This window comes from Streptomyces sp. SAS_272 (assembly GCF_052543235.1).
Map to the genome: position 1 here is coordinate 1 of NZ_JBMNDR010000074.1, position 48,298 is coordinate 48,298.

Genomic DNA, 48,298 nt, shown 5'->3' on the forward strand with positions numbered 1-48,298 from the left:
GTCGACGAAACCGGGGTCCTGGTGGGAGAAGCCGTTGTGGTCCTGCCGCCAGACATGCGAGGTGAGCAGGTAGTTGAGGGAGGCGATAGGCGCGCGCCAGAGCGTGCACCAGCCGCAGTCCCACGCCACGCAGTCCGGTCTCACGTGCCGCGACCTCCACCGCGTCGAGGCTCGACGGCGAGCCGTCCACTCCCACGACGACCGGGTCCATCACGACACCTCCATAATGCGCCGCGGGCCCAGCCGGCCCGCCGCCGGCTGGGCCGTGTCCCTCCTGCCAGGCTCCACCAGGCTGCGCCGCCCCGCATCAAGTGGCTGCACATCGCGCAGCCGCCCACCTCAGCCACCCTGCGGCACCACAAATCCGCGAACCGCTGGATCAGCGCCCACGAGGCCGTGACGTGGCGGCTGCCGACGGCTGGGGTCACGCTGGAAGGCAGTGAAAGGACGGCGGCACGGGAGTCTGCTGGAGGTGCCATGAGCAGTGCGCACGGGCGTGAGCCGATCGTCGTGGGTGTCGACCCCGATCCCTCGAAGCGGCTGGTACTCGCCTGGGCCGCAGACGAGGCGGATCGCCGTGGCCTGCCGGTGCGGCTCGTCCACGCCCAGGGCGTACCGACGGGCGGATACCGCACGGGCGAGGCACTGCCGTCCTGGGAGGAGTGGAACCGGGCACTGCACGAAGCGGGTGCCGAAGTACTCAAGGAGGCGGTCGCCTTCGTCGAGTCCCGGCGGCCGACGGTGGAGGTGTCGACGATGCTGGCGGAAGGAGAGCCCGCGTGGGTGCTGCGGGAGGAGGCGCGGAACGCCTCCCTGGTCGTGGTGGGCTCCTGGCATCTGCGCACCCGGCGTGAAATGTTCACCTCCGCCTCCGTGGCGCTGCCTGTCTCCGCCCACGCTCCCTGTCCGGTCGTCGTCGTTCCGGAGCCGGAGCACATCACTCAGGAGCCCGCGTACTTCGTCGTCGGCGTGGACGGCAGTCCGCACGCGGCCGTGGCGGTGGACGTGGCGTTCGAGGAGGCGGCCCTGCGCGGAGCGGCCCTCAGGGCCCTGTACGTGTGGCATCCGCCGCTCCTCGGTGTCCTGGACGAGGACGCCGCTGTGCGGGAGTGCCGCCGGGTGCTGTCCGAGACGGTCGCGGGCCGGACCGCGAGGTACCCGGGAGTGGAGCTGCACCACGAGGTCGTCCTCGGCCACCCGGTGCGGGTCCTGACGGAAGCCTCGGAACACGCGCTGGGCCTGGTCGTTGGTACCCGCGGGCACGGAGGTTTCATGGGCCTGCTGCTGGGCTCAGTGAGCCAGGGAGTGTTGCACCACGCCCACTGCCCCGTCATCACGGTCCCGGTGTGAGACGCCGAACGGCGCCATCCCCTGCCCCGTACGACCCTGGTGGCGCCGGACGGCCCGTACCACGATGAGAGGGCGCTGCCGCTCAAGGGCGGCACACCGGCCGGACGGCCGCCGAACTCACTGGAGTCCGTGATGGAAGCCTCACGCAAGGCCCTCCGCGCGATCCGACCGGCTCCGCCGGAACCGAGGGCCTCGGCGCCGTACGGGTCCGGATGATGCGCACCGGCACGGACCCGCTGGTACCAGGCGGAGGGTCGGACGCGGCGGTCGAGGTCGACGCGGCCGCCGGTTCCGGTCCGCATCCTGCGGTACGGGAGCTGGCCGCCGGTGATGTCTTCACCGCTCTGGGCACCTCTCGGCGCGGCTTGTCGGCGGACCGGGCTCGGGCGGAGCTGGAGCGGCGCGGGCCCAACGAGATGCCGCGGACGAGGCGGCGCCCCGTGTGGCGGCAGCTGGGCGCGCAGTTCACGGACCTCTTCGCGGTCGTGCTGCTCGTCGCGTCGGGGATCACCTTCCTGGCCTACGGCCTTCAGGAGCCGCGTGACGTGGGCACTCTTCAGCTCGCGGTGGCGATCCTCGGCGTCGTGGTGCTGAACGCCGCCATCGGCTTCGCGCAGGAGTACTCGGCCGAGCGCACGGCTCAGGCGCTGGAGGCGATGGTGCCCCACACCTGCCGGGTACTGCGAGGCGGCGAGCGGCTGGAGGTGCCCGCCCGGGACCTGGCGCCGGGCGATGTGGTGGTTCTGGAGTCCGGGGACGCTGTTCCGGCGGACTGCCGGGTGGTCGAGGCGCACGAGCTGACGGTGAACAACGCGCCGTTGACCGGGGAGAGCAACGCGGTGGGCCGTACGGCCGATCCGGTTGCGGCCGGACCGCCGCTGGACGCCCGCAACTGCGTGTTCATGGGAACCGACGTCGTCGCCGGATCCGGACGCGCCGTGGTCTACGCCACCGGTGCGGCGACCGAGTTCGGGCGGATCTACCGGCTGGCCGCGGCGGCCCCGCGGCAGAAGACGCCGCTGCAGCACCAGGTGGCCTCCATGGCTCGGCGGGTGGCGGGGGCGGCCCTGGCGATCGGCGCCCTGATGTTCGCCGTGCGGCTGCCCACTGGGGAGTCCCTGGTGTCCGCGCTCGTGTTCGCGCTGGGGGTGATGGTGGCGATGGTGCCGGAGGGGCTGCCCGCCACCCTGTCCGTGTCGCTGGCGATCGGCGTACGGCGGATGGCGCGCCGCCGTGCTCTGATCAAGAAACTGCTCGCGGTGGAGGCGCTCGGGTCGACCACGGTGGTGTGCACCGACAAGACCGGAACGCTCACCCAGGCCGAGATGACCGTCACCCGGGTGTGGGCGGGGGGTGCGACGCACCCGGTGACGGGGGTGGGATACGCGCCGGGCGGTGAGGTGGCCGACGCGAGGGCGGTGCGCGAGCTGCTCCGGGTGGCGGCGCTGTGCTGCAACGCTCGTCTGGTTCCGCCTCATGACGTGCAGCGCTGGCGGGTGCTCGGCGACACGACCGAGGGCGCGCTGCTCGTGGTCGCGGCCAAAGCCGGACTCGACCCGGTCGCGGAGGAGGCCGCGGCTCCGCAAGTCACCGAGTTCCCCTTCGACTCGGACCGCAAGCTGATGACCACGGTGCACAAGAACGGCGCGGGCTACCAGGCGTGCGTCAAGGGAGCGCCGGCCGAGCTGCTGGCGCGGTGCACCGACGTGGAGTGGGAGGAACACCGCGGGCCGCTGACCGAGCGGGACCGGGCGGCCGTCCTCGCGGCGAGCAACGCGCTGGCCTCGCAGGCGCTGCGGGTGCTGGCCGTCGCGCGGCGGGAGCTCGACCGGTCCCGCCCCGCGCAGGACGAGGCGGAGTCGCAGCTCACGTTCCTGGGGCTGGTCGGCATGCTGGACCCACCGCGCCCGGAGGTCGCCGAGGCGGTCGCCGCCTGCCGCGGGGCGGGCATCCGCATCGTCATGGTCACCGGCGACCACCCGCTCACCGGGGAGGCCGTCGCGCGGCGGGTGGGGATCGTAGGGGGGCCGGATCCTGTCGTGGTGACGGGCACCCGGCTCGACGCCATGAACGAGGAGGCGCTCGACGCGCTGATCGCCGAACCGTCCGAGCTTCTGCTGTGCCGGGTCAGCCCGGAGCACAAGATGCGGGTGGTCACCGCCTTCCAGCGGCGGGGTGAGGTGGTGGCGGTCACCGGGGACGGCGCGAACGACGCCCCCGCGCTCAAACACGCCGACATCGGCGTGGCGATGGGTGCGTCGGGCACCGACGTGGCCCGTGAGGCGGCCTCGATGGTGCTCCTCGACGACTCGTTCGCCTCGATCGCGGTGCGGTGCGGCTCGGCCGGGCGGTCTACCAGAACATCCGCAAGTTCCTCGTCTACCTCTTCAGCCACAACATCGGAGAGCTGGTCCCGATCCTGGCGGCGACCTTCGCCGGCTTTCCTCTGGTGCCCATCAGCGCGGTGCAGATCCTGGCGATCGACCTGGGCTCCGACGTACTGCCCGCCCTGGCCCTGGGCGCCGAGCCGCCCGAGCCCGACGTGATGGAGCGCCCGCCGCGCTCTCGCCGGGAACGGCTGTTCTCGTCCGCCGTCGTGGGGCGGATCCTGTTCCTCGGCGGCATCCAGGCGCTGTGCGTCACCACCGTCTTCTTCTGGCACGTCGGGTCCTCGGGCATCCCGTTCGACGACTTCACCAAGGACACGCCCGTCTACCGGGAAGCGATCACCATGGTCCAGGCCGGGATCGTGCTCAGCCAGTTCTTCAACGCGCTCGCGGTGCGCACCGACCGCCAGAGCATCCTGAACGTGGGGCTGCTGTCCAATCCGGCCCTGCTGGCGGCCGGCGGCTTCGGCATCGCCCTCATGGCCGCGATCAGCTATGTGCCGCTGCTGCAGGACGTCTTCCACACCGCTCCGCTCGACGCCGCCGACTGGGCGGTACTGACCGGGCTCGGAACCCTGCCCCTGATCGCGGACGAAGTCCGCAAGTGGTGGCTGCGCCGCCGCGCCGACCCCCCGAAGGGAGCTCAGCGGTGAAGGTGATCGTGGTCGGCTGCGGACGGGTGGGCGCCGCCCTCGCCGGTCTGCTCGCCTCCGAAGGGCACGACGTGCAGGTCGTCGACCGGCGGCCCAAGGCGGGCCGGCGGCTGCCCGACAGCCCCCGCATCAGCTTCCACAAGGGCAACGGCTACAGCCGCTCCGTCCTCGAGGCCGCCGGCATCGAGCACGCGGACGCCTTCGTCGCCGTCACCTCCGGGGACAACAGCAACATCGTCAGCGCGCGCACGGCGAAGGAGACCTACCGGGTGCCGAACGTCCTCGCCCGCATCTACGACCCCCGACGCGCCGACATCTACCGCGATCTCGGCATCCCCACCATCGCCAGCGTCCGCTGGACGGTCCACCAGATCCACCAGATGCTGCTGCACCGCCATCTCTCCCCCGAAATCAGCTTCGGCAACGGTGAGACCTTGCTCTACCGCTCCGAACTGCCCGCTTATCTGACCGGGCGGCCGCTGACCGAGTTCGAGGTCGACGGCGAGATCCGCGTCGTCGAGGTCACCCGCGCGGGGCGCTCCCTGATCCCCGCGCACAGCACGCCCGCGCGGGCGGGCGACCTGGTCACCTTCGCCGTCGCCGCGACCGCGCTCGGCCGGCTGCGCGGCTTTCTCGACAAGGAGCTGGGGACGTGAACGTGATCATCGCCGGGGCCGGGCGGCTCGGCGCCCAGATCGCCCAGGTGCTCGCGGCCGCCCACAACGAGGTGACGCTGATCGACGCCGACGACGACCGCCTCGCCGAACTGGCGGGCCGCGTCTCCGTGCGGCTCGTCGCAGGGGACGCCTGCGAACCCGACCTCCTGGAGCACGCCGGAGCGCTGACCGCCGACCTCCTCATCGCCACCACCGGGGACGACGAGGACAACCTCGTCATCAGCCTGCTCGCCAAACGGCAGTTCTCGGTGCCCCGCGTGGCCGCCCGGTGCAACGACGCCGACAACGCCTGGCTGTTCGACGGCCGCTGGGGCGTCGACGTCGCCGTTCCCGCCGCCACCCCGCTGATCTCCCTCATCGAGGAGGCCACCGGGGCCACCGACACGGTCGCCCTGCTGCGGCTCAGCAAGGCCGGCGTCGACGTCATCGAAACGGCCATCACCCCGCGGTCCAGGGCGGCGGGCCGTGCCCTGGGCGACGTCCCGTTGCCCGAGGGGACGGTCGTCGCCACGATCGTCCGCGACGGACAACCGACCGTGCCGGATCCGGCTGTGCGGCTCCGACCCGGTGACGAGATCCTGCTCGTCTCGCACGACGCGACCGAACAGGAGATCCACGCGGCGTTCCAGTGAACGGTCACCGCTCGGGGCTCCGGGCCGCCTAGCGCCGCCGGACGCCGTCCTCGTGCTCGGCCTGCTCCAGGGCGAGGTCGGCCCGGTCGAGCGCCTCCCGTAGGCGGGGAATCCAGTGGCGCCGCAGGGCGCGGACCCGGTGCCGGGTGCTGATGACCTCGGTGCCCAGCAGTTCGGCGGCAGCATGAGCGGCGGCGTACTCGCCGCCGGCGCGCAGGGCACGGCCGTAGGCCGCTTCGGCGTGCACGAGGGCGGTGTTCGTGGGAGCGGCGGCGGTGAGTGATCGGGCGGGTACGGACACAGCGGCCGCCGCGGGGTGGCGTACCCCCGTGGAGGTGGTCCAGCGCAGTGTGACCTCGGCGGAACCGATGCCCGCGGCGGCCGCGTCGAGGGCCTGTTCCCCGCCCAGGAGGAGCCCCCTCAGCAGCCAGTCCTCGGCCTCGGACAGCAGGTCCCGCCAGGCGCGGGCTGCTGACCTCTCCGCGCTCAGCAGCCGCTCGTGCTCGGAACGCAGGATACGGAGCTTCTGCTCCAGCAGGTCGGCTCCGCGTTCGGCGACATCGAGGCTGTGCCGCAGTCGCAGCCGTCCCGCCCGACCGGGCGGTGTACTGCGGGCGCCGGTCATCGGGACGCCTCCGAGTCCGGTGCGTCCTTCGCCCCGTGGGCGTCGAGGAGCCCGGTGGGGAGCATGGAGAGCTGGCCGCGGGGCAGCGTGAGCAGGGCCCGCCAGCCGCGTTCGAGCGAGGCGTCGAGGCTGCGGGACTCGTCGCTGCGCTGGTCGGCGAAGTCCCTCAGGAACGCCTCCTCGAAGTCGAGGTAACGGCGGTCGGTGGGGCTCAGCGCCGCCTGGCCGACCAGGTCCGCGAGATCACGGACCTGCCGGGCTCGCGCCAGGGAGGCCAGCAGCTGGGCCGCGACGTCGAGGTGGTCGTCGCGGGTACGACCCGGGCCGGCGCCCTTGCGCATCAGTCGGGAGAGTGAGGACAGGGCGTCCAGCGGCGGGTACACGCCCCGCGCGTGGGTCTCCGGCGAGAGCACGATCTGTCCCTCGGTGATGTAGCCGGTCAGGTCGGGTACGGGATGGGTGACACGGCCAGGGTGCCGCCGAGGGCGAGTACGGCGATGAGGTCCACGCCTGCGTGTCCACGCCGCAGGGCAGCCAGCACCCAACCCACCGCGGGAACGATGGCGGACATGGTGCCCAGAGTCCAGAACAGATCCGCGAGACCGTCGGCATCCGTGAGCCAGGCGATGCCGCCGACGGTCAGAGCTGCCGCCGTGACGGCCAGGAGGATGGGTTCGAGCCGTGAGAACACGACGGCGGCGATCAGGCGGCGCAGCCTTGCCGCTCCAAGGGTGGTGTGGTTCATGGTGTACCTCGGTCCGTCCGGTGCGATGACGGTCGGGTCGGTCCGTTCCATCACATCGCGGCAGCCGAGCAGGCGCCAGGGACGACCGGCCCTACTCCCGGGCCGTGCGGACAGTGGACACGCGCGCCGTCACAGGGGGCAAGTCACCCGATCTGGAGGCCCAGGACGGGGCAGGCGGTGACGGCTCGGCCGGCGTGGGCGCTCAGAAGAATCTGAGAACTTCCTGTGCCAGGCTGGCGCGCCTTCGACACATCATGTGATCAACCTGCTGGAGGAACTCCCATGGGCCTTATCAACGGCCTGCCTGCGCACGTCCTGCTCGTGCACTTCGTCGTCGTGCTCGTTCCGCTGACCGCGCTGGCACTCGCGGTCGGCGCGATGTGGCCGAGCGCGGCACAGCGCATGGGCATCGTGCTGCCGCTGCTGGCCCTGGTCACCCTCGTGAGCGTTCCGCTGGCCACGCAGGCCGGGGAGTGGCTGGAGGAACACGTCGACAGCAACGCGCTGGTGCGCCGGCACGCTGCCCTCGGCGACGGCCTGCTGCCCTGGGCAGGGGGCCTGTTCGTTCTGGCGGTCTTCGTCTGGTGGGCAGCCCGCCGCACAGCCGCTTCCGCGTCCGGTACCTCGACCGGTACACGCCGTTCCGCTCCCGTGCGTATCGCGGTTGCGGTTCTGTCGCTCGTCGTGGCCGTGGGAGCCGCCGTGGACGTCTACCGCATCGGCGATTCGGGGGCGAAGGCCGCGTGGCAAGACGGCTACTCCAAGACGGCCTCGGGCGGCGACGGGGACGATGACTGACCTGCGGCGGGTTCGCCGCGACGGTCGGGGCTAGCGGGTACTGGTGCGGGCGCTCACCTGGCGTGTATCACGGGACACTGTGTGCGTCACCCGGGAGGGTCGTCGGCGTGGAGAGCCAGGCGGGGGCAAGCGGCGACGGCCCGGCGGGTGTGGGTGCGCAGATGGTCGGGGACGACTTGGTCCTCGATGACGGGGTATCCCCATTCGTCGAGGCTGATCAGCTCGGGGAGCAGCTCGGCGCACAGGCCCTGGCCCGTGCAGGCGATGCGGTCGATGCGCAGGCTTCTGGCGTGGGTCATCGCCATGTCTCCGGGGGTTTGGCGGGCGGCACGGGGACCCCGGCTGGTCGGCGGGCCGCGGCGCAGACATCGCGGGTGAGGTGCTGATCGACGTCGTCGGCGAAAGCGTGCAGCGCAGAGGCAGCGAGGCGGGGGGCGCCGTCGGGGTGGCGACAGGCGCCGCGGTCCGGCAGCAGGGCGGTACGGCGATGGAGCCGGGACAGCAGGTCCGGGTCGGCGTGTCCGGCGGCCAGCGCGGTGAAGTCCTCGGTCAGGGCGGGCAGGCCGAAGTGGCAGGGACCGCACTGGTGGGCGCTCTGGGCGGCCAGGTAGGCGAGCATCCTGGCCGTCTCGCTGAGCCCGCAGGCCGAGTGGGGAAGCGCGATGAGCACGCCCGCACCGGGCGCGGCCCCCAGGGGAGCCAGGTCACGCCGGGTGAGAGGCGTGCACACGTCTTCCGCCGAAAGCCAGGTGCCGGCGAAACCACCGAGCAGGACCGCCCTCAGAGCTTCGGTGGGCCCTCCGGCACGGTCGACGATCGTGGCGAGCGGCGTGCCGAGGGCGACTTCCTGAACACTCGAGGTGGTGACGGCGCCGGAGACGGTGACGAGTGTGGTGCCGGGCTCGTCCGGGGTTCCCGTGCGGCGGAACCAGTCGGGGCCGTGGCGGGCGATGAGGGCGAGGTGGGCGAGGGTCTCGGCGTTGTGGATGAGGGTGGGGCGGCGGGCGACGCCGCGTTCGTGGGTGCGCGGCGGACTCCCCTGCGGGCGGGCCTGGCCCCCGTTGAGCCAGCGCACCAACGCGGTCGACTCACTGGAGACGTAGGCGTGCGGAAGGGCGTGCAGGCGCAGCCGTACCGGGTCGAGGCGGGCGCGGTGTCGGTCGACCAGGGCGATGCTGAGCCGGCGGTACTGGGCGATGCGCGTGCGCGGCAGACATATGTGGACGATGTCGGCGCCGACCGCGGTCGCGGCCAGGACGGCACCGTCGAGGACCAGGTGGGGTGCGACGGCGAGCAAGAACTGGTCTTTGCCGCTGGCCGGTTCGCTCTCCATGGCGTTGACGACGACCACGGCGCGGCCACGGCGTTCCGCGACGGCCCGCAGCTTGCGCGCGGTGGGGAATCCGGCGCCGCCACGCCCGGTGAGCCCGGCCGATGCGACAGCCTCCACCAGCGGCATCGACGTCCGGCTGCCGAGAGCTGTGGCGACAGGGGGCGGCCCGTGGCGCCCGAGGTGATCGGTGAGGTCGGCCGGTCGACCGGTGGAGTGCCATCCGGCCAGCAGTCGGGCGACGGTGGAGTCGCCCGGCTCAGCGGTGTGGTCGTGGGGCGCGGGGGGCCTGGCAGTCGAGGAGTTCATCGTCCGCCTCCGAGCAGGACCGTTGTCGTGGCGGCACGTTGGGCCCAGCCCGGCTGCAGCGGCCCCGCAGCGAGGAACGCGGTCAGCGCCACGGGTACGGCGATGGCGGCCAGGGCGGCCACCAGGCGTCCGATGACCCGCCTCGGACCGGCCTTCGCCAGTCGCCACCACACGGCGCCGACCACCGACACCAGGCTGGCGGCATACAGCCACAGCTGGAGGGAAAGCCGGGTGTCGGTTCCGGTGCCGGCGCTGTGGAAGACGGCGAGCGGCCAGGCGGCGTAGGCCAGCCAGTGAACAGCTTTCCAGTGGCGCACCCGGAGCCGGCGCCGCAGCGCGCTGGTGACCAGCACCGCGAGCAGAAGGTCGAGCGCGACCGTGCCCAGGCCGAGCCAGAGTGGTCGGTAGGACGCCGAGAACGGCACCACGGATACCGCCCAGCTCAGGTGCACGAACGGATCGAGCACCGCGGTCACCACGTGGACAGCGAGGAACACCAGGGTGAGCAGGGACAGGTTGCGGTGCAGCAGCCCGACCTCGAACCGGCCGATCCGCCGTGGCGAGGTGCGTCCGCCGGAGGCGACGCCGAGCACCACGGTGGCGGTGAGCAGGATCAGGGCGAGGGTGCCGCCCGCGCGGCTCGCGTACCACAGAGGGCTGCCGGTCAGGGCGAGTGTCGTCATCGCGGGCCTCCGTGGGCGTCGGTCCGGGCGTCTGCGGGGGCGGGAGCGTGAACGTCGGGCGGCCAGCCGCCCACACGTACAACGGTGCCGTCGAGACCGGTCAGCCGGGCGGGCAGGGCGGTGGCTCGCAGCCACTCCAGAGCCCCGTCGCCGAGCACGATCGACGCCGTGCTGACAGCATTGGCGTCCACGCAAGAGGCGGCGGCGACGGTGACCGTGCGCCATGCGGATGCCGCGGGTTCGCCCGTGATCGGGTCGACGATGTGGTGCAGGACCCGTCTGTCGCGCCGCCAGGTGCGCACCTGGATGCCCGAGGTCGCCAGCGCCCCGCCAGTCACTGCCACGGCGGGACCGCCTTCCGGGACAGGGCGGGCGTGGTCGTCGGCGAGGGCGATCCGCCAGCCGCCCTCGGGTGCCGGCCCGGCGGCCGCCAGGTCGCCGCCGAGACTGACCAGAACTCCGCAGCCGGTCACTGCGGCGACCTGCTGGGCGGCGCGGTCAGCGGCCAGGGCCTTGGCGGTGGCGCCCAGGTCGAGGCGGGTGCCCGGGGGAAGGGACAGTCGGCGGGTACGCGGGTCGAAAGTGATCCGCCGCCAGCCGATCGCCGGTCGGGCCACCGGGACGGGGCGCGCGTCCTCGGGTGCCAGGGAGGCAAAAGTGCGGTCATAGCCGAGCGCGATCACCGCGCTGCCCACGGTCGGGTCCACGGCGCCGCCGGTGAGGCGGGCGGCATGCAGGGCGGCCTGCAGGGCCTCGGCGAAGTATGCGCTGACCGTCGTCGTGACACCTGCGCTCACATTCACATGCGTGAGCTCGGAGTCGGGCCGGAAGCGGCTGCAGGCGCGGTCGACAGCAGCCAGCTCTGCGCGCAGCACCGCTTCCGCGGCCGACAGGGCGGACGGGTCCGTGACCAGCAGGGCGGCCGTCGTGCCGAGGGCCGGAAAGACGAGCTGAGAGGGAGACAGGGCCGGGATGTGCGTGCTCACGACGCCCCCGTCGTGGTCTGCGGCTGCTGTTGGGTCGCAGCGGGCGGCTGGGCCGGAGGCTGCGGAGCCGGCTGCGTGACGGGAGCCGCGCCCTCCTCGTCGTCGTGCCCCTCGCCGTCCTCGTGACCGTTCGGCTCTTCGCTCCGCTCGTCGTCCTTCCCCACCGTGGCGGCAGTCGACGCCGCGGGATGATGAACCGGTGCATTCGCCGGCGCGGGGGTGGCCGAACCAGCCGGCAGCACATGCGCGTAGACGCCGCCCAGAGCCGCCGTGCCGGCCGAAGCAGTGACCGCGATCCACAGCGCGGTGCGGCGGCTGCGCTGCAGACCGCGGTCACGTGCGTGCGAGGAAAAAGCGGGGGCGGATGTCGGCGGGAAGTCTTCGGGCGAAGGGGCCATGGCAGCGCTCCTGAAGATCGGCGGCCCGGATCGGCTGCGTGCACCTCCAGGCTGTGCTCAAGGCCCCCAGGAACTCGCTCACGTCTCCTTCAGAACCGGTAAAGATCTCAACGCCCCGCCCCGCACGGGCCCACCCTCCCGCCACACGGGCAGATCCAGTACGACGGTCAGCCCGCCACCATGCGTGTCCTCCAGCCGCGCCGTACCGCCGTTGACGGTGACCAGCCGGTGCACGATGGCCAGCCCAAGGCCCGCGCCCCGGGCCTTGGGGTTACCGAACCGGCGGAAGGCGACCGCCTTCGCCTGGCCCGTCATCCCGGGTCCGTCGTCCTGCACGGACACCCGGACCGCATCCCCCACCGTGCCACGGTCAAGGGTGATGCTTCCGCCTTCGGGCACAGCGTCCACGGCGTTGGCGATCAGGTTGTCGAGGATCTGCTCCAGATGCCCCGCACCCAGCGCGACGGTCAGTGCCGGCCCTTCGGAAACGACGGTCAGCCGGACGCCGCGTTCCTCGGCGACGGGCGTCCAGGCGGCCACTCGCTCGGCCATGGCCTCGTCGACCCGCACCGCGGTCGGACGCGGTGTCGTCTGCTCGGCACGCGCGACCGCCAGCAGCCCGTCGACCAGCCGGGACAACCGTGCGATCTCCTCCTGCGCGGCGGCGAACTCCGCAGCGGTGTCGCCCCCGGCGTCGGCGGCCAGGACGTCGAGCCGCAGCCGCAGCGCGGTCAACGGGGTGCGCAGCTGATGGGACACATCCGCGATCACCGCCCGGTGGCCATGGAGCAGGGCTTCCATACGAGCCGCCATGGTGTTGAAGGTGGCAGCCAGCCGACGCACCTCCGGCGGGCCCGCCCCGACGTCGGCCCGCTCGTCGAGGGCACCCTCACCCAGTCGCCGGGCGCTGACGTCCAGCGTCGACAAGGGGCGGCTGACCCAGCGTGCCAGGCGCACAGACAGCAGCGCAGACGCGGCCAGCCCGGCGACGCCGATCGCGGCGGACCAACCCCAGATAGCCGCGACACGGGCGTCCAGCGGGTCGGCGGAGCGGGCCAGGACGACGGCCCCATCAGGCCGGCGCACCTCTCCGGCCGGTTCGGCGGCCACAAGCCGTCCCTCGTTCTCCGGCGGCTCCGGCTCATGCCCGGCCAGCACGTCCTTCACCAGTTCTTCCGCCTCTTCTCCCTGGGCCGCCGTACAGGACGTACTGGCCACCACGCGCCCGGAGGTGTCGTACACCGCGGCGCAGTCCCCGGCCCGCGCCGCGGCATCCAGCTCCTGGCGCATGACGGTCGGCGGCTTGCTGTCGGAGAGGTGTTCCTCAGCCGCCGCGGCGATCACCCGTGTGGCCGCCCGCTGACTGTCGCGGTAGGCGACGCGCTCGCGCGCCGTCAGCGACACCGCCAGCGGGACCACCGCCAGCACCAACAGCACGGACGTGAGGACCAGGAGCGTCCAGGTGATCCGGCGCGTCACGGCTGCTCCTGCGACTCCTGGACCGTCCCGAGCCGGAAGCCCTGCCCGTAGACCGTCTCTATCAGCCCCGGCATGCCGAGCTTGCGGCGCAACGCGACCACATGCACATCCAGCACCTTCGTCGGCCCGTACCAGTGGGCGTCCCACGCCCGCTCCAGGATCTGCTGCCTGGTCACCACCCGGCCCGGGTCCACGGCCAGGCACTCCAGGATGCCGAATTCCTTCGGCGTCAGCGCCACCGCACATCCGTCGACCGAGACCTGCCGGGTGCGCAGGTCCAGCGCCAGCGGCCCGTGCCGCAGGATCTCCGGCTCCGCAGGTCGCCTGCGGCGCAGCACGGCCCGGATCCGCGCCAACAGCTCGGCGAGCCCGAAAGGCTTGACCAAGTAGTCGTCGGCACCCTCGTCCAGGGCCACCACCCGGTCGGCCTCCTCGCCCCGAGCGGTCACCGCGATGATCGCGGCGTCCGATCGGGCACGAAGCCGCCGGCAGACCTCGACGCCGTCGATGTCCGGCAGCCCCAGGTCCAGCAGGACGACGTCGGGTGTTGGCGCCGACAGCGCTGCCCGTCCGGTCCGGACGCCTTCGACTCCGTATCCGGCCTGTCGAAGGCCGCGCACCAGGGGCTCCGCGATGCCACGGTCGTCCTCCACGACCAGCACCCGAGTCTCCTCGGCGTCCCCCCTGGTCTGGGCGTTCATACGGGTCACCCACCTCCCGGGTGAGGGGCTCTACTGCGCTGACTCCCCCAGAGTGCGTCAGCACCCCGTGCTGACGGTAGGGCCAAACGTCCCCGTCGACGCGAACAGCACCCACGTCGACCAGACCATAGGCTCCGACGGCCGGCGCAGCACTGAGCGTGCAGGAGACTCCGCCCTGTGCACCCCTTCCCGAACCGAATCCACTTCCACACGCTGAACTTGACGGGGAAAGACTGTGCGCAGTACTCGCCCGGCGGTCCCCTTCGCGGCCGAACTGTCTTTCGCCGTACCGGAGGGAGGACCGCGGTGCCTGGGAGGACCACGAGGTACAGCTGCCTGACCAACGCACTACGGGCGTGGCGGGAGCAGCACTCCGACGTGCACGTGCTGAAAGACGTCGGCGTGCCTACGGCACAGGCCCTGGTCCAACGCTCCGCGACCGCCGGGCCGGTGGTCGTGGGCCGGCGGCCCAGTAGCGCAAGGGAGCGGTCACGCGGGGTGCTCCTGCGTGAGTCCTTGTGCCCTGTCGCCGTCGCGCCCGCACAGGCCGGATCGGTGACGCCCCCCGGTGCCCGCTGTTCGGGCACCCCGGGGGGCGTCGCCTTCGCCCTCTTCACGTCCCACGCTCCGTCAACTCACCCGCTACGCACCCTGCCCACGCTTCGATCTGGGTGAAGTCCCGGAAGTCCTCGCCCTTTCCGGAGGGCGAAATCATTGCGGCCACCCACCCCTTCGCACCTTCTTCGAGGCAACCGCCGAAGGTGACGTGTCCGTTCGCGTCCCGTGCCGTCGGACGAAGCTGGGGGTGTCCCTGTGCCGGCGTCCGGCGTACAGACCGCCGCCGACCACGACGGCGTCGTACGGGGACAGGCTCGTCACGGAGCGGGCGGGCAGTACCTCCACTGTCAGCCCGGCCTTGCGCAGCACCTCGGCGATGGCTTCGGCTGTCTGTGCCGTCGAGCCGTTCGTCGTCCCGCAGGCCACCAGCACCTTGCCAGTCCTGCCGGTCATGGTGGTCCGCCTCCTCTCACAGCTTGCGCAGCCAGCCGTCGGCCACGTCGGTGAGCGGGGCGAGCCGGGCCGCGTGGTCCGCGAGTACTTCGGTGGCCGTACCGCCGAGATCATGCCGGGGATGGTGGGCGACGAATGCGACGGCAACGTCGTAGGTGACTGGACCGGGCGCTACCGCCACACGCTGCCGGTCGGCTGCGCGCTACGGCCCCTGAGTGCCTCGACGGCGGGCGCGGATGCCCGCGCGGCACGGTCTCGTCTTCGGCGGTCGATCCGGTGCTGTTCCGTCCATCGGGAGCTGTCGGCGGGCTCGGGCGGCGCGTCCATGCGCACCGCCCGAGCAGCACGGCGACTATTCAGGCAGCGGAAGGTGCCCGATCACCTTCTGGCCGACGAACGCGGACGTCCGCAGGGAGTGGTAGGCGTAGTCACGCATGGCGTCCTCGTAGGCGGCGATGCCGTCGAGGAGTGGCTTGTCGCCCTGGGAGATGGCGAGCAGCTGGTCGCCCAGGGTGTGCGCGTCCCGCAGCGCGGTGTTCGCGCCGATGCCCAGGGCGGGGCTCATGGCGTGGACGGCGTCGCCCATGACGGTGACATTGGAGGGTTCCCAGGCGTCGACGGGCACGCAGCTGCGGCACTTGAGGGCCTGGACGGTGGCGGTGTCCCAGAGCCGGACGGTGTCCACCAGGGCGGGGTTCCAGGTGGCGACGCGCTGGAGGGCGTGTGCCTTGAGCTTGTCGGGGCCGGCGGTGAACAGCTCGTCATCGGGGAGCATGAGGTCGGGGAGGGAATTGAAGATGCTCAGCGCGTAGTCGGCGGTGGCCTCGCGTTGGAAGCCGGGGTCCTGTTCGGCGATCAGCGGCGAGGTGGGGTCGGTGCGCTCCAGCGGGCCGAGGGTCAGCCCTGTGAAGTCGGCGTCGTAGGCCAGGGAGAAGGCGTTGAACAGCTCGGCGGGCAGCTTGGCCTTCGCCTCGTCGGTGAGATGAATCTTCGCGGCGATGTGCCGGGAGCCGAGGTCGGCGACCTGGACCTCGGGCAGGCGCTGGGCGCGGACAGCGGAGTTGATGCCGTCCGCGGCGATGAGTACGTCGGCCTCGACCGTGGCACCGTCCTCCAGCAGGACGGTGATCGTCGAGTCGGGGTGGGTGCGGTAGCCGGTGACCCGGGAGCCGAAGTGCACGGCCTTTTCCAGGCCGAGGTAGAGGATGCGGCGCAGGGTCGAGCGGCACACCACCAGGTGCTCAGGAATGTCGGTGGGCACGCCGGTGCCCTCGGTGGCCGCCCTGTCGCGGCCGGGGCGGAGGTTGAGCTGCTCGTCGAACAGGAGCATGTCCTCGCTCGGCATACCGCAGGTCGCCAGGAACAGCTCCCACAGGCGCGGCTCCAGGGCGGCGTGCAGCGCGGAGGTGCCGGTGGAGTTGATGTGGACCCGGTACCCGGCCTCGCGCGCCGCGATATTGGCGTCGCGCTCGTAGACGGCCACGTCCAGGCCGTTCTGGTTCAGATGGTGGGCAAGCGTCAACCCGGCGAGCCCGCCGCCGGCGATGACGATACGCATTCCAGACACAGTACTCCCAGTGCAGAGTTCTTCTCGTACTCGGAGCACACCAGGACTCCCCTAAAGGGGGAGGACGTTGACGCAGAGCGGAAACACTTGCCCTGTGGTCCGGACTACCAACCGGAAAGCAATTTCGTGTGCCCTGAGAGAGTACACCGAAATCCCGCCGTTATTAGCATGCCAGTCCTCTGATGTGCTGTTCTTCACTGATCTCGCACTTCTGCGGCGGTTGCCGGGGCAATAGTGAGTTCATCCTTGACGAATCGATGGAAGTCTGGTCAGGGAGCAGGGATTTGACCATTCCGAAAAATTCTGCTCACTCATTCAATGTTGTCCCGATACACATCGGAGAGAGGGAGAAGGGTTGCCCTTGCCGGGTCCGAGAAGGAATGGAAGAAAGACCGGCTGCTCTGGAGCTCTGCTCGCCAGGTACGTCGGCCCCCACCGGGCAGGTCGCCAGGTGTCGGGCTGGGCTGCGGCTGTCTCCCCTTGGGGGGTGCGTGCGGGCCGGGCACCCCGCAAGGGGAGACAGGTCGAGATCGAGGTGGCTGTTCATGTCCAGCTCGAACCGGCCGTACGAATTCACGTGGGTCCAGAACGGAGGCGACAGTGCCCGGCGGTCCGCGTCGCTGAGCTTGTCCGCCCACTTCGGATCGACCAGGACCACCTGCTCAGCAGTGTGTTGACGTGCACCAGGGCGGACTGGAGCAGGTGCAGCGCGAGCATGCTGACCTCCTGCGACTCTTTGTCCTGCCCGGCCAGTCTTCTGAGTCGGGAGTTCCTTTTATATATATGAGCTTGTGGCATGGCGCGTTCGGGGCGACCGAAGGCCGAGTTGGTGTTGTCGGTGCAGGAGCGCGCGGCGCTTGAGGGGTGGGTGCGGCGTCACTCGACGCCGCAGTCGTGGGCGATGCGGTGCCGGATCATCCTGGCTTGTGCGGACGGCATGTCCAACAGGGATGTCGGTGCCCTGGTGGGCATGACGGGGCAGTCTGTGGGCCGTTGGCGCTCGCGTTTCGTCGAGCATCGGATCGCCGGCCTGGGCGACCTGCCCAGATCCGGCGGCCCACGTTCGGTGAGCGACGAGCAGGTCGCCGCATTGGTGAAGCGGACGTTGGAGTCGATGCCGAGGAACGCCACACACTGGTCGACGAGAGCGATGGCCGAAGAACTCGGTCTCTCCCAGTCGACCGTGTCGCGGATCTGGCAGGCTTTCGGTCCGCAGCCCCATCGCTCGCAGACCTTCAAGCTGTCGACGGACCCGTACTTCGTCGACAAAGGCGCACGATGTCGTGGGCCTGTATCCGACTCTCGTAGCCACGGCACGAGCGGAAGCAGGCGCGCAGATGAATCTCAGCCGCGTCACCAACCTGTCCGGACAGCACACCTAGCGCCGCACCCGGGGCATCCCCAGACCGATCCACGAGATGATCTCCCGCTGGATCTCGTTGTTGCCGCCGCCGAAGGTGAAGATCACGGCGGAGCGGTAGCCGCGTTCCAGTTCGCCGCGGAGCACCGCGCCCGCGGAGCCCTCCTGGAGAGCTCCTGGTACCGCCACGACCTCCAGCAGCCAGGAGTAGGCGTCGCGCCGGGCCTCGGAACCGTAGACCTTGACGGCGGAGGCGTCCTGCGGGGTGAGGGTGCCGTTCTGCAGGGCTCCGACCATCTGCCAGTTGAGGAGTTTGAGGGCGTCGAGCTTCACATGCGTCTGGGCCAGCCGACGGCGCACCCAGGCCAGGTCGATGACGCGGCGGCCGTCGGCGAGCTTGGTGTCGGTCGCCCAGCGCTGCACGTCGTGCAGGGCGCGGATGGCCATGGTGCCGTGCGCGGCGAGCGTGACGCGCTCGTGGTTGAGCTGGTTGGTGATCAGTCGCCAGCCCTGGTTCTCCGCGCCGACGCGCCGGGAGACGGGAACGCGGATGTTCTCGTAGTAGCTGGCGGTGGTGTCGTGGGAGGCGAGCGTGCGGATGACGGTGCAGGAGTAGCCGGGATCCGTGGTCGGCACGAGGAGCATGGAGATGCCCTTGTGCGGCGGGGCCTCGGGGTCGGTGCGCACAGCGAGCCACACCCAATCGGCGGTGTCGCCGTTGGTCGTCCAGATCTTCTGCCCGTTGACGACGTAGGCGTCGCCGTCCCGTACCGCGCGCGTCCTGAGGGCCGCCAGGTCGGTGCCCGCGTCGGGTTCGCTGTAGCCGATGGCGAAGTCGATCTCCCCGGCGAGGATCTTCGGCAGGAAGTACGCCTTCTGCTCGTCGGTGCCGTACCGCATGATCGTCGGCCCGACGGTGTTCAGCGCCATCAGCGGCAGCGGTACGCCGGCCTGGGCGGCCTCGTCGAAGAAGACGAACTGCTCGATCGGGGTCAGGCCGCGGCCGCCGTACTCCTCGGGCCAGCCGACGCCGAGCCAGCCGTCGGCGCCGAGGCGGCGGATGGTGGCGCGGTAGAAGGCCTTCGCGCCGACCGGATCGGAGTGCCGGGCGTAGGCGTTGTCCGGCACCAACGCGGCGAAGTAGGCGCGCAGTTCGGTGCGCAGCCGCAGTTGCTCGGGCGTGTGGTCGAGGTGCACGGCGCCTCCTGGCTCCCCAAGGCCGGTGTCCTGACGGCGCACACCGTAGAACGTGTTCCAGAAATTGGGAATGCACAGAGGCGGCGTAAAGCGTGGGCGCTCCGGTTCGCCGGTCGCGGTCTGCGTCGTCGCCCCGGTCGGCGCGGCCCACGTTCGACGTGGTCACCGGCCGACGTGGTCACCGGCCGACGTGGTCACCGGTCGGCACGGTCGCCGGTCGGTCCGAACGGTTCGGTCCAGCGGCGCGGCCTGTTCAGTTCAGCGTCCGGATGAAGTCCGTGCAGACCTGCGCGCACGCCCGGCAGGCCGCCGCGCCCTCCTCGGCGCCGGGGTACCCGTCGAAGGCGTGCGCGCACTCCAGGCAGACGGTGCGGCACCACTCCAACTGGGCGCGGATGCCGTCCTCGTCCATCCGGTTCTCCTCGGACAGCACGCGGCAGGTCGCGTCGCAGACCTCCGCGCACATGATGCCCTTGCGGCGCACCAGCGCCTTCCGGTCGGTTCCGTCCGGGTCCACGAGGCTCGCGCGCAGCGCACACGCCTGCGCACACTCGGTGCAGGCCTGTGCGCAGGCGAAGCGGTCCTCCAGGAACCGGAAGAGCTCCTGCTGGGATGTCGTCGAAGTCACGTCTGAGCGGGTAGCCGGTGCGGGCCGAGCCAAACCGGCCGCCGACGCCGAGGACCCAACGGGCGGCACGGACGGCACCGGCGGAACGGGCGACACCGGCGGCGCTGGCGGAACGGGCGACACCGGCGGCGCCGGCCGCACCGATTCAGGAGCACCAGGGCCGCCGGCGATCCGGAACTGGGAACGGAATGTTCGGTTTGCAGTCCTTTTCATGGGTATTTTCATGATATGACTACCGCAAGCCAGCAGCTGGCCGCCACGAGCGGTCTGCTCAGCCTCGGGCTGTTCATGGTCCCCGTGCTCCTCGTGATCGTTCTGGGCGGGAGCTTCTGGCTGGGCGCGCGCATCAAATCGCGCGAGTCGGATCGGCCGCGCCCCGAGGAACAGCCGCAGCTACCGCCCGGCGGGGCGGTGCGCGAGATCCGCGAGCACCGGGAACCCGAGGAGGTGCCCCGGACGCCGGACGGCGGACGCCCCCTCACCCCCTACGAGCTGACGAACATGCAGACCAAGGCGAGCACAGACCAGAAACGGCCGCGCTGGAGCCGCGGCAGCAGCGGGTCGTTCGGCGGCGGCGGACTCGGCGCGCACTGACGTGACCCCCCGCCGACGCCGGGTGGCCGCGGCGCCTCGGAGGGGGCGCCGCGGCCTCACGGTGTCGGTGCCGTCAGGCGCCGACGTAGTCCGCCAGGTGCTCGCCGGTGAGGGTGGAGCGGGCGGCGACGAGGTCGGCGGGGGTGCCCTCGAACACGATGCGGCCGCCGTCGTGGCCGGCGCCGGGCCCGAGGTCGATGATCCAGTCGGCGTGCGCCATCACCGCCGGATGGTGCTCGACCACGACGACCGACTTCCCGGCGTCGACCAACCGGTCGAGCAGGCCGAGCAGCTGCTCGACGTCGGCGAGGTGGAGGCCGGTGGTCGGCTCGTCAAGGACGTAGACACCGCCCTTGTCGGCCATGTGCGTGGCCAGCTTGAGCCGCTGGCGCTCGCCACCGGAGAGCGTGGTGAGCGGCTGGCCGAGGCTGACGTAACCGAGACCGACGTCGGCGAGCCGCCCGAGGACGCGGTGCGCGGCCGGCGTGGCCGCCTCGCCCGCGGCGAAGAACTCCTCGGCCTCGGTCACCGACATCGCCAGCACCTCGCTGATGTCACGGCCGCCGAGGCGGTACTCCAGCACCGACGCCTGGAACCGCTTCCCCTCGCACTCCTCGCAGGTCGTGGCGACGCCCGCCATCATCGCCAGGTCGGTGTAGACGACACCGGCGCCGTTGCACGTGGGGCAGGCCCCCTCGGAGTTGGCGCTGAACAGCGCAGGCTTCACGCCATTCACCTTCGCGAACGCCTTGCGGATGGGGTCGAGCAGTCCGGTGTATGTGGCGGGGTTGCTGCGCCGGGATCCGCGGATCGCCCCCTGGTCGACCGCCACCACGCCCTCTTTGGGCGGGATCGATCCGTGTACGAGCGAGCTCTTTCCGGAGCCTGCCACGCCGGTCACCACGACCAGCACCCCGAGCGGGATGTCGACGTCGACGCCTTGCAGGTTGTGCTCCGACGCGCCCCGTACCTCCAGCGCGCCGGTGGGCTTGCGCACCGTCTCCTTGACCGCGGCCCGGTCGTCGAGGTGACGGCCGGTGATGGTGTCGCCGGCGCGCAGTCCCTCCACGGTTCCCTCGAAGCAGACGCTGCCGCCCGCCGTGCCCGCGCCGGGGCCGAGGTCCACGACGTGGTCGGCGATGGCGATGGTCTGCGGCTTGTGTTCCACGACCAGCACCGTGTTGCCCTTGTCCCGCAGGCGCAGGAGCAGGTTGTTCATCCGGCTGATGTCGTGCGGGTGCAGACCCGTGGTGGGCTCGTCGAAGACGTAGGTGACGTCGGTCAGTGAGGACCCGAGATGGCGGATCATCTTGACGCGCTGCGCCTCGCCGCCCGAGAGCGTGCCCGAGGGCCGCTCGAGCGAGAGGTAGCCGAGGCCGATCTCCGCGAACGAGTCCAGCGTGTGCTGCAGCGCGGTGAGCAGCGGCGCCACCGACGGCTCGTGGACGCCGCGGACCCACTCGGCCAGGTCGCTGATCTGCATCGCGCAGGCGTCGGCGATGCTCACCCCGTCGATCTTCGACGCCCGGGCGCCCTCACTCAGTCGCGTGCCGTCGCACTCGGGGCAGACAGTGAACGTCATGGCCCGCTCCACGAAGGCGCGGATGTGCGGCTGCAACGCGTCGATGTCCTTGGACAGCATCGATTTCTGGATCTTGGGGATCAGGCCCTCGTAGGTGAGGTTGATGCCGTCGACCTTGATCTTGGTCGGTTCCTTGTGGAGGAGGTCGTGCAGCTCCCTCTCGGTGAACCCGCGGATCGGCTTGTCCGGGTCGAAGAAACCGCAGCCGCCGAAGATGCGGCCGTACCAGCCGTCCATGCTGTAGCCGGGGATCGTCAGCGCGCCCTCGTTGAGCGACTTGCTGTCGTCGTAGAGCTGGGTGAGGTCGATGTCGGAGACCGTGCCGCGGCCTTCGCAGCGGGGGCACATGCCGCCGGTGCGGGAGTAGGTCGCCTTGACGGCCTTCTTGGTGCCGCGCTCCACGGTGATCGCACCGCTCGCCCGCACGGAGGCGGTGTTGAAGGAGTAGGCACTGGGCGGGCCGATGTGCGGCTCGCCGAGTCTGCTGAAGAGGATGCGCAGCATGGCGTTGGCGTCGGTGGCGGTGCCCACGGTGGAGCGGGGGTCGGCCCCCAGCCGCTGCTGGTCGACGATGATCGCGGTCGTGAGCCCGTCGAGCACGTCCACCTCGGGCCGCGACAGGTTCGGCATGAAGCCCTGCACGAAGGCGCTGTAGGTCTCGTTGATCAGCCGCTGCGACTCCGCGGCGATGGTGTCGAAGACCAGGGAGCTCTTCCCCGAGCCCGAGACGCCGGTGAACACCGTCAGCCGGCGCTTGGGGATCTCGATGCTCACGTCCTTGAGGTTGTTCTCGCGCGCGCCGTGCACCCGGATCAGGTCGTGGCTGTCCGCGACGTGGGACGCGGACGACTGCGCGTCCGTCCTCCTGGCCATGCTCATCGTTTCTTCTCCCTCGAATCGCCCGGGAGCACCCGCGCGCTCCCCCGTTGCCCGGCCCGGCCCGGCCCACCCGACCGTCCGACCGTCCGACCGTCCGACCGTCCGACCGTCCGACCGTCCGACCGTCCGACCGTCCGTCCGACCGTCCGTCCGTCCGTCCGACGCCACGCTATCCACGGGCCGGGTCAGCCGCTTCTCGAATACTGATGGGTTCGGTGGCGTTCAGGTTCGAACAGGGGACGGACAGTAAACGACAACCCACAGCGGGGCCGGACCGGAGGCGCTGAGATGGCCTGATTCGTCGTGCAGGATGAGGTGGAAAATGGCCGGCGTGATGCGGGCGGAACCGGCGCGGCGCGCGAAGGCGGGGGCGGGCGCTGCGAAGCAAGGCGCGAAGCAGGACGCGCAAAAGGACGCGAAGCAGGGCGTCCGACAGGCGGGTGAGCAGAAGAAGCGGTGCGCCTGTCGGACGGCGGAGGACGCGGTCGGCGGGGCGGAGGAGCGGTTCCGGGGTCTGCTCGAGGCGGCGCCGGACGCCATGGTCATCGTCGACGACACGGGCGCCATCCGGCTCGTCAACGCCCAGACAGAGGCCCTGTTCGGGCACGGCCGTGAGGAACTGCTCGGCCGCCCGGTCGAGTTGCTGATCCCGCACCGGTTCCACGGCCAGCACACGGCGCACCGGAGCGGGTACACGACCAACCGGCAGGTGCGCCCGATGGGCGCCGGTCTCGAACTGCACGGACTCCGCAAGGACGGCACGGAGTTCCCCGTCGAGATCAGCCTGAGCCCGCTGGAGACCCCGGACGGCCTGCTGGTGTCGGCGGCCGTGCGCGACGTCAGCGACCGCAAGGCGGCAGAGGCGCGCATCAACGAGCTCGCCGCACTGGTGGAGTCCTCGCAGGACGCGATCCTCGCCAAGACCCTCGACGGGTACATCACCTACTGGAACGCGGCCGCTCAGCGCCTGTACGGGTACACGGCCGAAGAGGCCATCGGCCGGCACGTGTCGATGCTGGCCCCGCCGGAGCGGCGCGGGGAGGTCAGCGAGCTGCTCAAGCGGCTGCGACACGCCGAGAAGGTCGAGCACTACGAGACGCTGCGGCTGACGTCCACCGGGCAACTGCTGGACGTGGACGTGACGCTGTGGCCGACCCGCGACACGAGCGGCAGGGTGGTCGGGGCCTGCGCGATCGTGCGCGACATCAGCGACCGCAAGCGTGCGGAGGCCGAGCTCACCGCTCTGTACGAGCAGCAGCGGCACATCGCGCTGACGCTGCAGCGCAGCCTGATGGGGACACCGCCCGCGCTGCCCGGCCTGGCCACCGCGAGTCGCTACCGGCCGGCGACCCAGGGCGCCGGCGTGGGCGGCGACTGGTTCGACCTGATTCCGCTGGGCGCCGACCGGGTCGGTGTGCTGATAGGCGATGTCATGGGACGCGGGCTCGAAGCGGCCGCCGTGATGGGCCAGTTGAGGTCGGCGGCGCACGCGCTGGCGAAGACCGGCATGCAGCCGCGGCAGCTGATGCGGGCGCTGGACACCTGTGTCGCCGACCTCGACGTGCCCGACCAGCTCGTCACCTGCTGCTATCTGGTGATCGCCCCGGACGCGGGCACCGTGACGGTCTGCTCGGCGGGGCATCTGCCCGTCCTGGTGGCCGGGGCGGACGACGGGATCAGCGCGCTGCCCTGTCCGGTCAACGCCCCGCTCGGTGTGGGCGACGTCCTGTACGAGCAGTCCAGTTCGGAGATACCTCCGGGCGCGACGCTGGTGCTCTACACCGACGGCCTGATCGAGACGCCGGGCTGCGACATCGAGGTGCGCATCGGCGAACTGAGCGTGCTGCTGGACGATCTGTTCGTCGGCACGCCGTGTCTGGAGGCCGCCGCGGACCACGTCCTCGCAGGTCTGCTGCCGGACGCCGACAGCCACAACGACGACGTCACCCTGCTGCTGGCGCAACTCCCGGCCGCGCCGCTGGCCACCGTCACCACCCACTTCCCGGCCGTCCCGGCGTCCGTGCCGGAGGGGCGTGCCTTTCTGCACAAGGCGCTGACCTCGTGGAACTGCGCGGACAGCGCCGCCGACGCCCTCCTGCTGCTGTCGGAGACGCTGACCAACGCCGTCCAGCACGCCTCGGGGCCGGTCGTCCTGCACCTGCACCGGACGGCGACCGACCTCACGGTGGAGGTGAGCGACTGCAGCGCGCAGCTTCCCCAGCCGCGCTCGGCGATCGAGGACGAGGAGTCGGGCCGCGGTCTGATCCTGGTCCGCGCCCTCGCCGCCAGCTGGGGCGTGCGGCCGACGGACGAGGGCAAGACGACATGGTTCACGCTGAGGCTGTGAGCCCCCGGGGCGGGCCGCCGCAGCTCAGGGCGAGGGCGTCGAGGTGAGCCTGGACGTAGGGCACCGCCACCGCGTGCAGTTCGCGCTCCCCGTCGACGAAGGCCGGCTGGACGTTGACCTCGAAGACGACTCCGCCGTTCTCCACGGCCAGGTCGACGCCGGCGAAGGGCAGCCCGACCGAGGCGGTGGCGGCGACGGCGAGCTCGGCCAGCCGGGGGTCCAGGTCCGGCGGGGCGATGTGGACGGCGGTCGCGCCCTGGCAGGTGTTGCAGGGGGTGTCGGTCTCGGGCTGGAGGTGCTCGCGGGCGTGCACGACGCGGTCGCCGAGGACGAAGACGCGGAACTGGTGGCGCCGGCCGTCGGCGGTCACGTTGCCGGCGTCGCGGGAGAGCAGCCAGTCGGTGCCGCGCTCGGCGTAGTACACGGCGGCGTCCTCGAGCTGGGCCGGGGTGGTGACATGGAAGGTGTCGTTGCCGCCGGTGCCGACGACGGGCCTGGCCCAGGTGTCCCGGCCGAGCCGGTCGAACGCGTCGGCCGCCTCCTGCGGGGCGGGACGGGACAGCACGGCGGTCTCCATCTGGGCGACGCCGTCCCGGCGGAAGCGTTCGACGGTGAGGTTCTTCTCGGTCGCCGTCCGCCAGGCGTCGGGACCGGCGGCCAGGGTGACCACGCCGTGGGCTTCCAGGAGCTTCTGGAAGCCGGCGAGGCCCCGGCGGCGGTGCGGCGGGATCTCGTAGAGCAGGACGACGTCGGGCGCGACGTCGAGCCGCTCCTCGGGGACCCGCAGCCGTAACCGGTCCCCTTGGCGGGTCGCCCGCCCTGTTCCGCCGGTCGCGAAGTGCCGGGAGTCGACCCGGACGGGTGGCGCGCCGGTGAGCAGTTCCACGGCGTCGGCGAGGTACTCACGGCACCCCTCGGGTGAGGTGGGGTCGGCGATCAGGGCGATGCACGGTCGGGACACAGCGGCCTCCAGGGGCTCTCGACGCGCGCTCGTACCGCGGACGGCCCTCGCACGGCCCGAGCGGTGTCACGGGTTGGTGCCTGTCGCGCGGGTGGTCGCGCACCCGTCGCCGCGGAAGCCGCGCCGGTGTGCGGGCCGTCGCCGGTCCCGGACGGGCGCCGGGCCGGACGGCCGGTGACCAGGAGTGTGGGGCGGGCCCCGGGGATCCGTGTGCGGGGCCGGCCGACCACTGTAAGCACCGGGCGCGGCGTCGTGCCAGGGCGCACGACGGCCCGGCGTCTGCCCCTTCCCCTGCGCCGTCCGCCCCGGCCCGTGCGCCCTGGCCTGACACCCCCGGGGGCGGCGGTCCTGTCGTAGCCTCAGCCGTCCCAGGCCCTGTTCGCCGCCGCGGGAAGCTCGGTGCCACGGGCGCGGATCCGGTCGTGGTGGCGCAGTGGCGCATCCTCCACCCGCTGACGCATCGCCGCGGCGCGCACGGCGAGGCCTGGGACCCGGTCGACGACGTCCATGACGCCCATGACGTCCATGCCGAGTCGGCAGCGGTCGAGGTCGTTGCGGACGACCATGTCGAACGGCGTGGTCGTGGCGCCGATCTCCTTTTGGCATGCTCCTCGCCCGAAGGGACGAGGATTCCGGCCCTCCTGGACTGATCGCCGTGCCGCAAGCGGCACGCGCGGACCCTACGGGCCCGAATGCGCCCCGCCCACGCCGAAGCCGTCGGGGGCGGCGACCGGGCCACGGTAAGCGATCGACGCACCCGGTCCCCCCGATGCGTCTGACGCACCTGCACCGTCGAGCGCCGCGACGTGCGCGAGGTTCTGCCGGTCCTCGGCGTCCTGGCCGGCCTCGGCCGCGAACCACGCGTCAAGGATCTCCTTGAGCAGCGGCTCGGAGGTCAGACGCAGGCTGAGCGCGAGGACGTTGGCGTCGTTCCAGCGCCGGGCGCCCTCGGCGGTGCCCGCGTCGGTGCACAGGGCGGCCCGGACGCCGGCGACCTTGTTCGCGGCGATGGACGCGCCCGTGCCGGTCCAGCAGCACACGACCGCCTGCTCGGAGGTCCCGTCGGCCACGTCCCGCGCCGCCGCAGCGGAGCAGACAGCCCACCGGAGGTCGTCGCCGGCACGCAGCGCGCCGTGCGGCACCACGTCGTGCCCGCGGCCGCGCAGCTCCGCCACGAGTGCGCGGGCCACTGGTTCGTCCATGTCCGAGGAGACGGAGATCCGCATGCCGCGAGCCTACTGACGGCAGGCCCGCACTGTCGCCCCGAACGCCTCAAAGACGCGCGTCCCGTGGGACGACGTCCCGCCGGCGGGACGCGCGCACCGCCCGGCGCTGCCCGCCTGCACCGCACGCACCGCACGCACCGCACGCACCGCACGCACGATCTTCCACGCCGACCGGACGATCACTCCGCGACCGCGGGAAGCCCGCTCGGGGATCCGTCGGCGGCGCCGCCGCTGAATGCGCCCGTGAGCCCCGCCGGATTGCCGGCCGGGACGATCCCCGAGTCCAGGACGGTGCGGGCGAGCGGTTCGAGCAGATGGGCGAGGCGGGCGGTGGCGGCGGATCCCAGGGCCGTCCACGGCGTGACGGCGGCCGCGTCCGTGTCGGCCTCCACCCCGGCCCGGGCCGCCGCTCCGGCTTCGGTGAGGCATACGTCCTCGTCGAGCCAGCCGCGCTCGCGGAGTTCCCGCTGCGCCGCATGCCAGGCCGTCATGTCCCACCTGCGGGTCTGCCGCTGGAACTCCGCGTCCGACTCGCCCGCCGCACACTTGAGCACCATGGCCCCGACCGGCCCCAGGCGGCGGGCGACGAGAGCGGCGACATGGCCGTCTCCGCGGTGTTCGCGCAGGGTGGTCAGCGCCTGCCACAGCCTGACGTGCGGCTGTTCCGGGCGGGGCAGAGCCTGGTTGGCCGCGCCCAGCACGCGCCCCGCGGTGTCCGCCGCCCGCGCCGCCTCCCAGGCGAGTTCCGCGGCCTCGGCCATCTCCGGCGAGCCCACGCCCTCCGGACCGTAGAGGGCCGTCATGGCGGCGTCCACCGCCCGCCCACGTGCCGCGAGCACGTCCTCGGCCGTCGCCGCACGCCAGGCGTCCGGCAGCGCACGCGCCACCCGGTCGGGGTGAAACACGTAGAAACAACTGGTGACGACGGCCGCGGGGGCAGGCCCGAGGGGCGCCGCACGGAGGGCGAAGTAGCCCATCCAGTAGCCCCTCATCCCGAGGCCGTCGGCGGTGGCACGCACCTCGGGCGCGAAGTACACCAGCTGGTGGATCGGTTCGAACCTCTCCCACATCGCCCGTGCGACGGTGTCCTTCACCCAGTCCTCCCGACCGGTCGTTGGCTGCATCCTCGTCTGCATCTGCATCTGCTTCCGGCCACCAGCTCCGGCTTCCGCATCCGGCTTCCGCTTCCGGCCACCAGCTCCAGCCTCCGCTTCCGGCTTCCGCATCCGGCCTCCCGCTCCGGCCTCCGCTTGGGCCTCGGTGTCCCGGCCGTTCCGCTCCGGCGTGAGCCCGCGTCGCGGCAGGCCGATCTGCTCGGGCACAGACCCGGGGCGCGGACCTGGGCACAGACCCGGGCACGGACCCGGGCACCGAGAGGCAGCATCCGTCATGACGGCGGTCATAACAACCCCGCCCCCCGAAGCCGGCCTACGCGCGGACCTCGCCGTCGGCTCGTGCCGCACGGTTGTGGACGTCGGCGTCCGCCCTGGCCTAGGGTGCTGGAGAAAGCGCTTTCTAGCATGGTCATGCCAGCGTCTAGCCAGGAGCGTCGATGCCGCACACCGCACCACAGGACCCCTCGCAGCCATGGAGCCGAAAGGCGTTTCTGCGGGGCCTGACGGCCGTCGGAGCGGCCCCGCTGCTGCCGGCGGCGCTGCCCTCCGCCGCCCAGGCCGCCGACGGCGGCCCCGCTTCCGCCCGGCCGGACTTCGAGCTGGTGCGGGACGGCGTCGCCGTCGACGTGTTCCTGGACGCGGGCGCGGACCCCGCCGTGCTCCGCGCGGCCGGCGATCTGCAGGCCGACGTGGAACGGGTCACCGGGGTCCGGCCGGCCCTGCTGCGCACCCTGCCGGAACGGGCCGCGGCGCTGATCGTGGTCGGCACGCTCGGCTCGAGCCCGGTCGTGGACCGTCTCGTCGCGCGCGAGCGGCTCGGTGTGCGGCGGGTGACGGGGCGTCGGGAGGCGTCAGTGACCCAGGTGGTCGAGCGTCCCGCGCCCGGGGTGTCCCGCGCCCTGGTGATCGCCGGCAGCGACCCACGCGGCACGGTCTACGGGATCTACGACACCTCGGAGCGCATCGGGGTCTCGCCCTGGTACTGGTGGGCCGACGTGCCCGTCGAGCGGCGGGACGCGGTCGCCGTGCCCGCGGGGCCCTTCGTGCGCCGCGAACCGTCGGTCCGCTACCGGGGCGTCTTCATCAACGACGAGCAGAACCTGACCACTTGGTCGCACCGCACGCAGGAGCCGGACAAGAACATCGGTCCACGGACGTACGAGCGCCTCTTCGAGCTGCTGCTCCGGCTGAAGGCCAACTACCTGTGGCCGGCCATGCATCCGTACTCCGACTTCTTCAACAAGTACCGGGAGAACCCCGAACTGGCCGACCGGTACGGCATCGTGGTCGGCTCGAGCCATCCGGAGGCGCTGCTGCGCAACGGCGTCCACGAGTGGGCCCCGTGGGCCGAGGACCACCGGGGCGCGGACGGCACACTGCCGGTCTACGACTACACGGTGAACCCGGCGGTGATCTCCGACTACTGGCGGGCCCGGGCCCGGGAGAACGCGGCCTACGAGAGCAGCTGGACGCTCGGCATGCGCGGGCTGCACGACAGCGCGCTGGAGACGAAGAACGCCACCACGATCGCGGAGAAGGTGGCGGTGATGAACGACATCATCGCCGACCAGCGCCGGATCCTCGCGGAGGAGGTCGGGGCGGCGGCCGAGCCGCAGATCTTCATCCCGTACAAGGAGGTGCTGGACCTGTACAACGCGGGCGTCCGGGTGCCCGACGACGTCACGCTGATCTGGCCGGACGACAACCACGGCAACATGCGCCAGCTGCCGACCGAGGCGGAGCGCGCCCGTCCGGGCGGCAACGGCATCTACCACCACCTCTCCTACTGGGGCCGCCCGCGCAGCTATCTCTGGCTGGACACGACGCAACTGGCCAAGGTGTGGCAGGAGTTGCGCAGGGTGTACGAGCACCGGGCCGACCGGATGTGGATCTTCAACGTAGGCGACCTGAAGTCGATCGAGACGGGCCTGTCCTTCTCCATGGACATGGCCTGGGACGTGGACCGGTGGACGGCCGGGAACGTCGAGGACTTCCTCGCGGAGTGGTACGGGCGGCAGTTCGGGCTGCGGCACGGCCGGGAGATCACCTCGATCCGCACCGAGTACTACCGGCTCGCGGCGGAGCGGCGGCCGGAGTTCATCGACCGCGGCGTCTTCTCCGTGGTCCACCACGGCGACGAGGCGGGACGCCGCATGGCCGCCTACGACCGTCTGCTGCGACGGACCGCGGCGCTCGGGGACGAACTTCCCGCGGCTCTGCGGGACGCCTTCTTCGAACTCGTCCACTATCCGGTGCACGGCGCGTACCTGATGAACCTGAAGTACTACTGGGCGGACCGCAACGTCCTGGCGGCACGCCAGGGGCGCGGCGCCGGGACCAACCGCTTCGCGGACCTCGCCGAGGCGGCGCACGCCCAGGAGGCGACGCTGACCCAGCGGTACAACACCGAGGTGGCGGGCGGGAAGTGGAACGGCTGCATCAATCCGTACCCCTCCCAGATCCCGAAGGCGCCGGGGCGTCCGGCGGTCACCCGGGTCGCCCGGCGGGAGACGTCCGGGCTGGGGATCGCCGCCGAGGGGAACGAGGTCGGCGCCGCACGGCCGCTGCCGTTCTCCTCCGCGACCCGGGACCGGCGTTTCGTGGACGTTTTCAACACCGGTTTCCTCCCGCTTTCCTGGGTCGCCGAGGCGGACCGGCCGTGGGTCCGGCTGAGCACCGCGGGCGGCTCGCTCACCGAGCAGACCCGGGTGTGGATCGAGATCGACTGGCCCGTCGCACCGGAGGGCACACACGCCGTCACGGTGGCGTTCACCAGCGGTGACCAGCGTTTCGAGGTGCCGCTGACGGTCGTCCACGAGGGTGAGCGAGCGCGTCGGCGGGCGCGCGGCTTCGTCGAGGCGAACGGCTGGGTGTCGATCGACGCCGTGCACACCGAGCGCCGGGTGGCGCGCGGCGGGGCCCGCTGGCGGACCGTGCGCGGGCTCGGCCGCGGTGCGGCGGCGGTGGAGGCCGCGCCGTCCACGGCGGCCCCGGTGACCACCGACCTCGCCGCTCGTGCGCCGGAGCTGCGCTATCGGGTGCGCTTCACCAGCACCGGGACGTTCCCGGTCACCGTCTTCCGGCTGCCCTCGCTCGACGAGCGGGGTGCGCGGCGTCTCGCCGTAGCCCTGGACGACCAGCCGCCCACCGTCCTGTCCGGTCAGTCCGTGGCCACCGGAAATCGCGGTGACGCCTGGGCGCGCAACGTCGAGGAGGGGGTGGAGAAGCTGACCGCGTCGGTGACCGTCGCCGCGCCCGGCGAGCACGTCCTGCGGCTCTTCATGGTCGACCCGGCGATCGCCGTGGACCAGATCGTCATCGACACCGGCGGCCTGCCGGCCACGTATCTCGCACCGCCGGAGAGCTACCACCCGGTGTTCAACCCGGACCCGGACACGTCACCGGGACTGGACGCGCCGAGCCGGTAGCCGGCCCGTCGACGGGCGTCGCCTTCGCGGGCGACGCCCGTTGTCGGCGGGGCCGGGTCGGACGGGCCCTGACCGTCCACGACGCTCCCGCCGGGTCACGCGGTGGTGAAGTCGGCGCTGTGGTCGGCCGCCCAGACGGTGAAGGGGCGGGCGGGGTGGCCGGTGAGTTCCTCGACGGTGGAGGTGAGGGCGACGGGCTTGCCGTCGTTCGACTCCCACCAGTTCAGGAGGGCGTCGGCGTACACGCCGGGGATGTAGTCGGCCATCTCCCGCTTCCATTCCTCCCGGGTGACCCGCTGGGCCCTGACGGGGCGTCCGATGACGGCCGCGAGCTGGTCGATCTGCTGGGTGAAGGTCAGCGACCGGGGGCCGCTGAGGGTGAAGCGGCCCCCGTGGTGGCGGGGGTCGACGAGGACGGCGTGGGCGGCTTCGGCGATGTCCGCCTCGTGCACGGGGTCGGTGTGTGCGTCGGGGAAGGGCAGGCTGATCGCCCGGCCGGCCTTCACGGGCCAGGCCCAGGCCGAGGCGTTCGAGGCGAAGGAGCCCGGTCGCAGGATCGTGGTGGTGATCGGCGAGGCCAGCAGGGCGTTCTCGACGTCGAGGTGAGACCTGGCGAGCGGGTCGTTCCCGGCGTCGGGTCCGAGCACGCCGGCGGAGGACAGCAGCACGACATGCTCGACCCCGGCCTCCTGGGCGTGGTGGACGAAGTCCTTGACGCGGTCCGAACTGGCGTAGAGGAACACGGACGTGACGCCGGCCAGTGCGGCCGGGAAACAGGCCGGGTCGGTGAGGTCCAGTCGGACGGTGGGCACGCCCTCGGGGGGTGAGAGGTCGTCGGGGCGGGCGGAGCCGAGCCTGAGCGGCAGGCCGGCGTCGTGCAGCAGCGTGGTGAGGCGGGCGGCGACCGCGCCGCGGCCGCCGGTGATCAGAATCATGATGACGTCGATCTTTCTGCTGGTCAGAGGTGTGTGGTGTGTGCGGTGCGGAGCGCCTGCGGCAGTCCGGAAGCGGCTCGAATCGAATCACGTTCGTGACGAACACCGTTCGCGCCCGCCACCTCACCGTAGGGAACGAACATCGTTCGTGTCAAACACTGTTCGTTCCAAACACCGTTCGCCCAGGACTACGCTCTCCCCCATGAGCTCGCAGCCGATCAGCCGCCGCGCGCGGCCCGCCAAGGCCCCCCTCAGCCGTGACGCCGTCGTGCGGACCGGACTGCGGATCCTCGATCGCGACGGACTGGACGCGCTGACCATGCGTCGCGTCGCCAAGGAGCTGGACACCGGCCCGGCGTCGCTCTACGTCTACGTGGCCAACCGCGACGACCTCATGGCCGCCATGCTCGACGCGGCTCTCGCCCAGGTGCCCCTCCCCTCGGACGACGCTTGCGACGGTTCCTGGCAGGAACGGCTCCGGGCGCTGGCCGGCGCCGCGATCGAGGCCATGAGCCGTCACGAGGGGCTGGCCGCCGTCGCCCTCGGGGCCATCCCCAGCGGCGACCACGCCCTGCTCGTCCTGGACCGCATGCTCGCGCTGCTCAAGCAGGGCGGCCTCGACGACGTCACCGCCGCCTGGGCCGTCGACCTGCTCTATCTGCACATCGCCGCGGCCGCCGCCGAGCAGAGCGTCTACAACGCCCGGGCGACGGGCGAGGAGAACGCCGTCGCCGCGGCCGACCGCCGGTACGCCTCCCTGCCCGCGGACCGCTACCCGATGGTCACCGCACTGCGCGAGGCGCTGCTCTCGCCCGGCGACCGGGACGCCTGGGGCCTGAACGTCCTCATCAACGGCCTCCTCCACACCCCCGCCGGCTGACACGGGGCCCGCCCGCCCAGCGGCCCCGGCGAGCCCGGCCGCCCGGCCGCCCGCCCTCCCGTACGGCACGGCGCCCGACCGCGACGCGCATCCCTCCCCCATCGGGTCCCTCCCCCATCGGGCGGGCCGCACCGGGCGAGCCGCATCGGGCGGCAGGCCGCGGCGCCCGCCCGGCGCGGTCCGGCCGAGGAGCGCCGACTGCTGTCCTGACGGCGGGCGGCGGAGTGCGTCCGCGCCGTTCCGTCCGACACGGGGACACAGGGACACGGGGACACAGGGACACAGGGAACGAAAATCGCCGGTGGGCCGGCGCTGTTCGCCATGACCTCCGCTCGACGCCGGTCGGACCGGCAGAATGGAAGCAGGGACTCACCTGCTAGCCCACCTGGAGGTATCCATGAGGATGCTGATCAACGTTGCGGAGACCGTGGTCGCGGACGCGCTGCGCGGTATGGCGGCCGCCCATCCCGAGCTGACGGTCGACGTCGAGAACCGGGTGATCGTGCGGCGGGACGCGCCGGTGGCCGGGCGGGTCGCGCTGGTGTCGGGCGGTGGGTCCGGGCACGAGCCGCTGCACGGCGGGTTCGTCGGACCCGGGATGCTCTCGGCGGCCTGCCCGGGTGAGGTGTTCACCTCGCCGGTTCCCGATCAGATGCTGCGCGCGGCGGCGGCCGTGGACAGCGGGGCCGGCGTGCTGTTCATCGTGAAGAACTACACCGGCGACGTGCTGAACTTCGACATGGCCGCCGAGCTCGCCGAGGAGGAGGGCATCCGGATCGCGAAGGTGCTGATCGACGACGACGTGGCGGTGACCGACAGTCTCTACACGGCCGGGCGGCGCGGCACCGGCGCGACGCTCTTCGTGGAGAAGATCGCCGGCGCCGCCGCCGAGGAGGGCCGGCCGCTGGAGCAGGTCGAGGCGCTCGCCCGGCAGGTCAACGAGAACTCGCGCAGTTTCGGCGTGGCCCTCAGTGCCTGCACGACGCCGGCCAAGGGCAGCCCGACCTTCGAGCTGCCGCCCGGCGAGCTGGAGCTGGGCGTCGGCATCCACGGCGAGCCGGGCCGGGAGCGGCGGGCGATGATGACGTCCGGTGAGATCGCCGACTTTGCCGTCCAGGCGATCCTGGACGACTTCACGCCCCGTAACCCCGTCCTGCTGCTGGTCAACGGCATGGGCGCGACACCGCTGCTGGAGCTGTACGGCTTCAACGCCGAGGTGCAGCGCGTGCTGTCCCAGCGCGGGGTGCCGGTCGCCCGTACGCTCGTCGGCAACTATGTGACGTCCCTCGACATGGCCGGCGCCTCGGTCACCCTGTGCCAGGTCGACGAGGAACTGCTGCGGCTGTGGGACGCCCCGGTCAGGACCCCGGGGCTGCGCTGGGGGGTGTGAGGCGGAGAGAGCAGTCCGGCAGACACCGACCACGCAAGGAGATCCTGTGCTCGACGCCGACTTCTTCCGCCGTTGGATGACGGCGACCGCCGCGTCCGTCGACCGCGAGGCGGACCGGCTCACCGCCCTCGACTCGCCGATCGGGGACGCCGACCACGGCAGCAACCTGCGGCGCGGTTTCACCGCCGTGACCGCGGCGCTGGAGAAGGAGGCGCCGGAGACTCCGGGCGCCGTCCTGATCCTGGCGGGACGGCAGCTGATCTCGACGGTCGGCGGCGCCTCCGGCCCCCTGTACGGCACCTTGCTGCGCCGTACCGGCAAGGCTCTCGGGGAGGCCGCCGAGGTCGACGAACCGCAGTTCGCCGAGGCTTTGCGCGCGGGCGTCGACGCCGTCATGGCACTCGGCGGCGCCGCGCCCGGCGACAAGACCATGATCGACGCGCTGGTGCCGGCCGTCGACGCCCTCACCGAGGGCTTCGAGGCCGCGCGGGCGGCCGCCGGACAGGGGGCCGAGGCCACGACGCCGCTGCAGGCGCGCAAGGGCCGGGCCAGCTATCTGGGCGAGCGAAGCATCGGCCATCAGGATCCGGGGGCGACCTCGGCGGCGCTGCTCGTCGCCGCCCTCTGCACGGCCGGCGGGGAGTGAGGCGACGATGAGCGACGACAAGACGGTGGGCGTCGTGCTGGTCTCGCACAGCGCGGCGGTGGCCGCGGCCGTGGCCGAGCTGGCGCGAGGGCTCACGGGCGGCGGCGCGGCCGTCCCGGTCGCCGCGGCGGGCGGCACGGAGGGCGGGGGGCTGGGCACCAGCGCCGAGCTGATCTCCGCCGCCGCCGCGTCGGTCGACCGGGGCGCCGGGGTCGCCGTCCTCGCCGATCTGGGCAGCGCCGTCCTCACGGTCAAGGCGCTGCTCGCCGAGGGCGACGAACTGCCGGACACGGCACGCCTGGTGGACGCCCCGTTCGTCGAGGGCGCGGTGGCCGCGGTCGTCACGGCGGCCGCGGGCGGCGACCTCGACGCGGTGGAGGCGGCGGCCGCGGACGCGTACACGTACCGGAAGGTGTGACACCGGCGAGTCGAGTGGGGGGCGGGCCGTGCCGACGGCCCGCCCCCGGCCGCTCACTCCCCCGCCCGGCCCTTCTCGCCCTCCTCGGCCCCCTTGCCGGTCGCGACCTTCTCGTCCGCCTTGTCGGCGCCGCCCTTCTCCGCTCCCCCACCGGTCGTGCCCGTCGAGGCTTCCCGGCCCCGCCGCGGTTCCCGGGCGCTCCGCTCCGGTGACGTCCCCGAGACGCCGGTGAGGTCCGAGGCCTCGGCGTCGTCCGACGGGCCCCAGTCCTCCTCCCAGCCCGGCGGGCGGACGGGCGTCGTGTCTTCCTCGCCGTCCTCGCCGTCCCGCTCCGGGGACAGCGGCGATCCGTCCGGGCTCGCGTCCGCGGCCTCGGTGAACTGCCGGGCGAGCCGCTCCCCGACCGCCACGGCGGACGCGTGGCTCTCGATGGGGGTCGCCCTGGAGTTCTTGAACACGATGTACGTGACGCCGGACGGCGCGCCGCCCCCGCGCGGATCGGGGCGGATGCCGAGCGCCTCGGCTGCGGCGTACGAGGCCTCGCCGATGATCTCGCGCGGTCCGGTGTCTCCGACCACCGCGTACGCCACCCGGTCCCGGTAGACGACGGCGGCGACGGATCCGCCGCGCACCCCGTGGTCACGGTGGTCCCAGATCTCGCTCGCGCCCGGTACGACGATGTAGGGCAGGGAGTCGGCGCTGAGATAGCGGCCGTCGGACTGCTGGAACGCCGTGGCGGCGGAGAACAGCGGATCGGTGCGGCTGTTGCACTGCGGGCCCGGGCGGCCGTCGCAGTCGATGTCCATGTCGGCCGTCCAGAAGACCGCCTCGTCGGTGCCGCAGACCGGGATCGTGGCGGGCGCGCCGTCGTCCGTGCGGTAGCGGCCTCGGGAGACGGGAGTGCAGTCGCGGACCCGGGACAGCAGGTCGGCGGCGCGGACGGATCCCTCCTGGCGCGCCGCCGGGGCCCCGGGGGCGCCCGCGGACGGCCGCACGGCGGCGGGCGGGTTGGTCGGGGCCAGCAGGGCGAGGCCTGCCACGGCCAGTGTCAGCGACTGGACTCGCACGGTTTCGGACCCTCTCGTGGAGGCGTGGACGGACGCACTTTGACGGGCACTCGGAACAATCTGGTGTCCGCCGGGGCGCGCGGCCACTCCGAGAGGGCCGTACGGGGACCGCTGCTGACGGACCGACAGCACGACGCGTGGCCGGGGGCCACCGCGCCGTGGTGCGGCTCCGGACCCCCGGGCCACCGCGCCGGTGCACGGACGGCGACGGCCGCGGTCCACACCGTCCGCGTCAACTCGTCCGGCCTCAGGGAGAGTTCGGCAGGGACGGGGGCCTCACCGTATGCACGTCCCGCGAGGGCGGCCGTTGCGAGCGGCGGCGGACGGCCGCCCGCCACGCCCTCTTGATGTGCCCGCACCACCGCGCCATATTGGTCCGGACCATTGCCGCCGTGCCGGGCCGGGAGGCGACGCCGTGCGACGTGTTGTGCTGTGGACGACGGGATGCGCTCTGGTGTCTGCCCTGTCGGGCGGCTGCGCCGTCGGCGCGGCCGACGACGACGGCCGGGCTCCCGGCGCCCCGACCGGCGTGACGGCCGCGGCCGGCAGCGCGACGAGCGTCCACGTCATGTGGAACGCGGTCGCGGCGGAGGCCGGAATCAGCGCGTACGAGGTGTACCTGGGCGCGGAGAAGGCCGGAGAGGCGCCCGGCTCCGCGCACATGCTGGACGTCGTCCGGCTCGCCCCGTCCACCGCGTACGCCTTCACCGTGCGGGCCCGTGACGCGCGGGGCCGGCTCGGACCGCCCGGCCGGGAGGTGCGGGCCACCACTCCGGCGGCCGTGGCGGCGGACCGCTCGGCGCCGACCGCGCCGGGCGCGGTGACGGGCCGGGCTGCCGGGAGCCGGGCCGTCCAGCTGTCCTGGTCGCCCTCCGCGGACGACCGGAAGGTGGTCTCGTACGAGGTCTACCGGGGCGACGCGAAGATCCACAGTGTCGGAGCGGCGCAGACGGCGACGGTCGTCACGGGGCTGCGGCCGGGCACGAGTTACGCGTTCACGGTCCGCGCCCTGGACGCGGCCGACAACCTCTCGCCCGCAGGACCTGCGGTGCGGATCACCACGGCGAAGGGGGACGACGAGGGGACGGACACGGCGCCCGCCGACTTCCGGGCGACCGGTCACCGGGGCTCCGACGGCGGCTACTACATCGACCTGTCCTGGACGCCGCCCCGCGTGGACGGCGTGGTCACGGAATACCGGATACAGCTCGACGGGCAGCCCGCCACCTCTCTGGTGTGGGGCGGCGCCCCTCCGCGGGGGACGGCGGCGTACAGCTTCTACGCGGGCGGGGAGGCCGGGGTCGCGCACCGGGTGCGGGTGCGGGCCCGGCTGCCGGACGGCGGCTGGGGCGCGTTCTCGGCGGAGCGGACGGTGACGACGGGCCCCGGGCCATGAGACACCCCGGGCCGTACCGTCGTTGGCCCGTCCGAAGGAGTCCCTCACCTGCTCGGCGGCGGTCCGCGTGCGGGCCGGCGCAGGGGGGCGTTGGCTGCCTCTGAGGCAGCACGGACGAACCCGATCCTCGGCGGCGCAAGGGATGTACCGCCAACCGTGCCGCCGCCGGAGGACATCCCATGCGCAATTCCCGTCTGTTCGTCAGCTCAGGACTGGGCGTGGCGGTCGCCGCCGCGCTGCCGCTCGCCCTGGCCGCCGGGCCCGCCGCCGCCCGGGCGTCGGGCATCTCGGTCAGCACCACCGGCTCCACGGTGTCGGTGGTGACCGGCGCCTGCACCCAGATCAACGGCAGCTGGGGCACCGCGGCGCTGCTCACCAGCGGTCAGGGGAGCTTCGCCCAGGGGCGTCAGGTGGCCCTGTCCGGGACGGCCGCGAGCCAGTCGGCCGCGTGGTCGGCGGTCTCCCCGGGCACCTACACCGTCGTGGTCATGTGCTCCAACGGCAGCACCGCGGGCACCCAGTCCGTGATCGTCTCGACGCCGTCCACGCCGGCGCCCACCCCGACAGCCTCGCCCTCGCGCGGCGTCATGGGCGGCCTCGGCGGTGCGGCCCGTGACTACGGCCCCGTCACCATGGCGGTGGGCGGGGCGCTGGTGGGAGCCGGCGTCATCGCAGGGGCCTGGTTCCTGCGCCGGCGCTCGAAGCCCTACCGGCTGTAGTCCCGGGCCTTCGGCGAACCGGGCGCTCAGCCGGACTCGCCCTCCACGACGGGCAGGTCGCCCACGAGGGGCAGGTTCGCCAGAGCCTCGGTGAGCCACTGCGTCCAGAAGGTCTCCAGCTCGATGCCCGCGCGCAGGACCAGGTGCTGCAGCCTGGCCTGCGCGCTGTCGTCGCCGACCGGGAAGTCACGCTGCTCGATCTCCCGGTATTCGGCCAACTGCCGCCGGTGCAGCTCGAGATGACGCCGCAGGTCGGCGTCGAGACCGGCGGTGCCGACGACGGCCGCGGCCCGCAGCCGCAACAGCAGGGCGTCGCGGTGCGGCTTCGGGTCCTGCGCGGCGGCCGTCCACCGGGCGAGTTCGGCGCGGCCGGCGGGCAGGACCTCGTAGGCCTTCTTCTGCCCGCGGGCCGGCTGCTCCGCGGGCAGGGCCCGGATGTGGCCCTCGGCCTCCAGCCGTCCCAGCTCGCGATAGATCTGCTGGTGCGTCGCCGACCAGAAGTAGCCGATCGACTTGTCGAACCGGCGGGTCAGATCCAGCCCCGACGAGGAGGGCCGCTCGAGGAGGGCGGTGAGGATCGCGTGCGGGAGTGACATGCAGTCATCCTAGGGACGGTCCCGGACGGCTCCGCGTGGCCGGCCTACAGCGCCGCCGCCAGCTCGGTGCCCTGCTGGACGGCGCGCTTGGCGTCCAGTTCGGCGGCCACGTCCGCGCCGCCGATGAGGTGCACGCTGCGGCCGGCGGCGACCAGCGCGTCGTAGAGGTCGCGGCGCGGGTCCTGGCCGGTGCACAGGACGACGGTGTCGACCTCCAGGACCGTGCTCTGCTCGCCGACGGTGACGTGCAGCCCGGCGTCGTCGATCCGGTCGTAGCGCACGCCCGGGACCATGGTGACGCCCCGGTGCTTGAGCTCGGTGCGGTGGATCCAGCCGGTGGTCTTGCCGAGGCCCGCGCCGACCTTGCTGGTCTTGCGCTGCAGGAGGTGGACGCTGCGCGGCGGGGCGGGACGCTCGGGGGCGGCGAGGCCGCCGGGCCCCTGGTAGTCCATGTCCACACCCCACTGGCGGAAGTAGGCCGCGGGGTCCTCACTCGTCTTGTCGCCGCCGTCGGTGAGGAACTCGGCGACGTCGAAGCCGATGCCGCCCGCCCCGAGGATCGCGACGCGGTCGCCGACCGGCGCGCCCTCGCGCAGCACGTCGAGGTAGCCGACGACGCTCGGGTGGTCGATCCCGGGGATGTCGGGGGTGCGGGGGCTGACACCGGTGGCGACGACGACCTCGTCGTAGCCGGTCACGTCCTCGGCGGCGACGAACGTGTCCAGTCGCACGTCGACGCCGTGGGCGTCGAGCTGGTGGCGGAAGTAGCGCAGCGTCTCGTCGAACTCCTGCTTGCCGGGGACCCTGCGGGCCACGTTCAGCTGGCCGCCGATCTCGCTCGCGGCGTCGAAGAGGGTGACGTCGTGGCCCCGTTCGGCCGCGCTCACCGCGCACGCCAGACCGGCCGGGCCCGCGCCCACCACGGCGACCCGCTTGCGCAGCCGGGTCGGCGCGAGGACCAGCTCGGTCTCGTGGCAGGCGCGCGGGTTGACCAGACAGGAGGTGATCCTGCCGCTGAAGGTGTGGTCGAGGCAGGCCTGGTTGCAGCCGATGCAGGTGTTGATCGCCTCGGGCGTGCCCGCCGCGGCCTTGTTGACGAAGTCGGGGTCGGCGAGCATCGGGCGGGCCATCGACACCATGTCCGCGCAGCCGTCGGCGAGCAACTGCTCAGCCACGTCCGGGGTGTTGATGCGGTTGGTGGTGACGAGGGGCACGGAGACCGCGCCCATCAGCTTCTTCGTCACCCAGGTGTAGGCGCCGCGCGGCACCGAGGTGGCGATGGTGGGGATACGCGCCTCGTGCCATCCGATGCCGGTGTTGATGATGGTCGCGCCGGCGGCCTCGACGGCCTTGGCGAGGGTGACGACCTCCTCGAGGGTCGATCCGCCGGGCACCAGGTCCAGCATGGACAGCCGGTAGACGACGATGAAGTCCTCGCCGACCGCCTCGCGCACCCGTCGGACGATCTCGACCGGGAACCGCATCCGGTTCTCGTAGCTGCCGCCCCAGCGGTCGGTGCGGTGGTTGGTCTGCGCCGCGATGAACTCGTTGACGAGGTAGCCCTCGGAGCCCATGATCTCGACGCCGTCGTAGCCGGCCTGCCGTGCCAGTCGGGCGGTTCGGGCGTAGTCGTCGATGGTGCGCTCGATGTCGGCGTCGGTCAGCTCGCGGGGCACGAAGGGGCTGATGGGCGCCTGGAGCGGGCTGGGAGCGACCAGGTCCCGGTGGTAGGCGTAGCGGCCGAAGTGCAGGATCTGCATCGCGATCCGGCCGCCCTCGGCGTGCACGGCGTCGGTGATGATCCGGTGCTGTTCGGCCTCCGCCTCGGTGGTGAGCTTGGCGCCGCCCTCGCCCGGCCGGCCTTCGTCGTTGGGGGCGATGCCGCCCGTGACGATGAGGCCGACTCCCCCGCGTGCCCGGGCGGCGTAGAACGCGGCCATGCGCGCGAAGCCGTTCTCGGCCTCTTCCAGGCCTACGTGCATCGAGCCCATCAGGACGCGGTTGGGCAGCGTGGTGAAGCCCAGGTCGAGGGGGCTCAGCAGGTGGGGGTATCGGCTCATGGCAGGCCTCCGTGCGCGGCGGTAGTCCCTCAGTTCTAGAGGACCGCGCACGGGTTGTGCAACTAGTTGCACAATCAAGCCGGGCCGATGTGCCGCAGGTCACCGGCGACGCCGTCGCGGCGGACCTGCGGCGGACGGCGTCTCAGCGGCTCTCGAGCAGGACGTGCAGCTCGCGCTCCTGATCCCCGGAGGCCGAGGAGAGGTCGCGCACCGAGAACACCGAGTCCAGCGTGGAGCGCAGCCGTTCGATCGCCCAGTAACTGCCCTGCGCGTCGGCCTCGACCGAGGACGAGAGCCGGGCCGGCTCGGCGCAGTCGCGCGCCTCGGTGACCTCGAAGGTGCCCAGCCAGACCATCGGCCGGCTCTCGTGCAGCTGTTGCGGATCCTCGCCGCTGCCGCGGTCCGACTCGAAGCAGGCGTTCAGCGTGTCGAACACGATCCGGGCGTCCTCCTTGCTGCATCCGCTGATCTCGACGGAGACGGATTCCTCGTGCGATCGCTCGCGATCCATCGTGATCGCTCCTCTCATGGCGGTGGCGCGGCTGTGCGGGTTCCCCGCGAACCGCGCCACATCCCCAGAAAAGCACCTCTTTCCGAGCGGGACCAGCGACGCAGCGGTCGGCGGCGCCGGGCTCAGCCGCGGGTGAAGCGGTAGGTCTTGCTGTCGGTGAGCACGCAGAAGCCCGGCGAGACGACGATCACCCGCAGGGTGGCGGTCCTGCGGTCGTAGTCGACCCCCTCGGCCTCGAAGGACCCGGAGCACGAGCTGCGCAGCGGCAGCTGACGCAGTGCCGTGACATGACCGGTGACGTCCGAGGCGCCGCCCGGCGCGGCGGACAGATCGATCTGCAGGAGGGGCTTGGTGATGCCGAAGAGCGTCCCCGCGGGGTCGTCGGAGGCGCACAGCAAGGTGGTGGGGCCGGTGAAGTCGCAGCCCTGGACGTCCCGGACGGCGTGGTCGAGACGGACCGTCGAGGCCTGCGGCAGATTGGCGGAGGGCGAGGTGGCGGCGTTGGCGCCGGGGGTCGGGAAGACGAGGAAGCGGGTCATGGTGCCCCACTCGCCCGACAGCATCCACTGGCTGTCCGCAGTGATCGCCACCCAGGAGTTGTTCAGCGCCTCGCCCGGGCCGAGCGTGTGGACGTACTCCGACCACGCACCGCCCGGCGCCTGCACGCGGTACATCTTCGAGCCGGACGAGTCGCTCTGGTACGGCTCGACGTAGTAGCCGCCGTAGGAGGCGTCGGGGTCGCCGACGTGGTTCCAGCCCCGCACGGACAGGCCGATGGGGATGGTGCCGATGCCGGTGTAGCGGTTGGCGCTGTTCGCCGGCGCCTCGACGGAGGCCAGCCCCTGGCTCTCGGTCAGCGGATCGGCGCGGTCGGAGCCGATCTCGGTCCAGGTGTCGGCGGCAGCGGCGGGCGGGGCCGCCGAGAGGGCGGCGACCGCGGCGACGGACAGCGCGAGAGCCGCGGCTCGGGCGGTGCGGGCGGCGCCGGCCAGGGGGGTGCGGCGGCGGGCAGGGCGCAGGGGCATGGGTCTCCTCGTCGAGGGGGGGGTGGGCGCGCTCGGCGGACAGTCTGGCCCGGCCGCGATGGGCATGTACAGACCAAATTCATGGACGGGTTCGGACCCTGAGGAGAACAGCGCGCGAAGCCGTACTGGAGGAGCATGGAGAAGGGCCGCGCAAGGCGTGGGAGAAATGGGTTGAGCACGGTAGAACAGGGGGAGTCGGCACGGGGGACGGCGTGCCGCATCGACGTGCGGAGGCGGTGCGTGGCATGAGCGAAGCCGGATCGTCCGCAGCCGACGGCGGCCCGAGCGGGCCCAGCGGACTGCTGGACATCCTCAACGTGGCCTCGGTGGTCCTCGACACCGAGGGCCGCATCGCGCTCTGGAGCCCTCAGGCGGAGGAGCTCTTCGGCTACTCGGCGCAGGAGGCGCTCGGGCGCTTCGCGGCGCGGGTGATGGTCCACGAACGGCACGTCGACCTGGTCGTGAAGCTCTTCGCGGACGTGATGGCCACCGGCCAGAGCTGGGCGGGAGCGTTCCCCATCCGGCGCAAGGACGGCACCACCCGCCTCGTGGAGTTCCGCAACATGCGGCTGATGGACGACAGGGGCCGGGTCTACGCCCTGGGCCTCGCCGCCGACCAGACGACGGTGCGGCAGCTGGAGCGGGACGTCGCCCTGTCCACCCGCATGGTCGCGCAGTCCCCCAACGGCCTCGCCGTCCTGGACACCGACCTGCGCTACGTCTCCGTCAACCCGGCCCTGGAGCGCATCAACGGGCTGCCGGCCGAAGAGCACATCGGCCGTACCGTCCGCGAGGTACTGCCCCGGCTGGACGCGGACGCCCTGGAGGCCGCGGCGCGCCAGGTGCTGCAGACGGGGGAGCCGCTCGTCGACCGATCCACGACCGGCCGCACCCCCGCGGACCCGGACCAGGAGCACGCCTGGTCGCTCTCCCTGTACCGGCTGGAGGACGCCCGCGGCACGGTGCTCGGCGTGGCCGTCTCGGTCAGGGACGTCACCGACCGGCACCGGGCCGCCGTGGAGGCCGAGGCGGCACGCCGGCGGCTGGCCCTGATCGCCGACGCCTCCGCCCGCATCGGCACCACCCTGGATCTGGAGCGCACGGCGCGCGAGCTGGCCGACGTGGCCGTGCCGGACCTGGCGGACGTGGCCGCCGTGGATCTGCTCGACGCCGTGGTGGCGGGCCGGCGCACCAGCCTCGGGCCCGCCGAGTCGGCGGTGATCCGCGCCCTCGCGGTACGGGCCGTCGACGAGCCGGACGCGCTGCTGGCGGCCGACCGGCCCGGGCAGGTGGCGCATTACGCGCCCGACCGCCTCGTCACCGAGTGCGTGCGCTCCGGCCGGCCGGTCATGGTGGCGCACGTCGAGGAAGACGACCTCGGGCGCATCGCCCGCTCCCCGGACGCGGTGGGCCTGCTGGCCCGGGCCGGCGTGCACTCCTACCTCGCCGTGCCGCTCATCGCGCGGGGCGAGGTGCTGGGCGCCCTCGACCTCAAACGCACCCGCAACCCGCTGCCCTTCAGCCGCGACGACCTGCTGCTCGCCCGCGAGCTGGCGGCCCGCGCGGCCGTCCAGATCGACAACGCCCGCTGGTACCAGAACGCCCGGACCACCGCGCTCACCCTCCAGCGCAGCCTGCTGCCCAGCCATCCGCCCGTCACCGGCGGCCTCGAGGTCGCCTCCCGGTACCAGCCCGCGGACGCCACCACCGAGGTCGGCGGCGACTGGTTCGACGTCATCCCGCTGCCGGACGGCAAGACCGCGCTGGTCGTCGGCGACGTGATGGGCAGCGGCATCGACGCCGCCGCCGCGATGGGCCGGCTGCGCACCGCGACGACGACGCTGGCCTCCCTCGCCCTCGACCCGGCGGTGCTCCTGGAACACCTGGACCGGATCACCCAGGGCCTGGACCACTCCATCGCCACGTGCGTGTACGCGGTGCACGACCCCCGGCTGGGGAGGTGCCGGATCGCCAACGCCGGGCATCTGCCGCCGGCGCGGGTGCGCCCGGGGCGTCCGCCGGAGCTGCTCGACCTGCCGACCGGCGCGCCGCTGGGCGTGGGCGGCGTGGCGTTCTCCACGACCGACGTCGACTTCGCCCCCGGCGACCAGCTCGTGCTGTACACCGACGGTCTCGTGGAGACCCGCACCCATTCCCTGGACGAGCGCCTGGAGGCGCTGCTGGCGCTGCTCGACGATCCCGCGCGACCGCTGGAGGAGGTCTGCGACCAGCTGCTCAGCGCGCTGCACCACCCCGACAACCACGACGACGTGGCCCTGCTGGTGGCGCGCGCACTGCCTCGGCAGTGACGGCCGGCAGGGGCCGCGCGCGGCTTGGTCGGGCACTCCCCCGGGCCGCCGCGGCGCCCGATTCACAGCTCTTCGTTATCGGCTCCTTACCCGCCCCCGCGGACAATCACAGGGAGGCGTGTGCGTGACGCCGCCGTCGTGGCCGAGGAGCGTGAGCCGTGATGCAGCAGCCCGACAAGCCCGACCCCGCCGAGGCGCTCTCGACGCCGGCCGACGCCGAGGAACGGGACCGCTCCGGCCCGCGCACGTCGTGGCGGCGCAGGTCGCCCCGCGGGCGGGCGGTGATCGCGGCGACGACCGTCGCGGTCCTGGCGCTCGGCGGCGCCGTCGCGTACGCGGCCGCCTCCGACGGCTCCGGCGGTGCGCCGTCCGCATCGCCGTCCGCGTCCTCCTCGCACGGTCCCGGGGAGCGGCACGGCCACGGCGGCCCGTGGTCCGGCTTCGGCGGCGAGGCGGCCCACGGCGAGGCGACCGTGAAGGACCCCGGCACCGGCGGCTGGGTGGTCCGCGTCTGGCAGCGGGGCACGGTGCAGAAGGCGGACGACGGCCGGATCACCGTCCGGAGCGAGGACGGCGTCTCATGGACCTGGGCACTCGGTCCCGACGCCACCGGGTCCGCCCACGGTTCCTCCGGAGCCGACGCGCCGAAGAAGGGCGACACGGTGACCGTCGTCGGGTCCCGCTCCGGCGACGCCCACACGGCCGACCGCGTCCTGTCCGGCTCCCCCGACGGACATCGCCGGGACGACCGGCGCGGCGGCTTCCCCGGTCACGGCCCGTGGGGTCGCGGAGGCGACGACCGCTCACCGGGCCCCGCGGACAGCGGAGCGGCTACCTGACCCGGGTCCCGACGACGACGTGGGCGTACAGCTCCTCGTCCCGCGCCACCCGCACCGTCAGACCGCCGCGCGCGAACGCCTCGACCGCGTCCGGCGCCTGACGCTCACTGGTCTCCACCAGCAGACAGCCGCCGGGGGCCAGCCAGCATCGCGCCTCGGCGGCGACCCGGCGCAGCACGTCCAGTCCGTCGCCGCCGCCGTCGAGAGCGGCGAGCGGTTCGTGCTCGCGGGCCTCGGCCGGCAGCAGCGGGACCTCGCCGGTGGGAACGTAGGGCACGTTGGCGGCCAGGATGTCGACCCGGCCGCGCAGCCGGTCCGGCAGCGCCGTGAACAGGTCCCCCGTGTGCACGTGTCCGCCGTGGCCGACGATGTTGCCCCGGGCGCAGCGCACCGCCGTCGGGTCGATGTCCGCGGCGTGCAGGTCGACCTGCCCGAGCGACGCGGCGAGCGCGGCGCCGACCGCGCCGGAGCCGCAGCACAGGTCGACCACGACGGACGCGTGCGGCGCCGCGGCGAGCGCCTGGTCGACGAGGAACTCGGTGCGACGGCGAGGCACGAAGACGCCCGGCTCGACGCGGACGCGCAGACCGTGGAACTCGGCCCAGCCGACGACGTGTTCCAGGGGCAGACCGGCCGCACGCCGCCGCGCCATGGCGGCGGCCTCGTCCGGGGTCCGGGCGGCGGCGAGGATCAACTCCGCCTCCTCCTCGGCGAAGACGCATCCGCCTGCCCGCAGAACGGCGACCAGGGCGTCATGGGAGAGCACGGGAGAGGAGGAGGGGAGCGGCGAGGAAGCCGAGCCGGGCGGGAAGGGCGAAGACATGGGAGGCATGAAGCCAGGAAGCCTTTCGGGATCCGAAGGGCGCTCCCTCGACCGCCTACGAACGGCGGCTGACGCCGTCACGAGAGGAGAGCACCCGACCTGACACTGCGGTAATGGGTCTCACCCCCTCGCCCTCGCGCGACTGGGGACCTCCGCAGCCGGACGGCCACCCTACCCCAACGACGAGCCGCTCCCCGGAGCGCCCGGCCCACCCCGAGTCGTGCCGTTTCGCGTACGCCCGCGCCGCCGTTCGCGGGACATGCGCGAGTCGAGCCGGATTCGGTGTCGCCCTCCGCGACGGGACGCAGGCGCGCCGCCCTGAACGGCTGCCCAGCCGCAGAGGCCAGGGGTCTGCTTGTGCACTGGTCCGTTCGTGGGCGACTTCCTCGCGGACAGACCCACGAAAATCTATGTTGGCGGGAGTAGACATTGGACGACGGGCCAGTTATGGTTTCTCTCGTAGCCGAGATCAAGAAGGGCCCGGCAGAAACGAACTGCCGGGCAGCAGTACGCAGGACGGTGCGGCGGTGGAGTTCCGGAGCCAGGGGTATCGCAGGCGGCGACGGGACTGACGGCCGGACCGGGTGGCCGCAGTGATCAGGGGCCGCCACGAGCAGGACCGCAGTACCCGCAGTGCAGTTCTCCAGCGGTTCCCCGGTAAAGGCGTCTGACTGCGGGCGCGCGTACCGGGAAGTTCGGCAGTGGGGTTCCAAGCCCGAGCAGATGCAGGACGGGCGACGGGGCCGGCTGCCGGAGGGCGGCGCTTGTTCCAGGCCGCCGGCAGTACCGCAGTACCGGTTTCGCAAGTGATTGATCAGAGGGAAGAACGGAGGAGCCCGCGCCATCAGGATCGCCCGGACGAACAGTGGGTCCGGGTACCGCAGGACATCGACAGTGAGGTGGTCTCCGGTCACGCATTCGCGATCCCCGCATCCCCGGCAGTGTTCAGGTCGGGTCCGCGGAAACACGAGGCCGGCGCAACAACAGGGCCGGCAGATGGTGTAGCAAATTCCTTCGGGGCCCTGGTGCCGGTACG

At 72.5% G+C, this 48,298-nt stretch carries 39 protein-coding genes and 8 pseudogenes; 18 read left to right on the top strand and 29 right to left on the bottom strand.

Annotated elements, in window-relative coordinates; translation table 11 throughout:
* Window positions 1–99 (bottom strand): annotated as a pseudogene (locus ACN6LD_RS31955) (hypothetical protein); the annotation flags it as partial.
* Between the two features lie 46 nt (window positions 100–145).
* Window positions 146–211, bottom strand: a pseudogene (locus ACN6LD_RS31960) (hypothetical protein); the annotation flags it as partial.
* Window positions 212–477: 266 nt separating this feature from the next.
* On the opposite strand from ACN6LD_RS31960, the gene ACN6LD_RS31965 reads away from it, so the two are divergent.
* From ACN6LD_RS31965 to ACN6LD_RS31985, 5 genes are all read left to right on the top strand, one after another.
* A complete protein-coding gene (locus ACN6LD_RS31965) occupies window positions 478–1,350 on the top strand; it encodes a universal stress protein (RefSeq protein ID WP_319187992.1) in 873 nt (290 codons plus the stop codon).
* Between the two features lie 215 nt (window positions 1,351–1,565).
* Window positions 1,566–3,896 carry a cation-translocating P-type ATPase gene (locus ACN6LD_RS31970; protein ID WP_445045015.1) on the top strand — a complete coding sequence of 777 codons (2,331 nt, stop codon included), beginning with the start codon at window positions 1,566–1,568 and terminating at the stop codon, window positions 3,894–3,896.
* Entirely contained in the window at window positions 3,815–4,390 is a 576-nt protein-coding gene (locus tag ACN6LD_RS31975) for a cation transporting ATPase C-terminal domain-containing protein (RefSeq protein WP_445045016.1), read from the top strand. Before ACN6LD_RS31970 ends, ACN6LD_RS31975 begins: the two co-directional genes overlap by 82 nt.
* Window positions 4,387–5,046: a potassium channel family protein gene (locus tag ACN6LD_RS31980; protein ID WP_445045017.1), complete on the top strand. Its 660-nt coding sequence runs from the start codon at window positions 4,387–4,389 to the stop codon at window positions 5,044–5,046. The genes ACN6LD_RS31975 and ACN6LD_RS31980 overlap by 4 nt, the downstream gene beginning before the upstream one ends.
* Complete coding sequence (locus ACN6LD_RS31985; protein ID WP_319188000.1) at window positions 5,043–5,699, top strand: potassium channel family protein; 657 nt, start codon at window positions 5,043–5,045, stop codon at window positions 5,697–5,699. The genes ACN6LD_RS31980 and ACN6LD_RS31985 overlap by 4 nt, the downstream gene beginning before the upstream one ends.
* 28 nt (window positions 5,700–5,727) lie before the next feature.
* Here ACN6LD_RS31985 and ACN6LD_RS31990 read toward each other — a convergent pair whose 3' ends face one another.
* The 3 genes and pseudogenes from ACN6LD_RS31990 to ACN6LD_RS32000 all read right to left on the bottom strand — a co-directional run.
* Entirely contained in the window at window positions 5,728–6,324 is a 597-nt protein-coding gene (locus tag ACN6LD_RS31990; protein WP_445045018.1) for a V-type ATP synthase subunit D, read from the bottom strand.
* Window positions 6,321–6,737 carry an ATP synthase beta subunit C-terminal domain-containing protein gene (locus ACN6LD_RS31995; RefSeq protein WP_445045019.1) on the bottom strand — a complete coding sequence of 139 codons (417 nt, stop codon included), beginning with the start codon at window positions 6,735–6,737 and terminating at the stop codon, window positions 6,321–6,323. Before ACN6LD_RS31995 ends, ACN6LD_RS31990 begins: the two co-directional genes overlap by 4 nt.
* Before the next feature lie 50 nt (window positions 6,738–6,787).
* A pseudogene (locus ACN6LD_RS32000) lies at window positions 6,788–7,069 on the bottom strand (heavy metal translocating P-type ATPase); the annotation flags it as partial.
* A 282-nt stretch (window positions 7,070–7,351) separates the two neighbouring features.
* Here ACN6LD_RS32000 and ACN6LD_RS32005 point away from each other — a divergent pair.
* Window positions 7,352–7,867 (top strand): DUF2231 domain-containing protein, encoded by a 516-nt coding sequence (locus ACN6LD_RS32005; RefSeq protein WP_319188005.1) that lies wholly within the window; start codon window positions 7,352–7,354, stop codon window positions 7,865–7,867.
* An 86-nt stretch (window positions 7,868–7,953) separates the two neighbouring features.
* Here ACN6LD_RS32005 and ACN6LD_RS32010 read toward each other — a convergent pair whose 3' ends face one another.
* From ACN6LD_RS32010 to ACN6LD_RS32055, 10 genes and pseudogenes are all read right to left on the bottom strand, one after another.
* On the bottom strand, window positions 7,954–8,166 hold the full coding sequence (locus tag ACN6LD_RS32010; protein WP_319188006.1) for a ferredoxin: 213 nt from the start codon (window positions 8,164–8,166) through the stop codon (window positions 7,954–7,956).
* Entirely contained in the window at window positions 8,163–9,506 is a 1,344-nt protein-coding gene (locus ACN6LD_RS32015; RefSeq protein WP_445045020.1) for an NADH-ubiquinone oxidoreductase-F iron-sulfur binding region domain-containing protein, read from the bottom strand. The genes ACN6LD_RS32010 and ACN6LD_RS32015 overlap by 4 nt, the downstream gene beginning before the upstream one ends.
* On the bottom strand, window positions 9,503–10,189 hold the full coding sequence (locus ACN6LD_RS32020; RefSeq protein ID WP_319188009.1) for a ferric reductase-like transmembrane domain-containing protein: 687 nt from the start codon (window positions 10,187–10,189) through the stop codon (window positions 9,503–9,505). The genes ACN6LD_RS32015 and ACN6LD_RS32020 overlap by 4 nt, the downstream gene beginning before the upstream one ends.
* Window positions 10,186–11,175: an FAD:protein FMN transferase gene (locus ACN6LD_RS32025; protein WP_319188010.1), complete on the bottom strand. Its 990-nt coding sequence runs from the start codon at window positions 11,173–11,175 to the stop codon at window positions 10,186–10,188. The genes ACN6LD_RS32020 and ACN6LD_RS32025 overlap by 4 nt, the downstream gene beginning before the upstream one ends.
* Window positions 11,172–11,573 (bottom strand): hypothetical protein, encoded by a 402-nt coding sequence (locus ACN6LD_RS32030; RefSeq protein WP_319188012.1) that lies wholly within the window; start codon window positions 11,571–11,573, stop codon window positions 11,172–11,174. The genes ACN6LD_RS32025 and ACN6LD_RS32030 overlap by 4 nt, the downstream gene beginning before the upstream one ends.
* A gap of 78 nt (window positions 11,574–11,651) precedes the next feature.
* Entirely contained in the window at window positions 11,652–13,052 is a 1,401-nt protein-coding gene (locus tag ACN6LD_RS32035; protein ID WP_319188014.1) for a sensor histidine kinase, read from the bottom strand.
* The gene (locus ACN6LD_RS32040) at window positions 13,049–13,753 is read right to left on the bottom strand and encodes a response regulator transcription factor (RefSeq protein WP_319188016.1); all 705 of its coding nucleotides are present in this window, start codon (window positions 13,751–13,753) and stop codon (window positions 13,049–13,051) included. Before ACN6LD_RS32040 ends, ACN6LD_RS32035 begins: the two co-directional genes overlap by 4 nt.
* Before the next feature lie 613 nt (window positions 13,754–14,366).
* Window positions 14,367–14,764 (bottom strand): annotated as a pseudogene (locus tag ACN6LD_RS32045) (flavodoxin domain-containing protein).
* A 16-nt stretch (window positions 14,765–14,780) separates the two neighbouring features.
* A complete protein-coding gene (locus tag ACN6LD_RS32050; RefSeq protein WP_319188018.1) occupies window positions 14,781–14,945 on the bottom strand; it encodes a hypothetical protein in 165 nt (54 codons plus the stop codon).
* A 171-nt stretch (window positions 14,946–15,116) separates the two neighbouring features.
* Entirely contained in the window at window positions 15,117–16,322 is a 1,206-nt protein-coding gene (locus tag ACN6LD_RS32055; protein WP_319188020.1) for an FAD-dependent oxidoreductase, read from the bottom strand.
* Between the two features lie 946 nt (window positions 16,323–17,268).
* On the opposite strand from ACN6LD_RS32055, the pseudogene ACN6LD_RS32060 reads away from it, so the two are divergent.
* Window positions 17,269–17,469: pseudogene (locus tag ACN6LD_RS32060) on the top strand (helix-turn-helix domain-containing protein); the annotation flags it as partial.
* Between the two features lie 240 nt (window positions 17,470–17,709).
* On the opposite strand, the gene ACN6LD_RS32065 reads toward ACN6LD_RS32060, so the two are convergent.
* Both ACN6LD_RS32065 and ACN6LD_RS32070 read right to left on the bottom strand, forming a co-directional pair.
* On the bottom strand, window positions 17,710–18,888 hold the full coding sequence (locus ACN6LD_RS32065) for an acyl-CoA dehydrogenase family protein (RefSeq protein WP_319194822.1): 1,179 nt from the start codon (window positions 18,886–18,888) through the stop codon (window positions 17,710–17,712).
* 253 nt (window positions 18,889–19,141) lie between these two features.
* On the bottom strand, window positions 19,142–19,516 hold the full coding sequence (locus ACN6LD_RS32070) for a ferredoxin (protein WP_445045021.1): 375 nt from the start codon (window positions 19,514–19,516) through the stop codon (window positions 19,142–19,144).
* A 228-nt stretch (window positions 19,517–19,744) separates the two neighbouring features.
* Here ACN6LD_RS32070 and ACN6LD_RS32075 point away from each other — a divergent pair, with 228 nt between their 5' ends.
* On the top strand, window positions 19,745–20,110 hold the full coding sequence (locus ACN6LD_RS32075) for a DUF6479 family protein (protein WP_319194818.1): 366 nt from the start codon (window positions 19,745–19,747) through the stop codon (window positions 20,108–20,110).
* A gap of 73 nt (window positions 20,111–20,183) precedes the next feature.
* Here ACN6LD_RS32075 and ACN6LD_RS32080 read toward each other — a convergent pair whose 3' ends face one another.
* Complete coding sequence (locus ACN6LD_RS32080; RefSeq protein ID WP_445045022.1) at window positions 20,184–22,571, bottom strand: ATP-binding cassette domain-containing protein; 2,388 nt, start codon at window positions 22,569–22,571, stop codon at window positions 20,184–20,186.
* A 322-nt stretch (window positions 22,572–22,893) separates the two neighbouring features.
* Between ACN6LD_RS32080 and ACN6LD_RS32085 the strand changes: the two genes are divergently transcribed.
* Window positions 22,894–24,918, top strand: a complete 2,025-nt coding sequence (locus tag ACN6LD_RS32085) for a PAS domain S-box protein (RefSeq protein WP_319194814.1) — start codon at window positions 22,894–22,896, stop codon at window positions 24,916–24,918.
* Here ACN6LD_RS32085 and ACN6LD_RS32090 read toward each other — a convergent pair.
* From ACN6LD_RS32090 to ACN6LD_RS32105, 4 genes and pseudogenes are all read right to left on the bottom strand, one after another.
* Window positions 24,902–25,879 carry an ATP-grasp domain-containing protein gene (locus ACN6LD_RS32090; RefSeq protein ID WP_319194812.1) on the bottom strand — a complete coding sequence of 326 codons (978 nt, stop codon included), beginning with the start codon at window positions 25,877–25,879 and terminating at the stop codon, window positions 24,902–24,904. The genes ACN6LD_RS32085 and ACN6LD_RS32090 overlap by 17 nt on opposite strands.
* Window positions 25,880–26,238: 359 nt before the next feature.
* Window positions 26,239–26,478: pseudogene (locus ACN6LD_RS32095) on the bottom strand (phosphoketolase family protein); the annotation flags it as partial.
* A 186-nt stretch (window positions 26,479–26,664) separates the two neighbouring features.
* Window positions 26,665–27,105 (bottom strand): annotated as a pseudogene (locus tag ACN6LD_RS32100) (RpiB/LacA/LacB family sugar-phosphate isomerase); the annotation flags it as partial.
* A gap of 179 nt (window positions 27,106–27,284) precedes the next feature.
* Window positions 27,285–28,199 carry an SCO6745 family protein gene (locus tag ACN6LD_RS32105; protein ID WP_445045023.1) on the bottom strand — a complete coding sequence of 305 codons (915 nt, stop codon included), beginning with the start codon at window positions 28,197–28,199 and terminating at the stop codon, window positions 27,285–27,287.
* A 458-nt stretch (window positions 28,200–28,657) separates the two neighbouring features.
* Between ACN6LD_RS32105 and ACN6LD_RS32110 the strand changes: the two genes are divergently transcribed.
* The gene (locus ACN6LD_RS32110) at window positions 28,658–31,648 is read left to right on the top strand and encodes a glycosyl hydrolase 115 family protein (RefSeq protein ID WP_445045024.1); all 2,991 of its coding nucleotides are present in this window, start codon (window positions 28,658–28,660) and stop codon (window positions 31,646–31,648) included.
* Window positions 31,649–31,743: 95 nt separating this feature from the next.
* On the opposite strand, the gene ACN6LD_RS32115 is transcribed toward ACN6LD_RS32110, so the two are convergent.
* Window positions 31,744–32,583 carry an SDR family oxidoreductase gene (locus tag ACN6LD_RS32115; RefSeq protein WP_319194806.1) on the bottom strand — a complete coding sequence of 280 codons (840 nt, stop codon included), beginning with the start codon at window positions 32,581–32,583 and terminating at the stop codon, window positions 31,744–31,746.
* A 202-nt stretch (window positions 32,584–32,785) separates the two neighbouring features.
* On the opposite strand from ACN6LD_RS32115, the gene ACN6LD_RS32120 reads away from it, so the two are divergent.
* From ACN6LD_RS32120 to ACN6LD_RS32135, 4 genes are all read left to right on the top strand, one after another.
* Window positions 32,786–33,463 (top strand): TetR/AcrR family transcriptional regulator, encoded by a 678-nt coding sequence (locus ACN6LD_RS32120; RefSeq protein ID WP_319194804.1) that lies wholly within the window; start codon window positions 32,786–32,788, stop codon window positions 33,461–33,463.
* 397 nt (window positions 33,464–33,860) lie between these two features.
* On the top strand, window positions 33,861–34,853 hold the full coding sequence (gene dhaK / locus ACN6LD_RS32125; protein WP_319198343.1) for a dihydroxyacetone kinase subunit DhaK: 993 nt from the start codon (window positions 33,861–33,863) through the stop codon (window positions 34,851–34,853).
* Window positions 34,854–34,899: 46 nt separating this feature from the next.
* Window positions 34,900–35,499, top strand: a complete 600-nt coding sequence (dhaL, locus tag ACN6LD_RS32130; RefSeq protein WP_319198341.1) for a dihydroxyacetone kinase subunit DhaL — start codon at window positions 34,900–34,902, stop codon at window positions 35,497–35,499.
* Between the two features lie 7 nt (window positions 35,500–35,506).
* On the top strand, window positions 35,507–35,917 hold the full coding sequence (locus ACN6LD_RS32135) for a PTS sugar transporter subunit IIA domain-containing protein (RefSeq protein WP_319198339.1): 411 nt from the start codon (window positions 35,507–35,509) through the stop codon (window positions 35,915–35,917).
* A gap of 359 nt (window positions 35,918–36,276) precedes the next feature.
* Here the strand turns inward: ACN6LD_RS32135 and ACN6LD_RS32140 are convergent.
* Window positions 36,277–36,984: pseudogene (locus ACN6LD_RS32140) on the bottom strand (glycoside hydrolase family 75 protein); the annotation flags it as partial.
* 454 nt (window positions 36,985–37,438) lie between these two features.
* On the opposite strand from ACN6LD_RS32140, the gene ACN6LD_RS32145 reads away from it, so the two are divergent.
* Together ACN6LD_RS32145 and ACN6LD_RS32150 are read left to right on the top strand one after the other, a co-directional pair.
* Window positions 37,439–38,380, top strand: coding sequence for a fibronectin type III domain-containing protein (locus ACN6LD_RS32145; RefSeq protein ID WP_445045025.1), 942 nt, complete (start codon window positions 37,439–37,441; stop codon window positions 38,378–38,380).
* 179 nt (window positions 38,381–38,559) lie between these two features.
* Complete coding sequence (locus tag ACN6LD_RS32150) at window positions 38,560–39,099, top strand: hypothetical protein (protein ID WP_445045026.1); 540 nt, start codon at window positions 38,560–38,562, stop codon at window positions 39,097–39,099.
* 26 nt (window positions 39,100–39,125) lie between these two features.
* On the opposite strand, the gene ACN6LD_RS32155 is transcribed toward ACN6LD_RS32150, so the two are convergent.
* The 4 genes from ACN6LD_RS32155 to ACN6LD_RS32170 form a co-directional block, all read right to left on the bottom strand.
* The gene (locus ACN6LD_RS32155; protein WP_445045027.1) at window positions 39,126–39,695 is read right to left on the bottom strand and encodes a PadR family transcriptional regulator; all 570 of its coding nucleotides are present in this window, start codon (window positions 39,693–39,695) and stop codon (window positions 39,126–39,128) included.
* 44 nt (window positions 39,696–39,739) lie between these two features.
* On the bottom strand, window positions 39,740–41,755 hold the full coding sequence (locus ACN6LD_RS32160) for an FAD-dependent oxidoreductase (protein WP_445045028.1): 2,016 nt from the start codon (window positions 41,753–41,755) through the stop codon (window positions 39,740–39,742).
* Window positions 41,756–41,897: 142 nt separating this feature from the next.
* Window positions 41,898–42,266: a hypothetical protein gene (locus ACN6LD_RS32165; RefSeq protein WP_057581514.1), complete on the bottom strand. Its 369-nt coding sequence runs from the start codon at window positions 42,264–42,266 to the stop codon at window positions 41,898–41,900.
* A gap of 122 nt (window positions 42,267–42,388) precedes the next feature.
* Complete coding sequence (locus tag ACN6LD_RS32170; protein ID WP_445045029.1) at window positions 42,389–43,291, bottom strand: hypothetical protein; 903 nt, start codon at window positions 43,289–43,291, stop codon at window positions 42,389–42,391.
* 245 nt (window positions 43,292–43,536) lie between these two features.
* Between ACN6LD_RS32170 and ACN6LD_RS32175 the strand changes: the two genes are divergently transcribed.
* The gene (locus ACN6LD_RS32175) at window positions 43,537–45,600 is read left to right on the top strand and encodes a SpoIIE family protein phosphatase (RefSeq protein ID WP_319194185.1); all 2,064 of its coding nucleotides are present in this window, start codon (window positions 43,537–43,539) and stop codon (window positions 45,598–45,600) included.
* A 161-nt stretch (window positions 45,601–45,761) separates the two neighbouring features.
* Window positions 45,762–46,439: a hypothetical protein gene (locus ACN6LD_RS32180; RefSeq protein WP_445045030.1), complete on the top strand. Its 678-nt coding sequence runs from the start codon at window positions 45,762–45,764 to the stop codon at window positions 46,437–46,439.
* Here ACN6LD_RS32180 and ACN6LD_RS32185 read toward each other — a convergent pair.
* Window positions 46,432–47,271, bottom strand: a complete 840-nt coding sequence (locus ACN6LD_RS32185) for a putative protein N(5)-glutamine methyltransferase (protein WP_415924944.1) — start codon at window positions 47,269–47,271, stop codon at window positions 46,432–46,434. The genes ACN6LD_RS32180 and ACN6LD_RS32185 overlap by 8 nt on opposite strands.
* Window positions 47,272–48,298: the final 1,027 nt, after the last annotated feature.

Excerpts from the sequence above, each read along its gene's own strand:
- ACN6LD_RS32015 (WP_445045020.1), bottom strand. The coding sequence starts at position 9,506 with ATGAACTCCTCGACTGCCAGGCCCCCCGCGCCCCACGACCACACCGCT.
- ACN6LD_RS32085 (WP_319194814.1), top strand. The coding sequence starts at position 22,894 with ATGGCCGGCGTGATGCGGGCGGAACCGGCGCGGCGCGCGAAGGCGGGG.
- ACN6LD_RS32005 (WP_319188005.1), top strand. The coding sequence starts at position 7,352 with ATGGGCCTTATCAACGGCCTGCCTGCGCACGTCCTGCTCGTGCACTTC.
- ACN6LD_RS32135 (WP_319198339.1), top strand. The coding sequence starts at position 35,507 with ATGAGCGACGACAAGACGGTGGGCGTCGTGCTGGTCTCGCACAGCGCG.
- ACN6LD_RS32110 (WP_445045024.1), top strand. The coding sequence starts at position 28,658 with ATGCCGCACACCGCACCACAGGACCCCTCGCAGCCATGGAGCCGAAAG.
- ACN6LD_RS32075 (WP_319194818.1), top strand. The coding sequence starts at position 19,745 with ATGACTACCGCAAGCCAGCAGCTGGCCGCCACGAGCGGTCTGCTCAGC.
- ACN6LD_RS32055 (WP_319188020.1), bottom strand. The coding sequence starts at position 16,322 with ATGCGTATCGTCATCGCCGGCGGCGGGCTCGCCGGGTTGACGCTTGCC.
- ACN6LD_RS31990 (WP_445045018.1), bottom strand. The coding sequence starts at position 6,324 with ATGACCGGCGCCCGCAGTACACCGCCCGGTCGGGCGGGACGGCTGCGA.
- ACN6LD_RS31965 (WP_319187992.1), top strand. The coding sequence starts at position 478 with ATGAGCAGTGCGCACGGGCGTGAGCCGATCGTCGTGGGTGTCGACCCC.
- ACN6LD_RS32180 (WP_445045030.1), top strand. The coding sequence starts at position 45,762 with ATGCAGCAGCCCGACAAGCCCGACCCCGCCGAGGCGCTCTCGACGCCG.
- ACN6LD_RS32155 (WP_445045027.1), bottom strand. The coding sequence starts at position 39,695 with ATGTCACTCCCGCACGCGATCCTCACCGCCCTCCTCGAGCGGCCCTCC.
- dhaK (WP_319198343.1), top strand. The coding sequence starts at position 33,861 with ATGAGGATGCTGATCAACGTTGCGGAGACCGTGGTCGCGGACGCGCTG.
- ACN6LD_RS32120 (WP_319194804.1), top strand. The coding sequence starts at position 32,786 with ATGAGCTCGCAGCCGATCAGCCGCCGCGCGCGGCCCGCCAAGGCCCCC.
- ACN6LD_RS32170 (WP_445045029.1), bottom strand. The coding sequence starts at position 43,291 with ATGCCCCTGCGCCCTGCCCGCCGCCGCACCCCCCTGGCCGGCGCCGCC.
- ACN6LD_RS32080 (WP_445045022.1), bottom strand. The coding sequence starts at position 22,571 with ATGAGCATGGCCAGGAGGACGGACGCGCAGTCGTCCGCGTCCCACGTC.
- ACN6LD_RS32160 (WP_445045028.1), bottom strand. The coding sequence starts at position 41,755 with ATGAGCCGATACCCCCACCTGCTGAGCCCCCTCGACCTGGGCTTCACC.
- ACN6LD_RS32150 (WP_445045026.1), top strand. The coding sequence starts at position 38,560 with ATGCGCAATTCCCGTCTGTTCGTCAGCTCAGGACTGGGCGTGGCGGTC.
- ACN6LD_RS32185 (WP_415924944.1), bottom strand. The coding sequence starts at position 47,271 with ATGCCTCCCATGTCTTCGCCCTTCCCGCCCGGCTCGGCTTCCTCGCCG.
- ACN6LD_RS32020 (WP_319188009.1), bottom strand. The coding sequence starts at position 10,189 with ATGACGACACTCGCCCTGACCGGCAGCCCTCTGTGGTACGCGAGCCGC.
- ACN6LD_RS32165 (WP_057581514.1), bottom strand. The coding sequence starts at position 42,266 with ATGGATCGCGAGCGATCGCACGAGGAATCCGTCTCCGTCGAGATCAGC.
- ACN6LD_RS32040 (WP_319188016.1), bottom strand. The coding sequence starts at position 13,753 with ATGAACGCCCAGACCAGGGGGGACGCCGAGGAGACTCGGGTGCTGGTC.
- ACN6LD_RS32030 (WP_319188012.1), bottom strand. The coding sequence starts at position 11,573 with ATGGCCCCTTCGCCCGAAGACTTCCCGCCGACATCCGCCCCCGCTTTT.
- ACN6LD_RS32115 (WP_319194806.1), bottom strand. The coding sequence starts at position 32,583 with ATGATTCTGATCACCGGCGGCCGCGGCGCGGTCGCCGCCCGCCTCACC.
- ACN6LD_RS31970 (WP_445045015.1), top strand. The coding sequence starts at position 1,566 with ATGCGCACCGGCACGGACCCGCTGGTACCAGGCGGAGGGTCGGACGCG.
- ACN6LD_RS32010 (WP_319188006.1), bottom strand. The coding sequence starts at position 8,166 with ATGACCCACGCCAGAAGCCTGCGCATCGACCGCATCGCCTGCACGGGC.
- ACN6LD_RS32175 (WP_319194185.1), top strand. The coding sequence starts at position 43,537 with ATGAGCGAAGCCGGATCGTCCGCAGCCGACGGCGGCCCGAGCGGGCCC.